The sequence below is a fragment of the Cellulosilyticum ruminicola JCM 14822 genome (assembly GCF_001311925.1).
Classification (GTDB): Bacteria; Bacillota; Clostridia; order Lachnospirales; family Cellulosilyticaceae; genus Cellulosilyticum; species Cellulosilyticum ruminicola.
Genome location: NZ_BBCG01000017.1, coordinates 1 through 57671, shown reverse-complemented (window position 1 = coordinate 57671; position 57671 = coordinate 1). Strand labels below are relative to the sequence as shown.

The window sequence follows — 57671 nt, the reverse complement described above, 5'->3', positions numbered from 1 at the left end:
ATTTAAGGTGGTTAACAGTGTCGAAGATGCTAAAATTGCTTCACAGGTTCTAGAAAGAGGAACAGATGGTGTTGTAATTACAGATTTATCAAGTGATAATCTGCAAAAAATAAATGTATTAACAGATGAAACACAAAAAATCAATTTACAAGAAGTTATCGTAGATAAAATTGAATACATTGGTATGGGTGATCGAACTTGTATTGATACAACATCTCTGATGGGGGTTGATGAAGGAATGATTATTGGTTCTACATCAGCAGGTGGCATTATGGTTTGTTCAGAAACACATTATTTACCATATATGGAATTACGTCCGTTTAGAGTTAATGCGGGGGCAGTTCATTCTTATGTAATGGCACCAGATAATACAAGTAGATATTTAAGTGAATTAGAAGTTGGTAAAACATTAATGTGTGTTAGTACGAATGGAACAGCACGAAAAGTATCTGTAGGACGTAGTAAAACAGAAAAGAGACCGTTATTACTTATAAAGGGGAGAATAGGAGAAACACCTATAAATGTAGTATTACAAGATGACTGGCATGTAAGAGTAATGGGTGTAGATGGTAAGCCTAAAAATATTACAGAACTTAAAAAAGGTGATAAATTGTTTGGTTGTTTAATGGAACCTGGGAGACATGTTGGATTAAATGTTAGTGAAACGATTATGGAAAAATAAGAACTTGCTAAGTAGAAATGGAGTATATGATATGAAATTTAAAATAAATAGTTGTTTTGAGCAAGTAGCATATGAGGAATCTATACAGCAAGGGTATTTATCATTAATAGATAATAAAATATCTATGCAGCCATTAGAAGAGAAACTGGAGTTAAATGGAATATTCCTAGAAAAGGGATGTGGATTAAATGAATCTTATTCCAGTAGGCCAGAAAAAGAGAATGTGTCTGTTATTTATTTTGATAAAAACTATAAAATCATTTCAGAGGCATTTGCTAAGTGGAATGGGTATGCAGTAGTAAAGTTAGATAATGTGGAAGAACTTAGTCAATTATTTGTTAATGAATATTTAATTTTTGTTGGAAGCCCTGATTATTTTAATTTTAGATGGATTAATAAAGTAAATAAAATACAAAGTGCAACTAAGAAATTTTATTATGGGATTATAACGGGAAGAAACTACGAGTCATTAACACATCAAATTTTATATCATACTTTAATGAGTAAGAGTAAAGAGGCTCATATACTGAATTATATGAGAATAGAGAATAGCGAAGGTGTTGAGCAAGATGAAAAAAGTCTCAATGCATATGGTGATCAGTGTAACTATGCCAATCTTAAAGAATATAGTAAAGCGTATAATATCTGTACAATAAATGCACATGGTGGAGATTGTATGGTGTACATATCTGATGGTGTCTTATGTGCAAAGACGAATTGTCTTAAAAAAGATGAGTATAAGAATGATATTATGCCAGCTTGTTACCAGGGATATGAGTGTTTTAAAAATACAAAGGTGTTTTCACCAGAGGGATTAATGTATGATCATTATTTTATAAATTCCTGTTTTTCTTTGAAACCAGCAGAATGTATTTTTAATGATGCATATAATTTAGCTTTTAGATTTTTAGATACAAATATTCTTTCTTATATTGGTAGCATATTTATTATAGAGGAGCGTGTATTACTTAATTATTTATATAGTGCAATGTGGAAGTCAGGTTATACATTAGGTCATATTAATTATACCATTAATCGTACATATAATGATACTTTAGGTGGACCAGATTCACCATTTACATTAATAGGTAACCCAATAATTAAAAATAGTGAAACCATAGCACCAGTAATACATGAAATGATGCAACTTGAGAGTGTAGATTTATCGATTAAAGAGACAGCGATTATCAAGATCAAGGTAGCAGGAACAGATATAAGAGAGCAGTTCTTTTCAGGAAAAGTTAGAATTTCAGTAATGACAGATAAGAAGTTACCTATTTATGCAGCATTCAATGATGTAGGAGACGAAATATGGTTATTTTCAAAATTACTTATAACAGATGATGTTGTACATCTCAAAGTGCTACCAGGCAAGCCTTTTAATTTAGGTATTATACGTAATCTAGAAAGATTTGAGAAGTTTAAGGTTGGCGTTGAAAAGTTTGATGTTTATATGAAAGATATTAAAAAGATTACAATAAATTTTCAAACATTAATAAAAGATTACTTATGGAAGATTTCTGAGAATAGTAAAGTTTACAAAAAGCAAGATAGATGGTTAGAATATTTTAATCTAATTCAAAAGAGCATAATTAATAAGCTTGCAAAGAGGATACACGAGGATGGTTTTAGTTATGAAGAGGCACTTATGGGAAATTCACTCTGCTACAAAGATTATACAGAACTTGATGAGAAATGTAGAGCCTGTAATAGTGATCTTGCTTTAATAAGCTATTCGTGTAGTATAGATGAAACATTAGAAATGTTAATGAAAATATGTCCTAAGTGTGGCGTGGTACATGTTATACCTAGGGACATACAAGAACAAGGTTTATATATTGAGCCATTACAGAATTATCGTATGACATTAGGTGAGACGCAAGAAATAAAAGTATGGATTCATAACAATAGTGAAGAAGAATACTTTGGATATGTAGCTTTATCTGTTAAAAAGGGAAAGAATATTGGTGCACAATATAGTGAACTTCAAGAAATTTCACTTTTACCTAAAGAAAAGAAGGTATTTACATTTACGGTGCAAATTTCAGAGGAGGGAATACCATTTTGTTATTTGGCTAAAGTAATTGCTATTGTAAATGGTGCAATTTGTATTTCAGGAGGAAATCTTATTATATGGGATTTATGATAGATAATAATAAAAAAGTAGGGCATATAAAAATTACGAAAAATATAATTTTAATTATATTAGGTAATGCCATTTCAAAAATAGGTAATGCCATATTTGATGTAGCATTAATATGGTGGCTGGTAGAAAAGTATGGTAGCTCCAAGTATACAGGATATGTAATGGTAGCAACACTTTTTCCAGCAGTATTTATGAGTTTATTAGGTGGGGTTATAGGAGATCGCTATAATAAGAAATATATTATCGTAATATCAGATATTTTATCAGGGTTGGCGTCACTAGCAATGGGAATAATGACTTGTAGTGGGCATCTTAATTTGCAGATGATACTTTTAATTTCTTTTGCTCTAGGGGTAAGTAAATCTTTGTTTGGTCCAACGATTAGATCATTAATTCCAATTTTAGTAGACCATGATGATATTTTAAGAGTAAATTCTATTTTTTCAACTACCTCAGGAATTATTAAAGTTATTGGACCTTTAATGGGTGCAGCTATATTATCAGTTCCATTTATCGGAGTTGGTGGTGCATTTATTATAAATGGAGTTTCCTTTTTTGCTTCAGCTATATCAGAAATGTTTATTTCTTATGAGTTTGTACAAGATAAAAAGTCCACCTTTAATCTAGGTGTCATAAAAGAAGATATGAAACAAGGATTTGTATACATTTTTAAAGATCTAAGGCTTAGAAGATTATTAATAGGTGCATCTATTGCTAATATATTCCTTACAGCATTTACATTTTTAAATCCGTTATTTATAAACAATGTATTACATTGTGTTGTTAATTACTATTCAATTACGTTGGCAATGGAATCAGCAGGTGGAATCTGTGTAGGTATTGTTTTAATGATGATACATAAGAAAGATATGACGCATTTAAAATATATGAGATTATATATTATTTTATTAGGTGGAATTGTATTACTTACACCTGTATCTATTTTCTTTAATCCAATTATCTTCATCTTATCATTCTTTTTTGGGGCATTTACTGTGTGCTTTGATAATACATATTTTTCATATATACAGATTAATTGTGAACGAGGAATTATAGGAAGAGTTATTTCTGTTGTTGGTGCGATTAGTAATTTAGGTGTATTATTTTCATATTTGGTCTTTGGTTTATTAGGAGACTTTATGTTAACAGGTTCATATGTTGTTGCAGGAATATGTATTGTATTATGTGCGTTATTAATTAATATCAGTGAAAAGGAGACTGTATGATCTCAAATAGTATGAGTATCATATGATTTAATAATGTTTTATAAAATAGGTGAATTTAGTAATGTAGGAGAATTATTGTTAGGAGGAAAAGGAAATAGCTTAAATCAACTAAAAAGACAAGGTATTTTTGTGCCAGAAGGTTATATTATCTCAATAGATGAGTTTGAAAAGTATTTAGAATACAATCAAATTGAATGTATGTATGAATACTATATTTCGTCTAATTTAGAGTTACAAGAACGTATTCTTAATGGATGTATACCGCCTCATATGAAAAGAAAATTAGAACAAACCACTCAGCAGATGCAAAGTCAGGGTGTGAAAAAATTTGTAATTCGTTCTTCAGCAATATGTGAAGATGGAGAAATACATAGTATGGCAGGTATGTTTGAATCTTATATCAATCTTGATACATATGAAGCAATTGATGAAGCAATTAAAAAAGTATATGCATCCTTATTCAGCGATCATGTAATAGATTTTATGCTTAAGAATGAGTACAATTTTGAATTACTCAAAATGGCAATTGTATTTCAAGAGTATTTACCAGGACAGGTTTCTGGTGTGGCGTTTACAGCAGATACAGTTGAAATGAATGAGGAAGTTATTTGTATTAGTGCTACAGAAGGTGAATGTGCTAATTTTGTAGGTGGTGAATATGCTTCTGCACTTTATAAAATTAATAAAAGAACTCAATCAGTTTTATGTGGCTTAGAAAATCATGTGCTTTCACCTGAAGCGTTAAGTCAATTGGTAAAGGTAGTAATGCAAATAGAGAAAATTAAACAAGACTATCAAGATATAGAATGGACACTTCTAAATGGTAAAGTATGTATACTTCAGGCTAGAAGTATTACAACATTTAAGACAAAAGACTTTCCAGTAGAATATAAAAGTGAAATAGAGAGTGAATCAGGTTGGAAATTAGGAGAATTTCAAGAACCTTTATTACCTTTTATGCAAGATATTATAAGTATTGAATCAGACCAAGTAGCAAAGGGAGCTGAAAGTACAGTATTTAGACTCCATACATATGTTGAACATAAAATAATTAATGGTTTTTCCTATGTGAGAACTAAAGTATTAGAGCATGCCAAAGAAAAAAGATTAGCCTTTGAAGAGTATATAAAAAGCTTTGGTGAGTGTAATAAAAATGTATTTGATGAAGTAGTTTTACCTGAATTAAGAAAAAGGCTCACTCAGCTTGAAAAGTATAGAGATAAAGCATTATGTAAACATGAAGTTGCACAATATCTAAATTTAGCAGTAGATTATTTAGAATATAGTTGGGAACATCATTGGCTTGCAACGCATGGCAGTTTTTACGTAGATACATTTTATGAAGAATTAGTAAGTAAATTTTCACAATTAGATGTAGAAAATTACTATGATCTCATTTATGGAGAAAGTTTATTACAAAAAGAAAGAAAATATCTTTTTGAAATGGCCAAGCTTGTAAAAGCTAGTCCAGTACTTGCAGATATGTTTAAAAACTGTAGTAGTAATTATCTATTATATGGAAGACTTAATAAAATTAAGGAAGAGTTAAGTGAAGCTAAATTACTTTTAACAGTCATTAAAAACTATTTATTTGAGTATGGCATGTGTGATGCAGGTATGGATGCAGTTATTTATCCTATTTTATATAAAGCACCTGAACGTGTTATTCAAAGTATTAGAGAGATGTTAAAGTTAGATTTTAATGTTTTTGAAAACTCTATCTTGAAGACTAAACAAAATAAGGAATGCTTAAAAAAGGAAATAGAGAGTCAACTTACTGAGCAAGAAGTGACTTGGTTTAGAGAAAAATTAAAAGTAGCTGAAGCTGCATTTTTAACAAATGATAATCATAATCACTTTATGGAAAGAATGTATAGAAGTTATTTATATCTTGCATTAGAGGAAGCAGCAAATATATTAGTACAAGAAAATGTAATTAAAGATAAGAAAGATATTTATTATTTAAGGTTGGAAGAAGTTAAGAACTTACTTATTAAATCAAGAGATATGAAGGAAGTTGTTCATGAAAGAAAAGTGATTTATAGAAAACAAAGAAAAATGTATCCTCTAATTCAATTAGGAAAAGAGGAAGTTACTGAAGAAACAGTATTAAGAAAAAGTAATGAAACAACAGTTATCCAAGCAATATCTGGACTTAATAAAGTAATTACAGGAAAAATTGTAAGCGGTATGCAAGAGGTACTTGAAGAAGAGTATATTTTACTTTTACCACATTGTCACTATGAGGGCATTATTAAAATAATAAGTTCTATTAAAGGAATTATTTTTGAAATGGGTTCGCCTTATGATCATATGGGGATTATTGCTCGGGAAATGGGCGTATTGGCAATGTATGATGCCAAAGATGCAACAACACTTTTAAAAGATGGTGATATTGTGGAGTTAGACGGTATAAATGGGAAAATACGTTTGATTTCAAGGATGGATTAAAACAAATAATGTAGAAAGGAACGTATGCTAACGTTAATAGCATACGATTAAAAGATGAAGAATACACAAGGAAATAAACTAAGTAAAAGTAATGTGGCAGATATAGTTCTTCTTACTCCACTACAACAAGGCTTATTATTTCATTATTTAAATGATGTAACTAGCAGCCTTTATTTTGAACAATTAGTTGTAACGTTTAAAGGTGTAATTGATATTGAGAAACTTAAGGATGCATGGCAATATGTTGCAAATAATAATGAAATTCTTAGAACAGTTTATAGATGGGAAGGATTAAATGATCCAATTCAAATTGTACTTAAGACATATGAGATAGAATTTTATGAGTATGATTTAAGTACAGTAGAAGAAAAAGATAATCAAATTGAAGTAATTAAAGCACAAGATCAAAGCTTAGGGATTGATATTACAAAGCATCCTTGGCGTGTAACATTTTGTAAATTAAATCAAGAACAGTGCATTATGATTTTAAGCAATCATCATATATTATTTGATGGCTGGAGTAGTGGGGTGATTTTGAAAGAGTTACTAGAAGCATATAATGCTTATACAAAAGAAAGAGATATAGCTATCACAAATAAAACCTCATTTAGAAACTTTGTAGACTGGCAATATAAAAAAAATAGTCAAGAAGACATGAACTTTTGGAAAGATTATTTAGGTGATGAAAGCGTTCCTAATAGTATCAGAGATAATCAAACTAAACGTGATACTATTAGTCAAGTGAAGCACTATTATGAGGAAATAGATATAAGTTTAACTCATAAAATATCGAACTTTACGAAACAATATGAAGTTACTTCGGCTACTTTGTTATATAGTGCTTGGGCAATATTACTTATGAAATATAACGCTTCAAGAGACTGTATATTTGGAATGACTTTATCAGGTAGAACACCAGAGATTCGTGGAATGGAAGATATGGTGGGATTATTTATTAATACAGTGCCATTAAAAGTACATATAGAAGAAAATGAAAATATACTTCAGTTATTACAACATGTGGGAGAGACAAGTAGACTTATTACAGAACATGGGTATACTGCTCTAACGGATATCAAGGCTCAAAGCCAGATAGCAAGAGATGAAGAATTATTTAAGAGTATCGTAATTATAGAGAGTTATCCATTACCTAAGACACTTAATGCACCAGACAGTAATGTGGTGATTGATGACTATTATATTTCGGAGGCATCTAACTATGAGCTTTCGCTTGAGATAGGTCTAAGAGATGAGATTTCACTAAGATATGACTATGATAGTAATGTTTATACATCCAATATAATAAGTAGAATTAATGAGCATTTTATTAGGATATTGGAACAAATAGTTGAGTCTCCACAGTTACAAGTAAGTGAGCTAAATTTATTATCAAAAGTAGAATATCATAAACTTACTAACGAATTTAATAATACAAAAATCTCATTTCAAAAGGGGAAAACACTTCAACAACTATTTGAAGAACAAGTGGAGAAAAATCCAGAGCAAACAGCAGTAGTATTTGAAAATCAAGAGTTATCTTATAGGCAGCTTAATCATAGAGCGAATAGTATAGCAAAACAATTAATTGAAAAAGGCGTAGGTCCTGAAAGTGTAGTTGGGGTCATGATAGAAAGATCTATAGACATGATAGTTGGTTTGCTAGCTGTTTTAAAGGCGGGAGGAGCTTACTTACCTATAGATATAGAGTTTCCAGAAGAACGTATAAGTTATATGTTAGAAGATAGTAATGCCATATTGTTATTAACTCAAAAAAAGTATGCACATACATTTGATATACATGCCATGATTATAGAGGAAATGGTCGTAGATGAACAGGCAGAAAATCCATCTGTTCAGGTAACTGATAGTAATATAGCTTATCTTATTTATACATCAGGTTCTACAGGCAAACCTAAAGGAACAATGATAGAACATCATAGTGTTAATAATTTTATAGTAGGGATGATGAATGCAATTGATTTAACAGATGTTAAGACAATTCTTTCTATAACAACTGTTTCATTTGATATTTTTGGCTGTGAGATGTATTTACCATTATTAAATGGACTTAAATTAGTAGTAGCTAGTCATCTTGAACAAATGGATCCATCAGCTTTTGCCAAGTTAGTTATCAATAATGATATAGATCTAATGCAAACAACACCATCACGAATTAATATGATTTTATCTAGTTGTGATGACTTAGTTATAACTGCTTTCAAAAAATTTAAGGTATTACTAATTGGTGGTGAGGCGGTTACTAAAGGGGTATTAAATCGTATAAATGAGATTTGTGAGGTGCCTGTATATAATATGTATGGTCCAACGGAAACAACTATTTGGTCTACAGCAGGTAGAGTATATGCAAATCAAGATATAAGTATTGGAAAGCCTATAGCAAATACGCATATTTATATAATGGATCATAATCAACTTGTTCCTATTGGTGTACCAGGAGAGTTATGTATTTCGGGAGAAGGTGTTTCTAGAGGCTATTATCATAAAGAAGCATTAACACAAGAGAAGTTTATACAATCTCCAGTCTGCTTAGATGAACGTATTTATCGAACAGGGGATTTAGCAATGTGGCTTGAAGATGGTAGTATTCATTTTATCGGCAGAAAAGACTTTCAAGTGAAAATACGTGGACATCGAATAGAACTTGGTGAAATAGAATATAAGATGGTTCAATCTGGACTAGTTGAAGAGGCTGCTGTCATTATAAAAGACACAGCAGATGGGGATAAAGCAATTTGTGCTTATTATGTATCTAAGAAAAATGTAAGTATAGAGGTTTTAAGAGCAGCTTTAACTAAAGATTTACCTAATTATATGATACCTACATACTTTATATTAATTGATAAGATGCCACTTACAGCTAATCAAAAAATAGATAGAAAAGCATTACCTCAACCTAAGATGGAGCAAGAATCAAAGGATATATTTATAGGCCCAGAAAATGAGATTGAAGTAGCCATTAGTGGTATTTGGGAAGAAGTGTTAAATCAAAAAAATATTAGCATTGATAAAGACTTTTTCTATTTAGGTGGAAATTCTATTTTATTAATTAAGTTACACTCAAAAATCAATAAGATTTATACAGATGGTATTAGTGTTCAAGAACTCTTTGATAATAGGACTATAAAAAGTCAAGCACAGTTAATTAATAATAAGTTTAGTGTAAGTAAAAAACAGAGAAAAAAGCTGCAAGAAAAATTACTTTGTAATGCGGTGGTATGAAGGAGGAGTAGAGTTTTATGGTAATTTGTGGATTAAAGCTAACGCATGATGGATGTATTGCATTAATTGAAGATGGAAAATTGATATTTAGTATCGAGATGGAAAAGTTAAACAATAATCCAAGATATACAGAAATAAAAGATACAGCAGTTATTGAAAAAATACTTCTTGAATACGGATATTCAATAAAAGATGTAGACTATTTTGTTATTGATGGATGGGGCGGAAATGACCAAAATGAATTAGCGATTCAGCCGAGACTTGAAATCGGTGAAACATGTAATAGACTTTCTGCATTTAATAATGAAGTACCATACAAACTTGATATCAATTTATATGAAGAAAGTAAACTAGACGCTAATGTAATAGAAGGCAGATTATTTGAGGGGTTACAGATCAATAATTCAATATGTGACTATTATAGTTATTTACATGTAGCGGGACATATTATGAGTGCGTATAGTACAAGTGATTTTGCAAAGAAGGGTGAAAGCTCTTATGTTTTAGTATGGGATGGTGGAATGTATCCTAGATTATATTATTTTGATGCTAAATCTAAAAAGATTGAAAATCTAGGACCAATCTTCTTAATGATTGGAAACATTTATACAATATTTTCACAACATTATGGACCATATAAAGTAAAAGGAAGTTTTGCAAAAGATAGTTTATCTATAGCAGGAAAAGTAATGGCATATATTGCATTAGGAGAAGTTAAGGAAGAACTTTTTGAGTACTTTGATAATATATATCAGGAATGTTATACAACACCAATGGGATTTGCGAATGTATTTGCTAATATATTCAAGGAAATGACAAATGATAAGGGGTACAGAGATGAAGATATACTCGCCTCATTCCATGTATATTTACAAAATATGCTTATTGAAAAGTTAGAGAAGAAAATTAAACGTTTCAATAGAGAGAGCAAAAATTTGTGTATTTCAGGTGGCTGTGCTTTAAATATTAAATGGAATTCAGCTATTAGAGAAAAGGGAATTTTTGAAAAGGTATATGTTTCTCCATTTCCTAATGATTCAGGTAATGCTATTGGTATGGCATGTTGTTTACAATTTGAGAAAACTGGAAACGCCTATGTAGACTGGAATGTATACAGTGGACCAGAAGTAATAAAAAATACAGCTTGTGAAGGATGGACAGAAAAATCATGTTCAATAGAGGAATTAGCGAAGTTACTTTATGAAACAAATGAGCCAGTTGTATTTTTAAATGGGCGTGCTGAATTGGGTCCTAGAGCATTAGGAAATAGAAGTATTATTGCAACGGCAGAACCTACTTATATGAAAGAATTGTTAAATGAAGTGAAAAAAAGGGAATATTATAGACCAGTATCACCTATTTGTTTAGAAGAAGATGCACCGAAATTATTTATTCCAGGTACACCGGATCCTTATATGTTATTTGATCATAGAATAAGAGAAGAATATAAGGAGCGTGTACCAGCAATTTGTCATCTTGATGGAACAGCTCGATTACAAACTGTTACACGTGAACAGAATCCAATTATTGGGGAACTTTTAGTAGCATATAAAAAGTTAAGTGGAATTCCATTACTTTGTAATACAAGTGCTAACTTTAATGGTAAGGGGTTTTTCCCAGATGTTCGTTCAGTTACAGAGTGGGGCAGAGTTAATTATGTATGGTGTGATAACACATTATATGAAAAGAAGGAGAAGATTACAATAGGGAGATAAGATATATGAATAAAGACATAGCAATAATAGGAATAGCAGGAAGATTTCCCGATGCAGCTAACCTAGATGAGTTATTCGTAAATATGAAAGTTGGTAAAGATAGCATCAGAGAAATAGATAAACAAAGAATTAAGGATACAGCACTACCACCTGATGGTAAATATTATATAGGGGGATATCTCACAGATATTGATAAGTTTGATTATAAGTTATTTAATATTTCAAAAGGTGAGGCTGAAGCAATGAGTCCCACACAGCGAATGTTACTTGAAGTAGTGTATGAGACATTTGAGAGTTCGGGATATGGATGTAAGTATTTTGATGGATCAGATACAGCAGTATTTGTTAGTGCTTCTTCATCAGATTACTATGAACTAGCTGATAAATTTTCGCCAACTTTGATAAGTGGAAATGCAGATGCGTATCTCCCTTCTGTCATTGCTAGGCAGTTTAATCTTACGGGAAATGCTCAATATATTAATACAGCATGTTCTTCTAGCCTTGCTATTATTCATAATGCATGTAATGAGTTATTATTAGGAAATGCAGAATATGCATTAGCATGTGGGGCGAATATTTATATTTTCCCGTATTCAAAATTACCATACTCTGATGAGGATAAGATGAATCTAGATTCTCCTGATGGTAAATCAAAAGCATTTTCTAATGATGCGAATGGGATGTCTTATGGGGAATCTGTAAGTTGTGTATTATTAAAAAAATTGGATAAGGCAATCGAAGATCAAGATATGATTTATGCTGTTATTAAAAATACCGCGGTTAATAATAATGCAGCTAAGTCAGATAGTATTAAAGCTGTAGACAGTATTGCACAAGCAGAGTTAATTGAAAAAGTTTGCGATACAGTACATATCAATCCAGCAAGTATAGGATATATAGAAGCACATGGCTCAGGAACAAAATTAGGTGATGCATTAGAAATTGAAGGGTTAAATAAAGTTTTCAAAAAGCATACAGATCAAAAGAAAATTGCACCAGTATCTACTATTAAATCTAATATTGGGCATACAAGAATGGCAGCAGGTATATGTGGTCTTGTAAGAGCTGTGTTAGCTTTAGAAAATAAAGTTATTTTTCCAACAGCTAATTTTAAAACGCCAAGTGAGTTAATTGATTTTGAAAATGCATCTGTATATGTTAGTACAGAATTGAAGGATTGGGTGAAGAAGAATGATGAGCCAAGATATGCAGGGGTTACTTCATTAGGGGAAAGTGGTATTAACTGTCATGTATTGTTAGAAGAAGCACCTGTTAGAAAGCCTATAGCATCAAATAAAACAGAAGAATACTTAGTTACCCTATCTTCAAAGTCACAGGATGGCTTAATTAAAAATGCATCTGTTCTAAGAAAAAAATTAGAAGAATCTACAACATTAAATATTAATGATATAAGTTATACACTAAACAAAGGACGTAATCATTATAAATATAGATTTTCAGCAGTAGTACATGATGTTAATGAGTTAAATCTAAAGTTAGATGAGTTCATAAGTACTAAAAGATATGATGAATCTAAGAAGCATTCTTTAGATAAATTAATTATGGTAATAGCTGATCAAGAAAACCAAATACAAATGGATTTAGTTAATTTACTTAAAGATAAATATCCTATAGTAAAGAAGAGTATGGATGAATGTGCAGCAGTTGGAAATCTAGAGAATAAATACTTTTTAGATTTTGCAGTTCAATATAGTGTGTATAGATTATTTGAATACTTTGGTATTACTTCAGAGCATTTATTATGTATGGGCATAGGAGAAATTATATATGATGTGATACAAGGTGAAAGTTCACTAGAAGAGGCAGCTAAGTTAGTTGAAGAATATGAATATGAACCATTAGATAATTTAGAACAGCGTATAGAAAAACTCCTTAATCAAGAAGTAACAAATACACAAACAGTATTTTTAGGAACAGGGTATGAAAATAATATTTTAAGAGTATTACGTAAATATGAGGGAGAAAAATATCAATTTACTGTTATAGATTTAGTTAAAGAAAATAATATAGATCCTTTTATAAAGATAGTTCAGTTACTTTATTTAAATCAGTATGAAGTAGATTTTGCAAAGTTCCATGATTTCTATAAAGGATTAAAAATTGCGTTACCATCTTATCAATTTGAAAAGGATAGATGTTGGTTAAGAGATAAACCACGTCAACAAAATGAAAAGATAAATCAAGGTGTAGAAGAGTTGCTTGTAGAAAAAGATGCATCTGAATTAGAGTTATTAATTGCACATTATTGGCATGATGCCTTAGAAAATATAGGAAGCTTCTCTGTAAAAGATAATTTCTTTGAAATAGGAGGTACTTCTCTTAAGGCAACTCAAATTATCAATAAAATTGCAAAACATTTATCAATTAAACTTTCTTTTGAAGATATATTTGATTACTCAGAAGTTGGCTTGTTGGCTGAGTATATTGATAGTTTACTTTCAACAAAACAGAAAATGGCTATGTTTTGGAAGGAAATATTAAAAGTTGAAACGCTAGAGGATTCAGATGACTTTTTTGAACTTGGTGGGCACTCATTATTAGCAAGTCAAGTTCTTATAAAAATTAAAAAGGAATTTGGAGTTGAATTAAACTTCGAGGATATGTTTAAACATAGTACATTAAAAGCGTTAGCAGATTTAATTGATCAGCTAAAAGTACAAGAAAAAAATAGTGTAGATATCTATGAAATTCCAAAAGCAAGCAAGAAAGCGTATTATCCTTTATCTTCAGCACAAAGGAGAATATATATCTTACAAGAAATGGATCAAGATGTTACCAACTACAATGTAAGTGGGGCATTAATAATAGAAGGAAAATTAGATGTAGATAAGTTAAATAAAGCCTTTAATACTTTAATAGAGCGCCATGAAGCTTTAAGAACATCTTTTACAATAGTAGGAGATGAAGTAGTACAGCAGATTCATGATAAGGTGGACTTTAAGATAGAAGAGGAAGATACAGCTGATCAGGATGTAAATCAAATGATGAAAGGATTTGTTAAAAACTTTGATTTACAGAGTGCACCTTTATTAAGAGTAAAATTAGTTACCTTACAAGATAAGAAACAACATATTTTACTCTATGATACACATCATATTGTTGTAGATGGTACATCTATGAAACTTATGATTGATGAATTGGCTATTTTATATAGTGGTGGACAATTAAAACCGATTCAAGTGCAATATAAAGATTATGCACAGTGGCAGACAAGCAAAGAATGGTTAAGTAAAATAGAAAAACAAAAAGCTTATTGGTTAGATGTCTTCGAAGGAGATATACCAGTATTAAATTTACCATATGATTATCCAAGGCCAGCAGAACAAAGTTTTGAGGGAGATAGTGTAAGTTTTGTAATCAATAAGCAGCTAACAGAGTATCTCAACAAGATTGCTAAAGAAACAGATACAACCTTATATATGGTATTACTTTCTATATGTCATATTTTATTAGCTAAATATAGTGGTCAAGATGATATAGCTATAGGTACACCTATTGCAGGAAGAAATTCTATAGGTATAGAAAAGACAATAGGTATGTTTGTTAATACATTGGTTATGAGAAATAAAATAGACTCTGAAAAGTCTTATAAAGACTTTTTAAGTGAAGTAAAACAAAACGCATTAAAGGCATATGAATATCAAGATTATCCATTTGAAGATTTAGTGGATCAGGTAGATAAAGAAAGAGATTTAAGTAGAAATGCACTATTTGATGTAATGTTTGCATTACAAAATGAAGGTGGAAATGAGGCTATTGCAGTAGAGGGCATAAAGATAAGTCCATGTCTTCTAGAAAGTAATACTTCTAAATTTGATATATTAGTCAATGCCACATTAAATCAAGATGAAATTTGTATAACTTTAGAATACAGTTGTAAGTTATTTAAAAAAGAAACGATTCAGCGTATGTGTAAACACTTCATTAATATAATTAAGGACATATCTGAAGATAAAGAGATTTGTATTAAAGAAATTGATTTATTAAGAGAAGAGAAAAGAGCAATTCTGGTTGATTTAAATAATACTTATCGCGAATATGAAGCAGAAAAGACAATTGTCTCATTATTTGAAGAGCAGGTAGTTAAAACACCTCAGTGTACTGCAATAGTTTGCCAAGGAGAAGCTATAACTTATAACGAACTTAATCAAAGAAGTAATCAGTATGCAAGAAAATTAAAAGAATTACAAGTTGAATCAGGTGATATAGTAGGCTTATTAATGGAACGTTCTAGTGAAATGATAAGTTGTCTGTTAGGCGTTTTAAAAGCGGGTGCGACTTACTTACCTATAGACCCAAATTATCCACAGGGACGTATAGCATATATGTTAGATAATAGCTGTGCAAAGGTAATTCTCACAGATGAAAATAGCATACATAAATTAAATGATTCATATAGGAATGCTATTAATATTGATGATGTTGACATAGCATCTTATGAATGTACGAATTTAACAACACAAGGCAAAGCTGAGGATTTACTATATGTTATTTATACTTCTGGAACAACAGGAAAACCTAAGGGTGTTATGATTACTAATCGTAATATGGTGAATTTAATCTGTCATGAATATAATTCTTCCGAAATTGACTTTTCAGAAAGGGTTTTACAATTTACAACAAGTAGCTTTGATGTATGTTATCAAGAAGTCTTCTCTACGTTATTAAAGGGAGGAAGTTTATATATTATTGATGAAGAAGGTAAAAGAGATATTAATTACTTATTTGAATTTATAGCAGCCAATACAATTAGTGTAGTCTTTTTACCTACAGCCCTAATCAAGAGTTTAATGACGGATAAAGAATATGTACAGGCGATTCCAAATTCCATAAAACATATCATTACAGCAGGTGAACAACTTATATTAAGTGAGTATTTACAAGAGTATTTATTAGCAAAGGATATATGTTTACATAATCATTATGGACCAGCAGAAACGCATGTTGTAACGACCTATACTATAAATAAAGATAATGTAACAAAGCAGCCACCTATAGGAAAGCCTATACAAAATACAGGAATTTATATTTTAAATGAACATATGCAAGTACAACCTATAGGAGTATATGGTGAGATTTATATAGCTGGTGATAGCGTAGGTAAGGGATATATAGATAATTCAGAACTTACACAAATGAAGTTTATTAAAAATCCAGTAGCACATCTTATAGAAAATGAAAAACAAAAAACTATTCATTCAGAATATGTATATGCTACAGGGGATATTGGTAGATGGAGAGCAGATGGAAATATAGAATATTTAGGCAGAATGGATCATCAAGTAAAAATTAGAGGTTATCGAGTAGAAACGAGTGAGATTGAAGTACAACTTATGAAATGCGAGCACATTAATCAAGTTACTGTAGTAGCTAGAAGTGAAGACGGAATTGCAAGTTACTTATGTGCTTATTATGTTGCTGATGAAACTGTATCTGTGGATGAGTTGAAAAGTTATTTAGCAATGCAGCTTCCTGAGTATATGATTCCATCGTACTTTATTAAACTAGAGAAGTTGCCTACTTTACCTAATGGAAAAATAAATAAGAAAGTATTACCAAATCCAAGTAAAGAAGTAGGTATTGGAACACAATATGTAGCACCTACTAATGAAGTTGAAAAGCAACTTATTGAGATTTGGCAAGAGCTTTTTGAGATTAAGAAAATTGGAATACAAGATAATTTCTTTGAACTAGGTGGACATTCTTTAAAAGTTGCGATATTACGATCTAAAATTAACAGTACATTTAAGATAGATTATCCATTTAAAAAGATTTTTAATACGCCAACTATTAAGGCGATGGCAGAATATATTACAGCTAACAAAGTAGAATACCATGAAGCATCACCTATTGAAGTAGTAGAAGAAAAACCATATTATGAACTATCTGCTGCACAAAAGAGAATGTATTTCTTATGTCAAATGCAAAGTACAGCTTATAATATGTCTTCTGCAACGAAAATAGAAGGACATTTAGAAAAGAAAAAGCTAGAAGATGCATTGTATCAAATTATTAATAGACATGAAGCTTTAAGAACATCATTTGTTAATGTAAATGGTAAGATTATGCAAAAGATTCATTTAGATTTTACATTCAACTTAGATTACCTAATGTGTAAAGAAGATGAAGTGGAACAAGTAATCAATGAATTTATAAGACCATTTAATCTAGACGAAGCTCCATTATTTAGAGCCAAGTTATTAAGTATAACAGATACAGAGCATATTCTTTTAGTAGATATGCCACATATTGTAGCTGATGGGGTTTCATTAAAGATATTAATAAATGAAATACTTCAAATCTATGAAGGAAATAACTTAAAACCATTAAAATTACAGTATAAAGATTACTCAGAATGGCAAAACAGATGTATTGAAGGTAATAAGTTAAAAAAATATGAGGATTACTGGTTAGATTTATATAAAGATGGTGTTCCTCAATTAGAATTGCCAACAGATTATCCGAGACCATCTGTACAAAATTACGAAGGGGATATTTATACATTTAATTTAGATGAAGAATTAACTGCAGCTCTACGTAAACTATCAACTGAGAAAAATTGTACAGTATATATGATTTTATTAGCAACGTTTAATGTATTACTTTCAAAAATTACACATCAGGAAGATATTGTCTTAGGTATGCCAGTAGTAGGAAGAGATTATGAAGATTTATATAATATGGTTGGGGTATGTTTAAATACTATTGCTATTAGAAATAAACCAGAGTTTGATAAGTCATTTAAAGTATTCTTAGATGAGGTAAGAGAAAGTATATTAAAAGGTTATGAAAATCAAGAATATCCTTTTGAAATGTTAATAGATAGACTTCAGATTAGTCATGAAACAAGTAGAAATCCATTGTTTGATATTGCTTTTAATTTACAAGATGTTTCAATACTAGGACCAAATGCTGAGAGTAGCTTAGGCGAATTGAAGTTTAGTATGTATGACTTTAATAGAAGGTTAACGAACTTTGATATGATTTTCTTTGTTTATGATTATGATAAAACTGTAACTATTAAGTGCGATTATAGAACAAGCTTATTTAAACATTCAACTATTGTATATATAATGCAACAGTATTTATTAGTAATCAAAGAAGCCATTAAAAATCCAAATCAGAAAATTAAAGATTTCCAAGCCTTTTTATCAAGTCAATTAAAAGGAAAGAAAAATACAATTGTACCAATGATAGACTTTGAAAGGTTTAAAGAAGTAGAGAAATACACGAATGTTATTGAGAGATTCGAGGAAATAGCACAAAGATATCCGGATAGAGTAGCAATTAGGTGGAAAAATGAAGATATTACTTATGAGATGCTTAATAGAAAAACAGATCAAATAGGCACATATCTAGCTAAAGAAGTTATGGAACAAATAAATGTACCTAATGTAGCTATCCTATTTGAACATGGTGCACAAATGATAGAAGGTATGCTAGGTGTCTTAAAAGCAGGTAAAACATATGTTCCATTAGATCCTTCTTATCCACAAGGTCGACTTATTTATATGTTAGAAGATAGTAGAGCACAAGTAATTATTACTAATAATGTGAGTCTACAGTTAGCAAGAGAGTTAGCAGTGAAAGGAAAACAGCATATTATCAATATAGATGAGTTGGATTTAGAAAATATACCAGTAGTTAATAAAACAAAAGCTCAATTAGAGGATATTGCCTTTATTATTTATACCTCTGGTTCAACAGGAAAACCTAAAGGAGTTATGCATAGTCATAATAATACACTGAATTATATAAGTATGTATAGCAATGAAATTACATTGAATAAAGAGGATAAGGTAGGATTATTTACTTCATATAGCCACGCAGTAGCAGTTATAGATATTTTTGCGGCTTTACTTAATGGGGCTTGTATATGTCCTTATAATTTAAAAGCTGATGATAATGAATTAAATGCAACAAAATGGCTTTTAAAAGAAGAAATAACTGTATATCACTCTATACCACAAGTATTTAGATACTGCGTTAAGTCACTACAGGAAAATCAAATATTCTCAAAGATTAGATTGATTATCCTTGGAGGAGAGGCTGTTTACAATAAAGATGTAGAACTTGCAAAGAAATACTTTGCACCAGAGTGTCAAATGGTAAATTTATTAGGTGCTTCAGAAGTACTTGTAGGAACATTCTACTATGTAAATAAAGCGTTAGATGTTGCAAGAAATACAGTTCCAGTAGGCTATCCATTTAAAGATATGGAGGTACTTTTACTAAATGAAAAAGATGAGGAAGTATCTGTTTATGAGGTGGGTGAAATCGTATATTGTAGCAAGTACCTTTCAGAAGGTTATTGGAAAAATGAGGGTAAGACCAATGAGGTATTCCAAATCAATCCTATTACACATAAAGATAGAGTTTATAGAAGTGGCGATTTAGGACGTATGTTGCCAACTGGTGAAATTGAATATATGGGAAGAAAAGATTTCCAAATTAAAATTAGAGGTTATAGGATTGAACCAGGTGAAATAGAAAGTTGTTTATTAGAATGTAGTGGTATTCTTGAGGCAGCTGTAGTTGCATTTGAAGATGATATCAATCAGAAGTATTTAGTAGCTTATGTAGTGGGAGAAGAGTCATTAGACGGAGAATTAGTAGAGAAGCAGTTAACTAAGAAATTACCTACATATATGATACCAAGTCAACTTGTTTTATTAGATAAAATGCCACTTACACCTAATGGAAAGATAGATAGAAATACTTTACCTAAACCTGAAAAACAAGTTAGTGAAACACAGGAGATGCCATGTAACGAAATAGAGCAGCAGTTGCTTGAAATTTGTAAGGAATATTTACAAGCAGAAGATATATCTGTAGATCAAAGCTTTTTTGATATAGGCGGACAATCATTGATGGCTGTTGAATTAACTGAAAAGATTAGAGAAGTTTTTCATGTGAATATCAAACTACGCCATATAATAGAATCTTCTACAATTAGAGAAATAGCACAGCACATTGCGGAACAAGAAAAAATTAAATAACAAATAGGAGAATAGACAAATGAGATATGAAGTACGTAAGAACCCATCTACTATCTTTGCTTATGTAAATGAGGTAGATGTAAGAATGCTAACAATTGAAAATGGGGTATTAGTATTTGAATGTGATGAAGAATTAGAGGGTACATGTAAGGCAATGATTTCCGTATTAGATATTAATACATTTAACTATGAAGAGACATACTTTGAACACTGCGAAGTCATTAAACAAAATGAAGGCAAATATTACAATACATATGAAGCAAAAATTATTGAACAAACACCTGATAAAATAAAAAGATTAGAAACATTATTAGATCAATTACAAGATGTAGATAAAATCTTTGATGAGACTTGGGTAGCAACCAATAATCTGTTAAAAAGTAAAAAACAAAATATGAGTCATTATGATTATGAAAAAGATAGTGAGTATTGCAAAGACTTTGAAGAACAAAAAAGATATTTCTTTGATTTGCCAGAAAGTAATGTACAAGTACCAGAAGAAGTTCAACTTGCTTTTGTAGTAAGTGAGTTTAAATATTATAAACAAATTATTGAGACAAGTTATAAGGAAGTATTAAGTAAATGCTTAAAGGATACGAACATAAGTGATAATGGTATTTTTAAACAAAAGTTATCAAGAGTTTATATTGGTAATGACTTCTGTGCAAACTTATTCCCTGATGAAAAATTATTAATGGAACTTGTAGAAAAAGCTTATGATGAAAGACTTGATGTGACAATTTGCTATCCACCAATTATTCAAAGAAATTTAGAAACTCTAAAAGGTGCATTAAGTAAATTAGATGATTTTTGTAAACAAAATGAAATCCAAATGGAAATAACGGTTAATGACTGGGGAATGATTGGATTACTTCAAGAAGAAAACTATAGCAATCTTAAACCTATTTTAGGTCGATTATTAAATAAACGAAAGAAAGATACAAGAATGCATCATAGAATGGCATATAGCAATTATGGCATAGAATTTGGATTAAATAATTTAAATGTAGATCATTACAGAGCATTTCTTGAAAAGTATGGAATAACAAGATATGAATTTGAAGCATTTAACTTTAAGAATGTCATTCCAGAAGGAAAACATTCACTTCATTTTCCATTCTTCCAAACAAATACAGCTTCTAACTGTGTTCTTTATGCAAACTGCAAAAACCATACAGTAAGTAAACAAGAATTACCAGTTAGCTGTCCACATTACTGTGAAGAGTTCTATTTTAGTTATCCAAAACACTTAAATATTATTGGCAAAAATAATTGTATTTTTGGATTTGATAATAAGATATTTATAGATCAAGAAATTATAGATTATTATGCAGCACAAGGCATTGATAGATTAGCATTTACACCACTTTAGAGATTTCAGTAACATAATTATTTTAATTATATACAAGAGAGGACAAAGAATATGAAAATTTTAGCTCCATTATCACAAATTGAGAACTTTGAGCCATTAGTTGAAGCAGGTGCAGATGAGTTCTTTGCTGGAATATTTCCTTATGAATGGTTAAAAAAATATAATGCAGTTTTTCCAATAAATAGACGTGAATACATATTTGGTAACTGTAATATTTCTTCTATGAATTCTATGAGAGCTTTAAGTAGAAAGAAAGAAGAATATAATATATCTGTAAAAATAGCATTTAACTCACATTATTTTATGCCAGAACAATATCCGATGGTTGCTGAAGCTATTAAGATGTTGATGGATTTAGGGTACAATACATTTATTTTGTCAGACGTTGCATTAATTGTGTATCTTAGAGAACATAATTTTAAATGTGCAATACATATCAGTGGAGAAATCCAAGTACTTAATGAATATTCTGCTAAGTTTTTAGAGCAATTAAATATAGAAAGATTTATTTTCCCAAGACGTTCTACAATTAAGGATATGGAAAATGTTATTAAAAATAGTGGTTTAACAAACAAGGACTATGAAGCATTTATGATGAATAGTTTCTGTCCTTATGATGGGGCATTTTGTAATTCATTACACTGTGATGAATTACAACATATTTGTTGGATTAAAGCACATTCTGCATCATTTAATCAACAATCAGATAGATTTAAATCTGTTAGAGAGGGATTACCTAAATATGCGCAAGCTATGCAATATAATGATCCAGATGCATCAGGAGTAGGATGTGAAGGATGCGGATTATGTGCAATTAAATCACTTGAAAAAATAGGAATAACAAATCTAAAAGTTGTAGGACGAGGTGTATCTATTGATGATATTACTCGAGATATTAGAACATTAAGAGATGTTATGAATATGTCTAAAGTTATTACAGACCAAGTAGAGTTTTCAAAAGCAGTACAAGATAAATATTTTAATGGAGACTGTTCTAATAGATTATGTTATTATCCTGAGAAATAATAAGTGACTAGTGAGGGAAAAAATGGAATCTAGAAAAACATATTATGATTTAACACATGCACAAAGGCGAATATGGTTCACTGAGAAAATATATAACAATACAGTTATGCATAATATTAGTGGAATGAAGATAATCCATGGTAATATAGATTTTTCAGTACTTGAGCAAGCAATTAATGAGGTAATCGAGAAGAACGAAGCACTTCGCTTAAGATTTGTACTGGTAAAGGATGAAATACAGCAATATGTAGCAAATTATAGTGCACAAAGTATAGAACAGTATGATTTTAGTCAGTTTGATAATCCAAAACAGAAGCTATTTGAATGGGCCAATGAAAAATCACAACAAGGATTTGATACGACGAAAGATAGGTTATATTACTTTGCTATGTTCCGTATTAACGATAATACAACAGGATATTATGTAAAATGTCATCATATTATTTTAGATGGTTGGTCTTTAAATATTTTAAATAAGGAGATTAATAGTGCCTATGCCTCAATTAAAGCAGGCACTATATCTCCTGGGGATTTTCCCTCTTACAGGGAATATATAGAGCAAGAAAATCAGTATCTAACGTCTGTGCAGTATGAAAAAGATAGAGAATATTGGATAGAGAAGTTTAATGAAGCATTTGAAAAAGGTACTATTGGTCAAAGTCATTCAGACTTTCAGTGCAAAGGGAATAGGCTGACTAAAGATTTTAATCAAGAAGAAGGCATTGCTATTAAAAAAATTATAAAAGAAAATAATATATCAATGAATATATATTTTGTTTCAGCAACATTGATTTATATGTATTTAGTAAATGGAACCAAAGATATGACACTGGGCATTCCTATTTATAATCGATTAGGAAGACAGATGAAGTCAACAGTAGGTATGTTTACAAGTACTATGCCATTTAAAATGCAAATTAATGAGAAGTGGGATATTAAAACTTTGTTTGAAAATGTTAAAAAGGAAATGTGGAATCATTTTAAACATCAAAGATATCCCTATGATGTATTATTACGGGAAGTTGGTAAGCATTTAACGAACAAAGATGGATTATTTGAACTTACCGTTAATTGCTATAATATGGATTTTAGAGAAGAAATAGATTGTATGCCTGTTGAACATCAAGAAATTTATAATGGTCATCAAGCGTACCCTTTACAAATGATTGTAAGAGATTTACAAGAATGTGATCAGATTTCTTTAGACTTTGATTATAAAGTGAGTGATTATTCTTCAAATAAAATGGAAGAAATGAGTAAAGGAATTGTAAATGTTGTTAAATATATGATGAAACATATAGAACAGAAGATTGAGGATATTAGTTTCATTAATTCAGAAGATGAAAAATATTTAACTATAGATTTTAATCAAACAAATGCATATTATCCGAAAGAGAAAAGTATTTATCAGTTATTTGAAGAACAAGTGAAGAAAACACCACAGCGACCTGCATTAGTATTTAATGAGAAAATATTAACTTACAAAGAACTTTATCAGCGTGTAGATGCATTAGCAAGTCACATAATGGCAAGACGTACGCAGATAGAAGAAAAAGTATGTATTATGACAAGTCATTCTTTTGAGATGATAGTTGCTATATTAGCTACATTAAAAGCTGGTTGTATGTATGTACCATTAGATTATAAGTATCCTGTACAAAGATTAAATTATATTATAGAAGACACACAATGTAAAATTTTGCTTACCAATGTAGAGATACCAGAACAGTTGATATTTAATGGTGAAATATTTGATTTAAATAGGAAGGAATTATATCAAAAAGAGGAGATACAACCTAAAGAATATTTCCCTAACAGTGGATTAGCATATATTATTTATACATCAGGTTCTACTGGTAAACCTAAAGGCGTAATGGTTGAGCAAAAAGGATTAGTTAACTACATTTGGTGGGCTAAAAATAAATATATAAAAGATGAAAATGATGTAGTAGCATTATATTCTTCTCTATCCTTTGATTTAACTGTTACATCGATTTTTATGCCACTTATTAATGGAAATAAAGTGGCCATTTATGAAGATGATGGTACAGAATTTATATTACATAAAATATTAGCTGACAATAAGGCGACAATTATTAAGTTAACACCTGCACATTTATCACTTTTAATAGATAAGTATTATCATATGTCAAAGGTGAGGTGTTTTATAGTAGGTGGGGAAGATTTAAAAACGAGTTTAGCGAGTGAAGTGGTTACACACTTTGGAAATAATATTGAAATATATAATGAATATGGACCTACGGAAACCGTTGTAGGATGCATGATTCATAAATATAAACCTGAACAAGATAAAAATGCTTCAGTACCTATAGGCGTACCTATTTCAAATACACAAATTTATTTATTAGATCAAAATTTAAATCAAGTACCTATAAATGAAAGTGGAGAAATCTATATATCTGGTGATGGCGTAGCAAGGGGTTATATTAATAATGATGTCATGACGAAAGAACGATTTATTCAGAATCCTTTTATCAAAGGAAATAGGATGTATAAGACAGGCGATTTAGCGAGACATTTAAAAAGTGGTGTTATTGAGTACTTAGGAAGAGCGGATTTTCAGGTGAAAATCAGAGGATATCGTGTAGAACTTAGTGAAATAGAAAATCATTTAATAGAAATTGAATCTGTAGAGCAAGCAGTTGTTTTAGTAAGAGAATGGAAAAATGGTAGTAAATATCTTTGTGCTTATTTACAAAGTAACTCAAATTTATCGCTACAGTTAGTAAAAAATAAATTAGCTAGTCAGTTACCAGGATATATGGTACCAGAGAAATATATTATATTACAGGAATTTCCGATTACTTTAAATGGAAAAATCGATAGAAAGCAACTTCTAAACTATGAAGATAATGAAGTAAGTGAAATAAGTGACACAATCATAGAGCCACGTACAGAAATAGAAAGAGTATTAGTAAATACTTTAAGATCTCTTTTAGATAATCAATGTATTGGTCTAAAAAGTAATTTTTATCTTGTAGGTGGAGATTCTATTAGAGCTATTCAGCTTGCTACAAGGCTAAATGATCAGGGATATAAGATTACAGTAAAGGATATTTTATCTAATCTAGAAATTGAGCAAATGGCCAAATGCATTGAAAGTGTTACACAATCGGATGAAATAGGGGATGCTTATTCAGAAGGTGAATTAATGTGGACACCTATTATTTCATGGTTCTTTAGACAAAAAGAAATTCAAAATAAAAATTATTGGAATCAATCTCTTTTGTTGAAGTTAGAAGACGGTATTACAATAAGTGAACTAGAGGATGTATATAATGAACTAATTCGACATCATGATATATTACGTTTAAATTATGATAAAGAAAAGAATAAATTATATTATAATCTAAAGTATTTAACGAGTAGAAATGAAGTAGATACTTATACAATGCATATAGATAATGATGAATTATTAGATGAATGCTTATATAAAGTTTGCGAGAAGTTTAAAGAAAAAATGGATATTGAAAATGAAATAGGCTTTAGATGGTTAGCAATAGAAGTTAATGAAAAGGAACGTTATTTATTAATGTCGGCGCATCATTTACTAGTAGATGGTGTGTCATGGCGAATAATATTTGAGGATATCTTAACAACACTAAAAGGCCTTAGGGCAGGACAAAAAGTAATACCATACAAAAAAACTACTTCATATCAAACATGGGCTCAATATTTAGCCGAGTATAAAGTAAAAGAATTAGAAAGTAAAATAGATTATTGGAAAGATATTGAGTTAGAGTGTGTTAGATGTATGGAAAAGTTACCACGAGATATACGTGGAAATGGTATGAGTAAGGGATTAAGTAGTCGTATGACTCAATCGGTAACAACACAGATTTTAGGTGAAGCAAATCAAACGTATCAGACAGAAGCCTATGAGTTAATTCTAATAGCTTTAGTTCAGACAATAAACCATGAAATACATCATGAAAAAGTAGCTATAGAGATTGAAGAGCATGGAAGGAATAATGGGCTAAGTAGTATTAATTTAACTAAAACGGTAGGATGGTTTACAGCGATGTATCCAGCTGTATTTGTAGTAAAGAATCAGGAGATTCAAAGACAAATCAAAGAAATTAAAGAACAAATTAGGTTTGTTAAAGAAAAAGGATTTGAATATGGTTTATTAAAGCAAAATAGTGATGTTTTAGATGCTGAATATAAATTAATAAGATTCAATTATTTAGGGAATTTTGATGACAGTTTAAAAGAATTATTGTTTGAAGTTAAAAATATATCATATAGTGTGGATACCTTTAAAGAAAATGGTTTGACATGTCCATTAGAAATCAATGTGGTAGTAGTTAATCAGTGTTTACAGATTAATATGATTTATCGAGATGATTATTTCGAAGAAAAAGAAATAGAAACTTGGATGAATCATTATAAAGATACACTTGAAACATTGGTAAATACATGTATGGCAAATGAAACGGTTGATTTTACACCTTCTGATTTTAAGGGGTTAAATATGACAATCGATCAGTTAGATGAACTTTTTGAATAGTAGAATGTATGGGAGTTAAATAACACGGAGGTGCAGTTATGTTATATGCAGGAATAGATATAGGATCACAATCTACAGATGTAGTAATTATTGATGAAGAAAAGAAGATCAAAGGATATAGTGTAATTAGTACTGGGGCAATTCATAAAAATGCAGCAGAGTCAGCATTGGCGATTGCATGTAGCAATGCAAATTGTAATGTGGATGATATTAAATATGTAGTAGGAACAGGATATGGCAGAAAAAATATTAGCATAGCATCGAGTCAAGTAACAGAAATTACTTGTCACGCCAAAGGTGCTTTTTACCTTAATAATGACACGAGAATGATTTTAGACATTGGTGGTCAGGATAGTAAAGTTATTAAAATTGATAACTTAGGAAATGTAGTAGACTTTATAATGAATGAAAAATGTGCAGCAGGAACAGGAAGATTCCTTGAGACAATGGCAAGAATTTTAGAGGTAGACCTAAGCGAAATGGGAGAAAAAGGGATACAGTCTGAAAAAGATGTTAAACTCAGTAGTATATGTACAGTTTTTGCAGAGTCAGAAGTAATTTCAAAAATAGCAGAAGGGGATAAATGTGAGGACATTATTAATGGTATTCATAATACAATTTGTGATCGTGCTATTGGTATGATTCAAAGGCTATCATTAGAAGCTGTATTAACAATGACAGGTGGGGTTGCAAAAAATAGAGGTGTTGTTAGAAATCTATCTGAGCGTTTAGGAATTTCAGTCTTTGTACCAGAAGAACCTCAGATTGTAGGAGCATTAGGGGCAGCTGTAATCGCATACGAAAAGAGTAATAGGCGTTAGGAGAAGGAATATGGATGATAATACAAAATTAAATAATGTCATAGCTACTTTTTGTAGCTATATACCCGTAGAAATAATCGATGCAGCTGGATTAACTTATTCAAGAGTTATGGGAAATGGAGAAAGCATCAGTACGAAAGCAAAAGCGATGTTTCCAACATATATGTGTTCTTTTGTAGCTAATTGTTTAGATGAATTTGACAATAAAATCGAAAATTATGTAGGTGCTGTTGTTGCAAACTCATGCCATCCAATGCAAGCATTATATGAATGCACTGCTAAATTATATCCTTCAAAACCAATTATGATATTAGATGTTCCTAGAAATACGGATGAGGATGCTGTTGTGTATTTTGTTTCTGAACTTAAACGATTTATAGATTTTTTAGAGACAAACTATAATGTAAATATAACAGAAGAGAAGTTAAATGCATCTATTAAAAAATATAATAAAAGACGTATGGCAAGAGCTAAGTTAGAAGATTTAATCATTAATAATGAGATTAAATTAACGGCAGAAGAAATTGTTAAGTTAAACAATGATTTTAACAATGATAATGAAAATTACATTGATTCATTAGAAGAGTCGATAACTATTGCAAAAGAGCGTAAGGATGACAAAAGGTATATGCCTCGTATTATGTTAGCAGGAAATACATATATACCTACTGATATTGTAAATGTTATTGAAGAATATGATGGTAATGTTGTACTTAGTAATACCTGTAATAGTTATCGAAGTAGTGCTTTATTAATAGATGAAAATAAGGATCCATTAGAAGCTATAGCATATGCTTATCTTAATAAACCTGCATGTGCCAGAGAAAATGACTTAAATAAAAGAATAGAAGAATTTGAGACATTATTAGATGTCTATAAAATAGATGCTGTTATTTTCTCAGTTTTAAAATTCTGTACAGATCAAGCGTATTGGATGGTAAGTATTGGCGAGATTTTAAAAGAAAGAAATATACCTTTTCTTTTTATAGACTCTGATTATACAAATCTTGCATCAGGTCAGATTCATACACGAATTCAAGCGTTTTTAGAGATGCTATAGTGAGGAGGCCTCAAAGATGAAAATGATAGTACTAAAAGATAAAAAAGCGACTTTTAATGCAAACCATTATTATGAAGGCTTTTATTTTGATTTTATTGAGTTCATGAGTAGTTATCATAAGCAAGCCTTTATGAATCCTGAAAAATGTGTGTTTATAGATAGTGGGATACCTTCAGAAATCGTATTTGCAATGAAACTTATGCCTATAATGATTGAAACTGTTCCTACTTTAATATCTTCTATAAAGGCAAAAAAAGATGTTTTTGAATCAGCAGATACATATTTTTATAATTCAGGAACGTGTAGTTTTAGTAGATATACGTTACCTGCATTTGAGAGAAAAGAAATTCCGCTACCAAAAGCTTTTGTATCTACAACCGTATGTAAGGATATGTCAAATAATATAGCGATGTTAGCTAGAAAATATAATATTAAACATTATTGTATAGATGTACCTTATAAGAACAATGAAGAAAGTGTTACTTATTTGACGAAGCAGTATAAAGGTTTAATAGAATTTTTAGCTGAGATATCTGGAGAACCTATTGATTGGAATCATATTAATAAAGTACTTAACAATTCAGCACAGGTATTAAAATATATGAAAGCTGTTAATGAAATGCGTAAAAGTCAACCAGCTCTTTTCTATGGTGGGAATATGCTACGTTTTAGGAGCATCAATACATTAAGAGGAAGCGATGAAGCAGTTGATATTATGAAAGATTTATATGAACTGATGAAAGAAAGAAGTGAGAAGCACATCACTCCAGTTCAGAAAGAAAATATGAGAATATTGTGGGATGGCAGTAGTCCGTTGTATGAAAGAGAACTTTTTAATAAGTTAGAAAAAGAGATGGGAGCTATTATTGTAGCTGATCCATTGTGTTGTTTTTCATATTTAGATGATCTATTAGAGGTTGAAGATCCAATAGAGAGTCTTGCCCGTTTAATGTTAGCAAATCCTCTTGGGTCTAATAATGGAAAGCTCCTTGCACAGAAAGTTAAAGAATATAATGTAGATGGGGTTATTCATTTTGGACAATTAAACTGTAATGTCATTAATTCAAAAATGTATCTAGTCAAAGAGGAATTAAAGGAAGCAGGCGTGCCCTTATTAGAGTTAACAGGTGATCTTGTAGATCAAAGAAATGCTAGTATTGAACAAATTTTGACAAGGGTAGAAGCTTTTGTAGAAATGTTATTATAAATGGGGTCTCCTAGATTAAATGTAATAGGAGTTTGATTAAAAAATGATAAAAAAAGTGGATGAATTTATAAAAAAGCAAATGAGTCAGAGTAAAATACCAGGATGTTTTGTTATTGTGATTCATGAAGGTAAAACTGTATTAAAAAATAGTTACGGTTATGCAGATGTTAATAATAAGATAAAAGTATCTAATCAGACACTTTTTCAATTAGGTTCAACATCGAAAGCATTAACAGCAAGTGCTATATTATGGATGGAAGAGCAGTTATTACTTAATAGAAGTGACAAGATAAATAAATATCTACCATGGTTTCAAGCAGTTTATAAAGGAGAAAAGATGGATATAACGATAGAACAGTTATTATGCCATACAAGTGGAATACCTGGAAATACCATTATGGATATTGTAGAGACAGGTGAAAAATCTCGCTTAGAGGAATGCATATATCCATTTTTACCATTTCACCTTAAAACTATGCCTGGTAAAAGATTTGAATATGCGACCATCAATTATGATTTGTTAGGATGCATTATTGAGAGCATTAATAAGTGCAGTTTTAAATCATTTTTACAAGAGAAAGTTCTAAAGCCATTAGGAATGATAAATACTTATTTATTAGAAGAGGACATAATAGGCTGTGAAGTGTCAAAAGGTTATAAAATAGAAGGACTTAGGGCTAGAGAATATAAAGCACCATTTTATAGAAGTAATGTACCAGCAGGATATTATATGATGAATGGTATAGATTTAGAAAAATGGCTAAAATATCAGCTCAATATAACGTCAGAACATTTATTATCAAAAGTGATTAAAGTATCTCATGATACGGAGCAAGCGGCATTAGTAAAGGATAATACCTATTATGGAAATGGGTGGTACATAGATAAACAAAATGAAGCAATTTATCATTATGGAAGAAATCCAAATTTTGTCTCTAATATATATATATGGCCTAATAAAAAAACAGGTGTGGCAATCTTGGCGAATTCTAATTCAGGTTACTTGGATTATATGTGTAGAAAGATAATTGACATTTTAGAAGAAAAAAATGATGTGAAAAAAGATCCTGATATTTTCGTTATAGCAGATTACATAGCTACTTTTATTGATATAGGTGCAGTAGGGTGTATACTTTGGAAAGTATTAATGAATAGGCAATTTATAATGATTAATTTAGTTAGCTGCTTGATAGGTTTATTAGGAATAGTAAGTTTATTTGGTGTGATATATTGGATGAATAATCATTTAATTAAACTTAAACACAAAGTGAGTTTTATGAATGTTTGGGTACCAAAATCTCTTATTTATGCAGTATTTTTTCTGATAGGTGGTTTAATTTATGCAATGGTGCTGCTATTGTGATAGGTATTGACATTAAAAAGTTATATAGTATATAATTCTATTGTATTTTAAATAAAAAACTATAATTTTAAGATAAATTGGATTATAAGATAATTCAACTATATTGCATGAGGGGCTTTAGGAAAATAGTATATTTATACCAAATGAGAGGAGAAGCATAAAGTATTTTATGCAAGTGACAAAATGAGTAAATTTACAATGGATGATATGGTAGGTTACTGTAATCAATATGGTTTTATATTTCAAGGAAGTGAAATATATGGTGGATTAGCCAATACTTGGGATTACGGCCCACTTGGAACAAGATTAAAGAACAATATTAAAGATGCTTGGAGATATTTCTTTATTCAAAATAGAGATAATAGTTTTGAGTTAGATTCAGATATATTAATGAATCCAACAGTATGGAAAGCAAGTGGACATCTTGCAAGTTTCTCTGATCCATTACTTGATTGTAAGGAATGTAAGTCTAGATATCGTGCAGATAACCTTATTGGTGAATTTAATAGTGAAGTTGATGCAGATGCTATGACAACTGATGAAATGATGTCTTATATTAGAAATAATAATGTATGTTGTCCAAAATGTGGTGCGTCTAACTTTACTGATATTAGACAATTTAACTTAATGTTTGCCACACAAAGAGGCGTAACAAGTGATAGTGCAAATACAATATATTTACGTCCTGAAAATGCTCAAGGTGAATATGTAAACTATATGAATGTTCTACGTACAATGAGAACTAAATTACCATTTAGTATTGGACAAATTGGAAAAGCATTTAGAAATGAAATCACACCTGGAAACTTTACATTTAGAACAGTAGAATTTGAACAAATGGAATTCCAAACATTCTGTAAAGCTGGGGATGATGATAACTTATATGAATACTTTAAAGAGTACGGGATTAAATTCTTCCAATTAGTTGGTCTCGATAAATCTCGTCTTAGATTCCATGATCATGAAAAATTAGCTCATTATGCAAAACAAGCGTGTGACATTGAATATCTATTTCCATTTGGTTGGGGAGAAATTAATGGGACACACAATAGAACTGACTTTGACTTAAAAAATCACTGTGAATATTCAGGGAAAAAATTAGATTATTTTGATGCAGCAACTAATGAAAGATATATACCATATATTATCGAATCTACGTATGGATTAGATAGATTATTCTTAGCAATTCTTTTTGAATCTCTTGAAAAAGAAGAATTAAAAGATGGTGAAACAAGAGATGTTTTAAAAATTTTACCTGCACTTGCACCTATTAAATTAAATGTTTTACCTATTTCTAAGAAGTATCATGCTGAAAAAGCTATGGAAATATATAACATGACAAGGAAATACTTTATGACATCTTATGATGATACAGGTAGTATAGGTAAACGTTATAGAAGAGGAGATGCTATTGGTACACCTTTTGCAATTAGTGTAGATGATCAAACAGTTGAAAATAATATTGTTACACTTAGAGATCGTGATACAATGCAACAAATTACATTAAAAGTAGATGAGTTAGTAGAATATATCAGTGAGAGAATTAAATTAGAAATTAAATAATAAAATTAAAAAAGCTATATCTGTTCATAATGAATAGATATAGCTTTTTGGTTAAGTGCAAAAGGGTATGGTGAATATTTAAAGTATATTTAGGTATTGTAGAGATAGTTATAGAAAAATAAGAGATTTAACATAAAAATTGTAAAGAGCACAAGGGATAGGGTATAATCAAACAATAGCTAAAAATAAAGGAGCTGATAAGAAAATACATATGTGCCAAGCGGAATTGCTGAAAGTATAGAAGATGAAGCACATAATTATGATGAAAAAATCGCTCAGTTAGGTGGTATTGATCTTCAGATTTTAGGAATAGGAAATAATGGGCATATTGCTTTTAATGAAGCAGACCATGCTTTAAGAATGAAGACTCATGTGGTAGATTTAACAGAGGATACAATTAAGGAAAATGCCAGATTCTTTGAACATAGAGATGAAGTACCACGTAGTGCTATTACTATGGGTGTGGGTCAAATTATGAAAGCTAAAAAAATTGTTTTATTAGCAAGTGGAAAAGGCAAAGCGGAAGCTGTAAAAGGCATATTATCAGGTTATTTAACAACACAAAATCCAGTCAGCTTTTTGCAACTACATGAGAATGTAACCTTAATTATAGATGAAGAAATTAACGCAGCCATTAAAGAAATATAGAATGCGTCAATTTATAGATTTAAATACGACAGAAAGGAGAATGTAGATGTTAATTACAAATTGTCAAATTATCTTTAAAGACAAGATAGAAAAGGGCGCTGTAAGAATTGAAGACGGCAAGATTACAGCAATTAATCCTGAAATTCAAAAAGATGAAGAAGTGGTAGATGCTAAGGGTATGTATTTATCACCAGGATTTATCGATATTCATATTCATGGCGCAGCTGGCTATGATACAATGGATGGAACCAATGAAGCTATAAATAGTATTGCAAAAGCTATCGCAAAACATGGCACAACTTCATTTTTACCAACAACGATGACGATGAGCGTAGCTGAGATTAATCAGACATTAAAGGTGATTGCACAATTAATGAAAGAGGGGGCAAAGGGCGTAAATGTATTAGGGGCTCATTTAGAAGGGCCGTTTATAAGTCCTAAGGCTATAGGGGCACAAAATCCAAAACATTTAATCAGTCCTTCTATTGAAGCTTATGATGAAATGGTAAAAGGATGTGAAGAGGCAGTTATTTCTATGACATTAGCTCCTGAAGTAGAGGGAGCTGAGGCTTTAATTAGGTATTTAAGAGATAAAGGCGTTATGTGCTCAGCAGGACATACAAAGGCAACTTATGAAGAGATGATGGCAGCTATTTCTTGGGGCGTAACCCATGGAACACATCTTTATAATGGGATGTCAGCATTTACGCACAGAGAACCAGGCGTAGTAGGCGCTATATTTGATAGTGAAATTACAACTGAAACAATTTCAGATGGGATACATAGTGACTATGCAGCCCTTCGCATAGCTTACAAACAAAAAGGTACAGATAAAGTCATGCTCATATCAGATGCCATGATGGCATGTTGCATGCCGGATGGCAAATACGCTTTAGGCGGACAAGATGTATTCGTTACAAATAATGCAGCAAGACTTGAAAATGGCGCCTTAGCAGGATCTGTATTAACCCTTGATAAAGCTATTCATAATGTGCATACAAACTGCAAATTACCACTTTATGAAGTCGTTAAAATGGCTACATATAATCCAGCTAAATTCTGCAGTGTAGAAGATCATAAAGGTCTCATTGCAGAAGGATATGATGCAGACTTAGTTTTATTTGATGAAAATATCAAAGTAAGCAAAGTGTGGATTAAAGGAAAACAATTAAACTAGAAGTAGACTAGAGTTTACGAGAGAAGGAGAACGTCTATTACGATGAAGTACTTACAAAAATTAGGGAAGGCCCTAATACTTCCAGTAGCATGTTTGCCGGTAGCCAGTATTCTTATGAGAATTGGTTATTGGATTAAACCGACAGGATGGGGAGCAAATAGTGTAATGGTAGCTTTCCTCATTAAAGCAGGAAGCGTCCTTATTGATAACATGGGCATTTTATTCGCCATCGGTGTTGGTGTAGGAATGACAGAAGATAATGATGGGACAGGAGGTCTGGCGGGACTTATTTCTTGCCTGCTGATGACAACATTATTATCAGCAGAGCATCTATTACCGCTTCACTTGTATTATTTGTTGTATGGCCATTTGTATATGGTGGACTTGTAGCTTTTGGAAAAATGATTGTTTCAACAGGGACAATTGATTTAGGTATTTATGTATTCTTAAATAGAATCTTAATCCCAACAGGACTTCATCATGCATTAAACTCAGTATTCTGGTTTGATGTAGTTGGTATCAATGATATCGGTAATTTCTGGAGTGGTACAGGTGTTATGGGATAAACAGGTATGTATATGACAGGATTCTTCCCATTCATGAACTAGCAGGGGCACTTGCAATGTATCACTGTGCAAAAGATGACAAGAAAAAAGCAGTTATGGTTTATTACTTGCAGGAAGCGTATCTGCATTCTTTACAGGGGTAACAGAACCTTTAGAATTCGCATTTATGTTCTTAGCACCACCATTATACTTAGTTCATGCAATAATTGCAGGGATTTCAGGATTCGTATGTATAATGCTTCCAGTAAGAACCGGATTCAACTTCAGTGGTGGATTCGTAGACTGGATCTTAAGTTTTAAAGCACCAATGGCACAAAATCCATTATATATTATCCTAATTGGACTTGCATTTGCAGTATTTTATTACATAGTATTTAGATTCATGATTACTAAATTCAACTTCCAAACACCAGGTAGAGAAGAAGATGAAGTAGAAGAAACAAATACCCAAGCAGGGCCAGAAAATAACGACTTCACAAGAATGGCAGAAATGGTAAAGTAAACTTAACATCTATTGATAACTGCGTCACAAGATTACGCTTAGAAATCAAAGATCAATCATTAGTTAATGAAAAACTTCTTAAATCAGCAGGTGCAGTAGGCGTTATGCGACCAGGCAAAACAAGCTTACAAGTAGTATGTGATTCATTTCGCACATGATAATGGAGAACCTTTTGCTTTTAAATTTGATAAACGAAAGTTATTAGATGATTTATATAAGGTTTGTAAATCTGTAGGTGTAGGTTTTAGAATGAGAGCTTTAGCTACAGCTTATACAGTGAAGTATTTTCTTGAAGGAGTAGAGGGAATAGAAGCTTATAGCTGGAATTTATATTATGGTCAGTGTTACAGAGCTAATGCACCAGCTATTATAGGACCTAGTATGGAAGGAAATCACCTTGTTGAAATGACCTTAACAGGGGATGTAAAATTAAAACCAAATCAAATTTTTGAGAGACTTAGAGAAGATAGTCCATTTGGTGAACAGTTAAAAATGTTAGAATAGTTGGATAGGTTAGCTGTCGATAGCCTTGAATTCATTAAGCTTGATGGTGTATTAAACATTAAAAATAGATTTAATGATGATGAAATTGATTATGTATTTGCAGCTTTAGAGGGTAAAACCCTGTGTGGTAACTTTAGTTAGTTTAAAACACCTAAAACATTATGGCGTGAAATTCTGAAGATGAAAACTTAGATACAAGAGGAAAAAACTGAAATCTATGAAAAGATAAAGCCTATTGAAGCTTTAGCAGAAAAAGGTTTAATTTAAAACTAAGCACCTGTTTTATGACGATAGATAAAGTGGTATACTGAATAAAGCAGAGGTGCTATAAACTGTGAATTAAAGTATGATATAATATAAAAAATAGAATATACAATATGTATCAGTGATATAAGGAGGAAGAAGTAATGGAATCAAGAGTAGCAGCAGCAGTAGAGAAAAAGAAAAATGGTTATAACTGTGCCCAAGCAATTGCTTGTACATACTGTGATCTTGCAGGAATGGATGAGGAAACAATGTATCAAATGACACAAGCATTTGGTGCAGGCTTTGGAAATATGCAAGGAACTTGCGGAGCAATTAGTGGAGCTTGTGCAATCATTGGCCTTATTAATAGTAAACAAGGACATAATAAAGGTAAAACAATGCAAGATGCAAGACAAATTATGAATGAGTTTTACAATCATAATCATTCAGTTATTTGTAAAGAATTAAAAGGCATAGAAACAGGCACAATGCTACGTGGCTGTGATGATTGCGTAAAAGACGCAGCTGAATTCTTAGAGCAGATACTAAATGCTTAAAGCATTATGCTTAAGGTATCAATATAGTAAGATGATATTAAAGGAGCATTATAAAATGATTTACATTTTGAGATGCTTCTTTTTTGTGTTGGGCGAAATTAGCTGGCATTAGCATCTGAAAAAGAAGAGTTTTGGGATACTATTTAATGAAGAGGGAAAAGCTATCACGGAAATATAGTAAGCGTACAACAATAAGGCGGATATCATATATTTGATATTTATGAGATAATAACTCCAAGATTTTTTTCTTGGAGTATTTTACTTCAATTCACTCAAAAAGGAGGTTCGTTTATATTGTGTACGAGTAATCAGCAAGCTAAGCGGGACTTATGGATGTCACGCATTATGGCGTGCAGACAAAGTGGTTTACCAGATGTCAGGTGGTGTAAAGAAAATGGTGTGACACCAAGTTCTCTTTACTATTGGATTAATAAATTTAGAGATGAAGCGATTGTTATACCAGATTCAAATTCTGAATCAGCAATTCCTTATGAACAAGATATCGTGCCACTCCATATTATTGCAGACTGTTTAAAACAGGAACTTCTAAAAAAGGATTTATTACATGCAGATGAAACTACTATTCAAGTGCTTCATGAGCCTGGCAAAAAAGCTACAACCGAATCTTATATGTGGTTGTTCAGAAGTGGTGCAGATGATGAAAAGCCAATCGTACTTTTTAACTACTATGCTTCAAGAGGTGGCTATCATGCTGCCGAGTATCTGGATGGTTTTGAAGGATATCTTCATACGGATGGCTATCAGGGCTATGAAAAAGTAAAAGGTGTCACACGCTGTGGATGTTGGAGTCACCTTAGAAGATATTTTGTAGAAGCTATACCACCGACACCAAGTAAAAATGGTGAATTAAGCTTGGTGAGATTGGATGAGATTATTGCAATAAACTCTTTGCTATAGAAAAAGACCTTGCTGATCTTAGTCCAGAAGAAAGAAAAATCAAGCGTCTAGAACTGGAAAAACCAGTATTAGAGGCTTTTTGGTGTTGGATTGATACGCTTAACCCTCTTAAAGATTCAAGGCTAGGGAAAGCAGTAACTTATGCTAAAAACCAAAGAAAATACATGGAAAACTACTTATTAGATGGACGTTGTGCACTCTCAAATAACCTTGCTGAAAACAGTATTAGACCTTTTACGATAGGCCGTAAAAACTGGGAGTTCGCTAATAGTGTGAAAGGTGCAAACGCCAGTGCAACAGTTTATAGCATTATTGAAACTGCAAAAGTCAATAAACTGAATGTTTTTAAATACTTGAGATATTTACTCCAAGAAATTCCGAACATGGACTTCAAAAACAAGTCTGAAATTTTAGATCAGCTCTTGCCTTGGAATGAGAATATCAAAAAAATATGTAAATAATAACCGAACTAAAGTTAGAGTAAATATATCTAATTTTAGTTCGGTTATTTTATTTTAACAATACGCCTGATTATTGTACGCTTACGTTTTATCACAATGCAGTTGATTTAGATTATGCAATCCCTGAATTTTATGGAATTATTGGTTATAATAAATATACTGCAGCAGCAGACAGGGAGGGGGCAAGAAAGGCTGTGAAGGAGCTGATTAGGAAGTTTGATTCCTTTTAAATAAATTTTTTGAGAATGGAATAAGGAGGTCAAGCTATGAAAAATTTGGGGCTTTAAATAGAGAATAAATAAGGGTTATGCTAGAATAGAAGTTAATGATGTATGATTAAGGGGTATGATGAGATGATAAAGATACTTTTTGTTTGTCATGGCAACATTTGTCGTTCGCCAATGGCAGAGTTTGTGATGAAGGATTTAGTGAAGAAAAAAGGTTTAGAAGATGAGTTTTATATTGCATCAGCGGCTACAAGTAGAGAGGAAATCGGTAATGGGGTTCACCCTGGTACTAGAAAGAAATTAGGTGAGTTTGGCATTAGTACCGCAGGGAAGACGGCTATTCAGATTACAAAGACTGATTATGCAAAATATGATTTTATCTTAGGGATGGAAAGTTATAATCTTAGAAATATTGGTAGGATTATTGGCAGGGATGAAGCCCATAAAGTGTATCGATTATTAGACTTTACTAATAATCCAAGAGATATAGATGATCCTTGGTATACTGGAGATTTTGATAAGACTTATGAGGATATATGTGAAGGCTGTCAGGCACTTATTGCCTATTTACTTAAAAATAAATGATATAGTAATTAGTTTAGAAACACTATGTTGAAGTAGTTAAGTGCTTCTAATAATATGAAAATATAATATGGATAATTTCTACGAATTGAAGGGCCATATGTATAACTATTTAAATGATGCTATGAATATAGAGTTTTCTAATGCTGATGAGTATAAAATATGCGATTGTAATAAGAAGTGTAAAGATAGAGTAACAATTTGTGGGGAATGTTATCAAGACCCGGATGCTATAAGTTACAAATTATATGAGGATATGTGCATAATATTTAAAGACTTCTTCAAAAGTCCATTGCATGTAAAGGGAAGTAAGCGACAATGATATTTATGTTTCGATGATTTATATGAACACCAATTAACCACAGATTATATTGGGCCTTCTCGCAATTGGGCACTAAAATGTCTGGAGGGTAATGATGATGAAAAGGCGAAAGTAATTGGAGACTTTTTATTGATATCACGAACTATTGGTGGACATATTTTTTCGCCTGCCCATCAAGTAAATAGAGGGAATACAATTAATCAAATAAGGGGAGGCGTAGGCATATTTAATAGAATAGATATTACTTTAGCAGAACTAAAAAAATTTTATGAAACAAAATTTGATGGTGAAGCTATGTATTATAAGCCCTTATATGATACTTTTAAAAGATATCAATGTTTTTTTGAGATATTTGAGACATTCGAAAATTATATTGATATCATGCAACTAGAAATGTTCTTACTAAAGGTGAGGTAATTTTTCTAACAGATTCTGATTTAAATCAAAATGACATAAAGGTTGTTGAAAAGAGTTCAAGTTATAAACTTATAGATTACATACGATATATTAATAACTGTAAGAATAGACTTAGTATTCATTTAGAAAAAATGATGTCATATGAAATAAGTAGGAAATAGGGAGATGGATTGGAAAAATAGGTTTCATAAGTATGCTAGTGATAGCCAGTAATACGGCAATATATGCGAGCACAGCTACGCCAATGGCTGCTAGATTTGTAGTCAATAATGAAGAGGTATGTGTGGATGCCTATACCATAGAAGAAAACAATTATTTTAAGTTAAGAGACTTTGCTATGGCTATGAAAGGTACACAAAAAGAATTTGAGGTTACATGGCAGTCACAGCTTGGGGCTATTAATCTAGTAAGTCATAAAGCGTATACTGTAGAAGACAGTAAACTTAAAAAAGGAACTAATAGGCCTAAAGAAGCGGTAGTAAGTGAGGCAAAAGTTTATAAAGATGAAAAGGATACAGGATTAACAGTTTATAAAATAGGGGGTAGTAACTACTTTAAGTTAAGGGATTTAGGAAATTTAATAGATGTAAATATTATATGGGATAGTAATGCAAAGGAAGTCAAAGTTAATGTACCACTGGGTAATATGAATCAGTCAGTGCTTACAGGCGCACCTATAACGATTCAAAAAGATGCCTTAAAGCTGCCTGTTAGTGACATAGAAAATTATCCTATTGTACAAAGTGCTTATGAAAACATTTTGTTATATATGATGGAGCATAATTTAAAGTCTTATGATATTCCTTATAATAATGTGATGTGTGAAGAAATAGAAAGTGGTAGTTTACAAGAGACTATCAAGGTAGCATATACACAGGTTTTTACCCAATACATTGAGCAATTTGGTAGTTTAGAAGGATTAGAAATTCGTGCAGATGGTAGTGCAAGTTATGGTACACAGACCTTAATCTTAGAGCCTATTAGTGGATATAATTTGAAAAGCAGCAAAGAAACGTTTTTTGAAGCAAGTACGCAAGTTGTAGAACACCTCATTAAAGAAGGTAAACTCACTACAGCTATGACACAAAAGGAAAAAGCGAAAGTATTATATGAATGGGTGATTTCTAATATTGAAAAGGACGAAAAAGCTTTAGATATTAGTCGTACAGGCTATGGAGCTCTTGAAACTCGTAAGGCCATTTGTCAAGGTTATACAGCTATTTATCATACCTTATGCAAATTAGTGGGTATAGAAGTAACAGGCGTTATAGGAAAAGCAGGAGGAGAAGAGCATAGTTGGACGTTAGCCATATTAGATGGGGAAAAGACTTATATTGATATAACTTATGGTGCAGCAGTATCTGGGAAGATGAAAACATATGACTATCGTTACTTTATGATTTCAGAAGATATTTTAAGTTATAATCATGAATGGGATAAAAGTGTGATATATAAATTGAAATAGCTATTAATTGAATGAAGATTAAAAGAAGGCACAAGTAGTCTATAGGATTACATAGTGCCTTCTTTTAATTTTAATGAGATTGAAGTTTATATTTATAATATTTAAAAAATATTGACATACACAAAAAGAGGACATATAATACTAAACATATAAAAACAGTAGGAATTGATTGAAGTCGTTATTTAAATTCATCAAAGGGGGCATATATGATGGGTAAAAGAGTATATGATCAAAATTATGGTTTTCAAACAAGAGCAATTCATTCAGGAAATGATATAGATGGGGAAACAGGAGCAATAAAAAGACCAATTACAATGGCAAATAGTTATGAGTTACCTTATGATCCAACGAATATTAATTGGAGTAGTGCAGGTGAAGCATTATATACAAGAAATGGGGGGGCTAATCAACAGTATTTACAAGATAAGTTAAAGGCTTTAGAAGGAGGAGAGGACGCTGTTGTATTAGCTTCAGGCGTAGCAGCCTTATCAGGCACTTTCTTTGCATTATTAAATGAAGGAGATCATGTGATTTTTTCTAATATTACTTATATTGCAGTATATCGTTTATTAAATGAACTTTTAACGGATAAATATGGTGTAGAATCAACAATTGTAGATACAAGTGATATAGAAGCTGTGAAAGCTGCGATTAAGCCAAATACAAAATTAATTCATGTTGAAACGCCAGGTAATCCAACTTTAAAAATTAGTGATATTGAAGAGGTTGCCAAACTTGCCCATGAACATGGTGCATTACTATCTGTAGATAATACTTTTGCTTCACCTTATAATCAAAGGCCAATTGAATTGGGGGCAGATATAGTTATTGAAAGCTTGACTAAATATATTAATGGACATGGTGATGCTATGGGAGGTGCCGTTATAGGGCCTAAAGAAGTCATTGAAAAAATCAAAGCGCAGGCTATGATTAATTTAGGAGGAGCTATTAGTCCATTTAATGCATGGCTTATTATGAGAGGTGCAGCCACATTACCTTTACGTATGAGACAGCATAATGCCAATGCATTGGCAGTAGCTGAGTATTTAGAAAAACTGCCATTTGTAAGCTTTGTAGCTTATCCGGGTCTTGAAAATCATCCAGGACATGAAATTGCTAAGAAGCAAATGCCACAAGGATTTGGTGGGGTAGTATCTTTTGGGATTAAGGCAGATCATGATACTTATAATAAGGTGGTAAGTTATTTACAAGTCATTACATCAGCTGTTTCATTAGGACATGATGAAAGTCTCATTGTATTTTTGGGAGAAGATGATGAGAGACAATATCTCTATCCAGAAGCATTTCACAATGGATTTTATAGAATGAGTGTGGGGCTTGAAGATGTAGAAGATATTATAGGAGATTTGAAGCAAGCTTTTGAAAAAGCAGGATTATATGAAAAATAGGGGGTACTAAAGTGTCAGGATATAAAATTATTGATAGTCATGCACATATATTTCCAGAAAAAATTGCAGATAAAGCAGTAGAGTCTATTGGAGGGTTTTATGATTTACCTATGGCCCATAAAGGTAACATACAGGCACTTATTACATCAGGTAATAAAATAGGTGTAGAAAAATATCTGGTATTTTCAACGGCAACGACCAAAGAGCAAGTTCCAGCTATCAATAACTTTATTTATAACGCATGTGAGGAGTATAAATCATTTATAGGACTTGGGACATTACATCCGGATATGACGGATTATAAAGAAGAAATAAGTCGGATGATTGATTTAGGATTTAAGGGTGTAAAGCTTCATCCAGATTTTCAAAGATTTTATATTGATACATCACAAATGATGCCAATTTATAAAGCCTTAGAAGAAAGTGGTTTAAAATTACTATGTCATGTGGGTGATAGGCGAAGTGATTACTCAGCCCCATATCGTTTGGCAAAGGTTGCGCAAAGATTTCCAAAGCTTCAAGTGATAGCACCTCATTTTGGAGGATGGCAGCAATGGGATGAAGCTATGAAATATCTTGCTTTGCCAAATGTCTACTTTGATACAAGCAGTGCATTATATACGTTAAACCGGGAACAAGTAATGTGTTTACTTAAAACTTTAAGTAGCAATAAATTTTTCTTTGGTACAGATTTTCCAATGTGGGATCACAAAGAGGAATTAGAACGCTTTTTAGCTTTAGAACTACCTTATAAAATTAATGAAGATATACTTTATAATAATTTTGCACAATTATTTTTATAGGATTTTATAAGGTGAATAATTGGAGGTGTCGTAAAAACTTGTTATTTTGCGACACCTTTCTTTATGAAATAATAAGTTTTATATTGTTGTTTGTAAAGAATAGGGACAAGTGCTAGAATAATGTTTATAGCGAAAATTTATAAGATACAGGTTATAGGAGGATTTATGAATCAGAAATATTGTGGGACATGTGGGACAGAATTAATAAGCAAAGCATTAGAAAATGAAGGAATGATTCCATATTGTACAAAATGTGAGCAATTTAGATTTCCAATGTACAATGTGGCAGTAAGTATGATTGTAATCAATAAATCAAATGGGAAGATTTTACTCATTAAACAATATGGCAGACCTTTTTATATTTTAGTTGCAGGTTATGTAAATCGCGGTGAACAAATAGAGGCAGCAGTCCTTAGAGAATTAAAAGAAGAAACAGGCATGGAAGCTTTAAGAGTGAAATTTAATAGAACCAGCTTTTATGAGCCATCGAATACACTCATGTGTAACTTCACTGTGTTTGTTAAAGATGATTCTAAGCTTAATCCAAATGATGAAATAGATGCTTATGAGTGGTTTACACCAGAGGAAGCTCAAACTAATATTTTACAAAATAGCCTTGCCTCAAGATTTTTAAATGCATATTTGAGTGAGTAGATTTACGAATAGAAATAGTTGATAGCAGTAGGACTAAAAGTTATAATGCTTGCATATAAAATAATATCTATCATCTATAAAGAGGGTGTTAAAGGTGCAGGTTATTGTAACATTTCTAGTATTTACGATATGCGCAGCTGTTTTACTTTTGACCCTGAATTATTTAATTGATTTTATCGGATGGCTTTTTACAAGAGATTGGAAGAAGAAAAAAACAAATGATTAATTAAAAATGCAAAGAAGGCACCAGCAGTCTAGAAGATTACATAGTGCCTTCTTTTAGTTTTTACTATTTTGAGGAATATTTTTAAAACATGGTATTTAAAAGAAAACCTCAAAATAAATATTTAAATAATAGATTGTTCAAATGTATCTTACCGAAGGAGGGGTTTTATATGATGGAGTATGAAACAAAGGACATTAGGAATGTTGCCTTAATTGGGCATGGTGGTAGTGGCAAGACGACTTTGGTAGAAGCAATGCTTTATAATGCAGGCATAACAAATAGGCTTGGACGTGTAGAGCAAGGAAATACGGTATCTGATTTTGAACAGGAAGAAATAAAGCGTAAGTTTTCAATTCGAACATCTATTATTCCTATTGAGTGGCAAGACCATAAAATCAACATATTAGACACACCAGGTTATTTCGATTTTGTAGGTGGCGTCAAGGAAGCAATGAGCGTAGCCGATAGTGCAATTTTGGTAATCAAGTCTTCACAAGGCGTGGAAGTAGGCACAGAAAAAGCATGGGAATATGCGCAGAAGGCAGGTATACCAAAGATGATTTTTGTAACAGAGATGGATACGCCAGATCAAGATTTTAACGGCCTACTACAAAATTGTCAGCAGAAATTTGGAAGTAAGGTAGCACCTATTCAAGTGCCTTGGTATGAAAATGGACAATTCGTAGGTTATGTTCACGTACTTAAAATGATAGGACGTAAATTTGACAAAGATAAAGTCGTAGATTGTCCTATTCCATCTAATCTTCAAGCAGAAGCCCAGCTAGTTCGTACTATGATTTTAGAAGCAGTAGCAGAAACAGATGAAGGGATTATGGGAAAATACTTTGATGAAGAAGAAATTACTGAAGAAGAATTAGAAACAGCCTTTAAAAAAGGTGTTGTAAGCGGAGAGATTGTGCCAGTTATTTGTGGTAGCAGCATCAATGGCACAGGAATTATTACACTTATGAATTTAATCATTTCATTATTTCCGGCGCCAGATGAAGGGCAGAAAGTCTTTGCGCAAAATATGGATAATGAAGAATTAGAAGAAGTGCCTTGTTCTAGCGAAGGGACAAATTCAATCTTTGTTTTTAAGACGTTAGTAGACCCATTTATCGGTAAGTTTTCAATGTTTAAAGTGAAATCAGGCAAGCTTAATGTAGATGATACTTTATATAATGTGGCAACAGGTGAGAATGAAAGAGTTACCCATATTTATAGTTTATGTGGCAAAGAACAAAAAGAAGTACAGACATTATATGCAGGAGACATAGGGGCAGTTGCTAAACTTAAGACACCTAAGACTGGGGATACTTATGGAGCAAAAGGTTTTAATAAAGCGTATACACCAATTGACTTCCCAAAGGCTTTTGTAAAAATGGCAGTCTTCCCAGTAGGTAAAGGTGATGAGGAAAAAATGTCCACAAGCCTTTATAAACTCATGGCAGAAGATCACACCTTTAGTATTGAATATAACAGGGAAACTCATGAAACAATTATTGATGCCATAGGTCAACAACAAATTGATGTCATTATGAGCATGCTTAAAAATAAATTTAAAGTAGATGTTTATACCAAAAATCCTACAACGCCTTATCGTGAAACCATTAAAGGCAAAGCTAATGTTCGTGGCAAACACAAGAAACAATCTGGCGGGCATGGACAATATGGCGATGTTGTAATGGAATTTGAGCCTTCTGGAGATTTAGAGACACCTTATGTTTTTGAAGAAAAGATATTTGGTGGGGCTGTACCAAAACAATACTTCCCAGCAGTTGAAAAAGGCCTTGAAGAATGTATTGCAAAAGGGGTTTTAGCAGGCTATCCAGTAGTAGGTGTCAAAGCCGTATTATTAGATGGTTCTTATCATCCAGTAGATTCTTCAGAAATGGCCTTTAAGATGGCAACAACCATTGCCTTTAAAGATGGTGTAAGTAAAGCGAAACCAGCTATATTAGAACCAATTGCCCATGTAGAAGTGGTGGTTCCTGAAGAGTATACAGGAGATATTTTAGGAGACCTTAAAAAACGCCGCGGACGTATGATGGGATTAGATATTGTAGGCAAGAAACAAAAAATCATTGCAGAAATTCCACTTGCAGAACTCTATAGCTATCCTACAGATGTCAGATCTATGACACAAGGTAGAGGCGATGTAAGTTATAACTTTGAAAGATATGAAGAGGCGCCACAGGATGTGCAAGAGAAAGTGATTGCAGCAAGAGCTGGTAAGTAGGTTACAGGGGTAGGGGTAGCGCCATGTCTACAACTTCCGTAATTCGTGATATGCTAAGTTCGATAAGTAATGCAACAGTCGAAAACTCGCTCGCTCCGCTCACTCAAACACTCGACTTAAAACCGCATTGCTTATCTTCGCCAAGACTATCAATAAATTACTCCACAGGTAGATTAGTAGAACCACTTACTTCTGCTTTCCGTTTGGTGATCTTGTTGCATGGCGTGAAAAAAGAAGGAAAGGAAATTTAGCTGCCGACTACTGTGCCGCCGTTGATGCGGATACCTTTATTAACTAGGGCAAGTGAAAGGGAACGGCTGAAGGCGACGACGGCACCTTTAGTCGCAGAGTAGTCAATAAGCTTTGGTTCACCTTCATAAGCAGTAATAGAAGCTGTGTTAATAATGGTACTGCTACGTTTCATATGGTTAAGGGCAGCTTGACTTAAAAAAATGATGGGATAGACATTAACTGCAAAGGCAAGTTCAATTTGTTCTTGGGAGATGTTTTAAAAATCGTCTTGGGGAATCTGTACACTAGCATTATTAATTAAAGTATCTAAAGCACCATAATGGTCATAAGTAGCGTTGAAGATTTTTTTGCAGTGCTCTTTAGAACGTATATCTCATGGGAGGAGTAAACATTCGCCACCATCGCCGCCTGTAATTAAAGCTACTTTTCCAAGAAGTTTATTACAGCCTTAACAAGGAACAAATAGGAAGGGGCAGCATTTGAGATTCTATGCCAGGCTGATAAGGCTGATGTTGGGCGGGAAAACTAGATGGAAAGTTATTATAAATTAGACAATCTGGGCGTTATTTAGATTTAAAAGAAGAGAAGCTTAAACAGACCCTATCTATGATTGATATATTGGGGGTGTATAATGAGATTGAACAAATTAAAGTACCTGAGCAAAAATCACTATTTTTAATGCATAAATTAGAAAATATGAACTTTGCAGAAGATAAGAAAATGTAAAAAAAGCCTTAAGAAGCTGATGAAATGTGACTTGGGAAAACACTTCAAATGAGTAGCTTTTTAGCAGCACAAGAAGGTAGCAAAAGCTTAGTTATTACACCGATAGCCCTTGTGTATAACTGAAAAGTAGGCATTGCGCATGGGAATAGAGAAAAACGTTTAAAAGTTATTAGGTCTTCTTAATCTCATTAAAAGCTGGAGGAACAGGGCTTAACTTAACAAGTGTCAGCACAGTTATTCATTTTGCTCCATGGCGGAATCCGGCAGCAGAAGATCAAGCTAGTGATAGAGCCCGCCGTATAGGACAAAAAGAAGTGGTAACAGTTATTAAACTTATGGCAGAAGGGACTATTGAAGAACGCGTGATAGCCCTTCAACAAGAGAAGAAAGAACTTATAGATCAAGTTCTGAGCAGACAGGCTGAAAATACATTAACAGGTTTATCAGAAGAGTAGCTTAAAGAATTACTTATAAATGATAAATAGTTAGTAGTAATAAAAGACTTATCCAGTGATTAAGCAATGTCATTAAGTTAAGATATTGTTTCTGAGATTTCCTTAAATAACCAAGTACATATTATAGGTATTTGGTTATTTTTTGCGTGAAAAAGCTTGACAAAGTATTAAAAATTTGCGGCAAAGCCTCCTCATTGAAGAGATGTTGTGATGAATACACATGCAAATGAACTAAAAAAATGTATATTAGAAATTATAAGAAAAATGAGTAATAATCCACAGGAATTTTTTAATTCTGAGAAAGCATGCTTTGTATGTCAGAGTAAGTTTGGGCTTGAAAAACTTATGCAATTTAGTTTATCTTTTGGAAGTAACAGTTTAGACCATGAAATTGGGGAGTTTTTTGAGTATAGTGATGGTTTCCCTACTACCTCAGCCTTTGTCCAACAACGTAAAAAAATGAGTTATGAGGTTTTTAAATTATAATGCTTACAGGTTATATGCCAGACTATAGTGGAACAATGTGGATAGGGTATTCAGATCCTAAGCCGCTTACCAAGGAGGGCAAAGATTATGAGGTAAATATTTGGGCGAATATTATGAGTCAAGTATGTGATAAGTAGATTATAAAAATAGGATACATACGGCAGAAGATTAATACTGCTATATGTATCCTATTTTTAGTATATCAAATTAACTGATAGATTAAATGTTATTTATCTTGTGCTTTAATCCAAGCAGCTATATCTTTAATATAATTTTCATCGGCAACGCTATCAAATAAATATTCATCTGGGATACTTGCTTTAGTACCACTTACATAAAGATGATTAAGAGAAGGGTAAGATTTGAGTGTGAAATTATCTTTGCCTTTTAAAGTAGATTCCCAGAGTTTGAAGTCTTTCATAGTAACTTGATAATCACGTTCACCTTGAGTAATTAAAGTTGGTGCAGTGATTTTGAGAGCTTCAGCTTTTTGATCATAAGCATTGAGTGCTGCCCAGAATAAATCATTAAAGCCAGCAAGGCCTAGTGGATTTCCAGAGTTATGCATGGTAGCATTTTTAGCTTCTTGGACGAAATATTCAACTTGCTCCATATAGCCTACTCTATCAGCAGCAGATAGGGTCGTATCTAGAGAAATAGTATATTTGTATTGGTCAAGAATTACATCAGATAAATCTCTGGCAGGAGCACTTGACATAATGTAACCTGCTACAGAAGTTTTGTTATCTTGAGTAAGTTTATGATTAAGCATAGGTGTTAACAAGCCGCCTAAGCTATGGCCAAAGACATAAACTTTACTTTGATCAACGTCTTTTGTATCTCCCATAAGGGAAATAGCTGCAAGGGCATCATTGATGACTTCTTCATCTAAAGTAAGGGTTGTACTGCCAGCAAGATCTTCTGCATAAGCGTATGTACGTTTATCATAGCGGAAAGTGGCAATGCCCTGTTTGGCTAAGCCATAAGCAAGATCTCTAAATAACTTAATATTATAAACCGTTTCATCTCTATCGAGAGGGCCAGAGCCGTGAACTAAAACGACTACTGGATAATTACCTGTTGCACTAGGTAAAGTTAAGGTCCCTGATAGAGGATAAGCTTTATCACTATAAAAAGTAAGTTCTTTTTCCACCACGCCAGTAGGTAAGCTTATTTCAGGGGAATATTGATTGGTATGAAAGCCACTGATTTCTCCTTTATCATTCATAACAATGGCAAGGCCAATAGAGGTTTGAGCATATTGGAGCACAATATCTGCTTCTGTATATTCATCAAAGCTGCCTTCTTTTAAGAAGCTATATGACTGAATAGGCCCTAAAACGTCTTCAAGCTGTGTAAAGGATTGTGCGATATCTTGAGCAGTGAGACTAGATTTAAGGGTTTCATCAAATAAAGTTGTAATAGGGGCATAGTCTTTGTTTTGGAGATATGCAGCCACTTCTAAAGCTAGTTGTTTTACGTTTCCTTTAAAAAGCTGACTAGACTTAGTAAGGAAAATAGTTTGGCTTGAACCATCCCAGCGCACAGCATAACCTAAGAAGCCAGAAACGAGGCGCAGAGGAAAATAGGTATGATTATCTTGAAGAAGTACTCCAGTTAAATTGGGATCATTTACAATAGGAAGGGCTACAAGCAATGTTGAATTGCGGCTAATCGTTATTTGCTGATGGGCTTTGTCGTAATTGGTACTATAGCCTAGGGCATCTGTGAAACTACGAAGGGGTAAATAAACAGTTTGATTAATTAAAACAGGTGACTCATTAAGGCTGATTGGATGACCTTGTAAATTAACGGAAATAGGTGAGGCAAATAAAGCAGGTGTCATAAGAGTGGCAGCAAGTAAGCTGCATAATAACTTTTTGAAACGCATGATAGAACCTCCTTAAATAAAAAAGCTGGTCATTTGATTACTACCAGTATATTGTCAGTAATCAAAAAGACCAGCAGATCTTTTGATTTAGTTTTAATTCAATTATATATCAAACTTAAAGATTATGAAGTATAAATGCGTATCATGTTATAACTTAAGTACGTTTAGAAAATTCTTGGTGACATTTTGGACAAGTAATACGGATTTTGCCACGTCCTTTAGGTACGCGAAGAGTCTTTTTGCAATTTGGACAAGTGAAATATCTATGGTCTTTGTCTTTAAGTCTTGTGATTTGTTTGGCACTCTTGTTTTTTAAAACTAATAGCTTTTGCCAAATAGGATGCCAGAAATTCATAAATTTACGATTTTCTTCGTAACGCTTAGAAATATTTTTAGAAAGCATACGGTAAATACAAAAGATAAGTGGGATATAAGAAATTAATCCTACAAATGGTATACGTATAAATGGTACGAAGAAAGATAATATAATTGAAACGATAAGCAGTGCAAGATTTAATTGGTCACTACCATAGCGTCCCTGCATAAAAATGCGAAACTTATTATTGAGGTTATTAAGCCAGTTCATACTGAAGACTCCTTTCAAATATTTCCTAGGCATAACAAATCAAAAAGCTTATAATAGTTTATAATTTGAGCTTTTCAAAAAGTAGGAGGAAGATGATGAGTGTATTAATAACAGGTGCATCTAGTGGTATTGGTTTAGAGCTTGCTAAAGTTTTTGCCTGTCATAATTATGATTTGATTATAGCAGCTAGAAGTAAAGAAAAAATGGATATTTTAAAACAAGAATTAGAAGAAAAATATAATGTAAAGGTTCATGTATGTGAGGTGGACTTATCAAATGAAGAAGGCGTAAAGTTATTATATGACAAAGTGAAGGCGTTAGGGGAAGAGGTAGAGATTTTAATAAATAATGCAGGAGCAGGGTATGTAGGGGAATTTACCAATGAGCCAAGAGAGAGAGACTTGCAAATCATACAACTTAATATGACAAGTTTAACATTACTTACAAAGTACTTTGCACAAGAAATGATACAAAAGCAAAAAGGTAAAATCTTAAATGTGGCATCTACAGGTTCTTATCATCCAGGACCTTATACTGCGGTTTATTATGCCACAAAGGCTTATGTGTTATCTTTATCAGAAGCATTAAATATAGAACTTAAAGAATATGGCATCACTGTTTCAGCTCTTTGCCCAGGGGCGACTAAAACTAATTTCGCTAAGGCTGCTGGTAAAGAAGATGCAGGCATAGCTATGCCGCCAGAATTTATGGCCAAGGCAGCTTATAAGGGACTTATGAAGGGAAAAAGAGTGATTATTCCAGGCATACGTAATAGAGCTTTTATAAAAATTCCACGTAGCATTGCAATTTATATGATTAGTAAATATCAAAAGGGATTAAAAAGAAAAGCGTAGTTAATAAAAATTAGGTTATAACATTTGGGTTTATGTATAGGAAAAGCTACGTTTATCATATATATCCTAATGATGAGTCGTATAAGGATGTGATAGAAAATGCAGACTAACGATGTTAAAAACACAAATATGATGCATAGTATTAAAAGCATGCAAGACTGGAATTTTAATTATGAAATGATGAATAAAAAGCAAGATAAGAAGCAGGAAAAATGGGATAAAGATGATAAAATGGATCAAGATGATAAGATAATGTATATGCATAAAATGAAAGATAAGTGGGATGAAAAACCTATTATGATTGGTGATAAAATGCCGGATATGGCAGTGCATACTACAAAGGGGAAGAAGAAACTGCCTGATGATTATTTAGGTAAGTGGCTTGTATTATTTAGTCATCCAGGAGATTTTACACCAGTTTGTACGACAGAGTTTGTATCCTTTGCAAATAACTATGATAACTTTAAACAATTAGGTGCAGAGCTTCTAGGAATCTCTGTAGATCAGGTGCAAGCGCATATGAAGTGGATCCAGTGGATGAAGGAAAATCTATGTGACGAGATTCCATTTCCAATTATTGCAGATGCGATGGGTAAAACGGCCAAAAAACTTGGTATGGTACATAGTACCAACAATAGCCAAATAATACGCACAGTATTTATTGTAGATCCAGAAGGTACAATACGTATGATTTTATATTATCCAGGAGAAGTTGGACGTAATATTCAAGAAATCATAAGAGCCTTAGCAGCACTTCAAGTAGCTACTAATAATAATGTTGTTATGCCAGCCAACTGGCCAAATAATGAGCTAATCGGTGAACAAGTTATTGTGCCACCAGCTAAAACAGAAGAAGAGGCTAAGGAAAATCAAGAAAGTTATTGTAACTATGATTGGTGGTTCTGTTATAAGAACTTAGAAGAATAAAATAAAAGGTGTAGTAAATCTCATAAGTGGTGAGCATTTGCTACATCTTTTTTGATGAAAAATAAATTTAAAAGTTGAACTATTTGAATTTATTTCCGTCATATATAATAAAAACAGGATGACGATAATATGAGGAAAAGGTGGGAGAAGATAGGATGTATAGGTATAAGTGTTTTAGTTTTAAGTTTAATGGTGGGGTGTGGCAGTAGTTCAAAGTTTGCTGAAGATATAGTAAATGAGGAAATAGCAGTAACAGCTGATAGCAGTGTTAGTGAAGTAGCTCATGAAGACATAGCAAGTGATACAGTTAGTGAAGAGCCTTCAAGTGGTAATCAATCGAGTTTACCCCAAGTCAATACAAACATAAATTATAACCGCAAGATTATTAAAAATGGAGATATACATATTCAAACAGAGCATTTTAATGAAAGTGTGAATCAAATTACAGTGTATATTCAATCATTAGGAGGCTATATTGAAAGCTCTAGTATAGATGGCATAGACTTTTATGCTAAATATAATGAAGGCAGATTGGCACATTTTAGTGTAAGAATTCCTCAAAAGCATTTTGATACCTTTATGAATAAAGTGGGTGACTTTGGCAATGTTTCAAGTTTAAGCTCAAGTAGCGAAGATATCACCAGTGAATATATAGATACAGAAACGAGGCTGAAGGCATTAAATATTCGTAAGAATCATTTATTAGAGTTACTAGAGAAGTTAGATCAGCTGAAAGATCTTTTTGAAATAGAAAAGGAATTAGGCGATGTGACTTATGAAATTGAAAGTCTTAAAGGAACACTTCAAAAATATGACAGCCTAGTAGACTTGGCAACTATTGCAGTAGAAATAGAGGAAGTCAGCGAAATCCACAAGCAGAAGAAAGTAAGAACCTTTAGGGATGAAATCAGACGTATGTTAGTGAGTTTAGTACCACTGGGATTAGTGATTTACTGTATTATATCTTTAGTAGTTATGATAATTTTAAATGTACTACGTGATTTTAAGCTATTTAAGAAAAGAGGAAAGCTATCTTACAATTTCAAAACTGACAATTCATGGTTTTTCTGAAAATGTTATTTATTTAAAGATGGGATGCTATAAGCCTGGGGAAGTATATGAATACTATTGGGGGAAGGATGAAAATGAAGAAATACATCTTATTCTAAAAGTATCAGGATATCCAAAACTTGAAAGTGGTAAAATATTTGCAATAACTATGGATAGCTCAAAAATAGATATAGGAAAAGTGGAGTTGATTTTAGAAGGTTATGGTATTGTAAAAAATACTGATGTAGAAATAAAATTACTATAAGTAGGAGGTGCACAAAAAATCAGAAGAATATTACATTAATAGAAAACATTGATTGACTTTGTAGGGTATAGTAGTATGGATGTTGGAGATAGATATATTAAACTAGAAGGAGACATCAAGTGAACAGAAAACTAATCTTAACAAGTGCAGTAATAGGAATTTTAACTATAGGAGCTACAACATATGGTGGGGTAAGAAATTTAACAGTTGGTGGTAATACGCTTCAAATAGAGCATCAAGCCAGTGACTTATATCCTTTAAGAAAAATATGTGACCAGTTAAGTGTAAAAATAAGTAGCGTAACCAGTGAGCATATCGTACTTCAAAAAGATGGAAATATTGTAACCCTTAATAGACAAAATCAATATTTGAAAAATGCAAAGGGATATTTTATGGCAGGTACTGCTCCTATCCAAAAAGATGGACAAACCTATGTGGATTTAAATGTGTTAGAAAAAATGTTTGGATTTACAAGGGTACAGACAGATATAGGAACAGTTATTAATGAAGTAGCAACATTTCAACTACCAGTTCCTACAGAGAAGAGTCAAAAACTTAATAATGATGTAAACTATATAGCAAAATTAGAAGATGAGATAGATATAAACTATTATAGAGCATCTATTGAAACTGGCATCAGAGAATATAATATAACAACAATTCAAGCTGCTAGAGATAAAATAGCAGGTGAAGTAAATATTATAAATGAGATTACAACTTATATACAGACAAGCGAAGGAAAAGCAGTTGTAGAAAGTTATAGAAACCTACTAAATGCATATAATCAAATTTTAAAAAATGCATTTAATCTCAATGTAAGAGAAATGACCAACTACTTTATACGCGTTATGGAAGCAGAAGATGATTTATCACAAATCCAAGTGAGATTTACAAATGCATTAGAGAAAAATGCAACTAGGTTATACTAATATAAGAAATTAAATGAGGTAAAATAAATGAAATGTAAACGTTGTGGCAATGAAATCGTAGGTGAGATCCAACGTTATTGTAATGATTGTAAAAGAGAACTTAATGGGCAGCCAAGAGAAAAGAAGGCACCTAGAAAATTATTTAAAAAAGAAAAATCGGAAGAGCAAGTAAAAAAAGTAAAAACAGCCAAAGGAATTAAAATGCTAGAAGAAATTAGGGGAGATATAAAAGAAGATAAAAAGATAATATCAAAAAATATAGAGGTGCCTGAAGAAGAGGGAGAAGTGCGTAAAAGATCTATAGTAGGGACTATTGCTTATATCCTATTCGTATTTATTATTATGACAGCAATATTTGTAGGAAGCGTTGCAATTGGTTTCTCAATAGGGCCAACATTATCTATATAAAATGAAAGAGAGTGTGGCAAAATTATAATTTTGCCACACTCTCTTTTTGCTATGAAACAATTATTTGGATTTGTTCATAGAAGTTGTAAAAGTTTTTATCATTGCTTCAAATTGATGACGTTTGTTAACAGGTAAACGGCTCTTGAGATATTCTAGTAAAGCTACTTGCATATCTGGTGTGAAATGCACATTTTTTTTGCTAGCTTCATTAGAAATGGCCATAAGTGTAGCAATGACCTCAATGTCACTCTTGTAAGTAAGTGTACTTAGTGTTTTTTGAAGATAGATTAAGAAGCTTTTGTCTGTATTTGCAAAAGCAGGATGATTAACTAAGTCCATAAGAACCCTCCTTTTAAATTAAGAGATTATTTTATAAAAGAAGAAAGCACTTTAAGTAACTGTACTTGGTTTGGTTCAAGCATTGAAGAGAGCTTATCAATGACATCATTAGGTGTAATAGTTGGACCATTATTAGTTGGCGTACTTTGAGTTGGATCATTTGGGTAAGGTTCTACTACCGAAGGAGTAGGCTCTGTGTAATTGTTTTCCGCATGATTATCAATAAGGTCTCTGACCTCAGTAAGCTTCAAGAGAGCATCTATAAAATAACCACGGTCTCCAGAAAGATTTTGACGTACATCTTTTAAAAATTCTTTTTCCCAACCAGCCTCATGAGAACGAGACATAGAATGTACAGCAGCATCTTTTGAAAATAGGTTAATAGTCTGCATCAGTTCGAAAGTTTTTACAAAGATTGCAAGTGATTTTTGATTTTCAAGTGGTAAATATGGAATAAGAGATTTGGAAATTGTTAGGAAGTCGTTATTAATTGCTCGGTCAAGAGAAACCATAGGAGAACCTCCTTGAATGCCTTTCTTTTATAATGTATGAGTGGACATAAATACAATAGAACTATTTATGACATTTTTATAAAAACTAAAGAATAAAATAATAGTGAACTCAAGTAATAAGGGGAATAGCTTATGGAAAAAAATGAGTTAACCATTAATTTAGAGCAGGACCTCAATGAAATTTCAGCCATGATATGGGCCTATATGGACAAAAAATATATAGGACAATTACGGACCAAATTAAATGGATATCGTAGTGAATGTGAGTCTAATTTATGTAAAGAAGCAGAGCTCATTCGTGCAGTCATACCATTTATGCCAGAACAAAAAAAGATATTACAATTTATAGTAGATGCAATTATTTATAATGATATGATAGAAAAAAGTTTTGAAAAACACAAAGAAATACAGGAATTATATCGTGATGATAATAAAGAAAAAGAACAGATAAAAAAACTTCTCTATAAACTCATTGCCTTTAAACTCGTCACAGCTGTAGAAAAGGGAAGTATCAAGTAAAGTTAGATTTATACTGAATTCAGTACTCATGTATTTAAATAAAAGGCACAATAAACAGCTTAGTTTATTGTGCCTTTTATTTTTATGTAGTATTATTTATTTTCAAATTCAGATTTTAAAATAGGA

Annotated in this window: 44 protein-coding genes and 3 pseudogenes (1 of these 47 running past the window's edge); 42 read left to right on the top strand and 5 right to left on the bottom strand. The window is 31.8% G+C overall.

Annotated elements, in window-relative coordinates; translation table 11 throughout:
* The 31 genes and pseudogenes from JCM14822_RS08005 to fusA all read left to right on the top strand — a co-directional run.
* Positions 1–682: the 3' portion of a 3-dehydroquinate synthase II gene (locus tag JCM14822_RS08005; RefSeq protein WP_054741297.1), read on the top strand. It extends 377 nt beyond the left edge of the window; the window shows 682 of its 1059 coding nt (coding positions 378–1059); its start codon lies off the left edge, out of view; it ends in the stop codon at positions 680–682.
* Positions 683–713: 31 nt separating this feature from the next.
* Complete coding sequence (locus JCM14822_RS08000; protein WP_157047681.1) at positions 714–2828, top strand: hypothetical protein; 2115 nt, start codon at positions 714–716, stop codon at positions 2826–2828.
* Entirely contained in the window at positions 2816–4054 is a 1239-nt protein-coding gene (locus JCM14822_RS07995) for an MFS transporter (protein WP_054741293.1), read from the top strand. Before JCM14822_RS08000 ends, JCM14822_RS07995 begins: the two co-directional genes overlap by 13 nt.
* A 75-nt stretch (positions 4055–4129) precedes the next feature.
* Complete coding sequence (locus JCM14822_RS07990; protein ID WP_172674791.1) at positions 4130–6505, top strand: PEP/pyruvate-binding domain-containing protein; 2376 nt, start codon at positions 4130–4132, stop codon at positions 6503–6505.
* Positions 6506–6559: 54 nt separating this feature from the next.
* Positions 6560–9745, top strand: coding sequence for a non-ribosomal peptide synthetase (locus tag JCM14822_RS07985; protein WP_054741289.1), 3186 nt, complete (start codon positions 6560–6562; stop codon positions 9743–9745).
* A gap of 17 nt (positions 9746–9762) precedes the next feature.
* Entirely contained in the window at positions 9763–11460 is a 1698-nt protein-coding gene (locus JCM14822_RS07980; protein ID WP_054741287.1) for a carbamoyltransferase N-terminal domain-containing protein, read from the top strand.
* A gap of 5 nt (positions 11461–11465) precedes the next feature.
* Positions 11466–20480: a non-ribosomal peptide synthetase gene (locus JCM14822_RS07975; RefSeq protein WP_054741285.1), complete on the top strand. Its 9015-nt coding sequence runs from the start codon at positions 11466–11468 to the stop codon at positions 20478–20480.
* A gap of 19 nt (positions 20481–20499) precedes the next feature.
* Positions 20500–21852: a hypothetical protein gene (locus JCM14822_RS07970; protein WP_054741282.1), complete on the top strand. Its 1353-nt coding sequence runs from the start codon at positions 20500–20502 to the stop codon at positions 21850–21852.
* 51 nt (positions 21853–21903) lie between these two features.
* A complete protein-coding gene (locus JCM14822_RS07965) occupies positions 21904–22878 on the top strand; it encodes a U32 family peptidase (protein WP_054741280.1) in 975 nt (324 codons plus the stop codon).
* 22 nt (positions 22879–22900) lie between these two features.
* Positions 22901–27409, top strand: coding sequence for a non-ribosomal peptide synthetase (locus JCM14822_RS07960; RefSeq protein WP_054741278.1), 4509 nt, complete (start codon positions 22901–22903; stop codon positions 27407–27409).
* Between the two features lie 38 nt (positions 27410–27447).
* Entirely contained in the window at positions 27448–28230 is a 783-nt protein-coding gene (locus tag JCM14822_RS07955) for an acyl-CoA dehydratase activase (protein ID WP_054741276.1), read from the top strand.
* A 10-nt stretch (positions 28231–28240) separates the two neighbouring features.
* Positions 28241–29290 carry a 2-hydroxyacyl-CoA dehydratase subunit D gene (locus tag JCM14822_RS07950; protein ID WP_054741275.1) on the top strand — a complete coding sequence of 350 codons (1050 nt, stop codon included), beginning with the start codon at positions 28241–28243 and terminating at the stop codon, positions 29288–29290.
* 16 nt (positions 29291–29306) lie between these two features.
* Positions 29307–30497 (top strand): 2-hydroxyacyl-CoA dehydratase subunit D, encoded by a 1191-nt coding sequence (locus JCM14822_RS07945; RefSeq protein WP_054741273.1) that lies wholly within the window; start codon positions 29307–29309, stop codon positions 30495–30497.
* Between the two features lie 43 nt (positions 30498–30540).
* Positions 30541–31860 carry a serine hydrolase domain-containing protein gene (locus tag JCM14822_RS07940; RefSeq protein WP_054741271.1) on the top strand — a complete coding sequence of 440 codons (1320 nt, stop codon included), beginning with the start codon at positions 30541–30543 and terminating at the stop codon, positions 31858–31860.
* Positions 31861–32043: 183 nt separating this feature from the next.
* A complete protein-coding gene (locus tag JCM14822_RS07935) occupies positions 32044–33423 on the top strand; it encodes a glycine--tRNA ligase (protein ID WP_054741268.1) in 1380 nt (459 codons plus the stop codon).
* A gap of 213 nt (positions 33424–33636) precedes the next feature.
* Complete coding sequence (locus JCM14822_RS07930) at positions 33637–34071, top strand: glucosamine-6-phosphate deaminase (RefSeq protein ID WP_054741266.1); 435 nt, start codon at positions 33637–33639, stop codon at positions 34069–34071.
* Between the two features lie 46 nt (positions 34072–34117).
* Positions 34118–35248: an N-acetylglucosamine-6-phosphate deacetylase gene (nagA, locus tag JCM14822_RS07925; protein ID WP_054741265.1), complete on the top strand. Its 1131-nt coding sequence runs from the start codon at positions 34118–34120 to the stop codon at positions 35246–35248.
* A 42-nt stretch (positions 35249–35290) separates the two neighbouring features.
* Positions 35291–36474, top strand: a pseudogene (locus JCM14822_RS24495) (PTS transporter subunit EIIC).
* Positions 36455–36820, top strand: coding sequence for a hypothetical protein (locus tag JCM14822_RS07915; RefSeq protein WP_054741264.1), 366 nt, complete (start codon positions 36455–36457; stop codon positions 36818–36820). The pseudogene JCM14822_RS24495 and the gene JCM14822_RS07915 overlap by 20 nt, the downstream one beginning before the upstream one ends.
* Positions 36821–36961: a hypothetical protein gene (locus JCM14822_RS20140; protein ID WP_157047680.1), complete on the top strand. Its 141-nt coding sequence runs from the start codon at positions 36821–36823 to the stop codon at positions 36959–36961. It begins immediately after the preceding gene.
* Positions 36962–37227: 266 nt separating this feature from the next.
* Positions 37228–37623 (top strand): C-GCAxxG-C-C family protein, encoded by a 396-nt coding sequence (locus tag JCM14822_RS07910; RefSeq protein WP_054741263.1) that lies wholly within the window; start codon positions 37228–37230, stop codon positions 37621–37623.
* 294 nt (positions 37624–37917) lie between these two features.
* The gene (gene tnpA, locus JCM14822_RS07905) at positions 37918–38541 is read left to right on the top strand and encodes an IS66 family insertion sequence element accessory protein TnpA (protein WP_408606188.1); all 624 of its coding nucleotides are present in this window, start codon (positions 37918–37920) and stop codon (positions 38539–38541) included.
* Positions 38538–39002 (top strand): IS66 family transposase, encoded by a 465-nt coding sequence (locus JCM14822_RS07900; RefSeq protein ID WP_306307313.1) that lies wholly within the window; start codon positions 38538–38540, stop codon positions 39000–39002. The genes tnpA and JCM14822_RS07900 overlap by 4 nt, the downstream gene beginning before the upstream one ends.
* Before the next feature lie 353 nt (positions 39003–39355).
* Positions 39356–39814 (top strand): low molecular weight protein-tyrosine-phosphatase, encoded by a 459-nt coding sequence (locus tag JCM14822_RS07895; protein WP_054741320.1) that lies wholly within the window; start codon positions 39356–39358, stop codon positions 39812–39814.
* Positions 39815–39911: 97 nt separating this feature from the next.
* The gene (locus JCM14822_RS07890) at positions 39912–40133 is read left to right on the top strand and encodes a hypothetical protein (protein ID WP_054741243.1); all 222 of its coding nucleotides are present in this window, start codon (positions 39912–39914) and stop codon (positions 40131–40133) included.
* A 30-nt stretch (positions 40134–40163) separates the two neighbouring features.
* A pseudogene (locus JCM14822_RS07885) lies at positions 40164–40550 on the top strand (DUF6994 family protein); the annotation flags it as partial.
* Positions 40551–40743: 193 nt separating this feature from the next.
* A complete protein-coding gene (locus tag JCM14822_RS07880) occupies positions 40744–42015 on the top strand; it encodes a transglutaminase domain-containing protein (protein ID WP_054741239.1) in 1272 nt (423 codons plus the stop codon).
* A 206-nt stretch (positions 42016–42221) separates the two neighbouring features.
* A complete protein-coding gene (locus JCM14822_RS07875; protein ID WP_330377406.1) occupies positions 42222–43424 on the top strand; it encodes a trans-sulfuration enzyme family protein in 1203 nt (400 codons plus the stop codon).
* 11 nt (positions 43425–43435) lie between these two features.
* Positions 43436–44227, top strand: coding sequence for an amidohydrolase family protein (locus tag JCM14822_RS07870; protein WP_242861446.1), 792 nt, complete (start codon positions 43436–43438; stop codon positions 44225–44227).
* Between the two features lie 165 nt (positions 44228–44392).
* Positions 44393–44881 carry an NAD(+) diphosphatase gene (locus tag JCM14822_RS07865; RefSeq protein WP_054741234.1) on the top strand — a complete coding sequence of 163 codons (489 nt, stop codon included), beginning with the start codon at positions 44393–44395 and terminating at the stop codon, positions 44879–44881.
* Positions 44882–45276: 395 nt separating this feature from the next.
* Positions 45277–47346 (top strand): elongation factor G, encoded by a 2070-nt coding sequence (fusA, locus tag JCM14822_RS07860; protein ID WP_054741232.1) that lies wholly within the window; start codon positions 45277–45279, stop codon positions 47344–47346.
* Positions 47347–47593: 247 nt separating this feature from the next.
* Here the strand turns inward: fusA and JCM14822_RS19245 are convergent, their stop codons facing one another.
* Complete coding sequence (locus tag JCM14822_RS19245) at positions 47594–47851, bottom strand: SDR family NAD(P)-dependent oxidoreductase (protein WP_083461328.1); 258 nt, start codon at positions 47849–47851, stop codon at positions 47594–47596.
* Between the two features lie 655 nt (positions 47852–48506).
* Between JCM14822_RS19245 and JCM14822_RS24490 the strand changes: the two are divergent.
* The 4 genes and pseudogenes from JCM14822_RS24490 to JCM14822_RS20135 all read left to right on the top strand — a co-directional run.
* Positions 48507–48617, top strand: a pseudogene (locus tag JCM14822_RS24490) (helicase-related protein); the annotation flags it as partial.
* Positions 48618–48638: 21 nt separating this feature from the next.
* A complete protein-coding gene (locus JCM14822_RS23755; RefSeq protein WP_330377405.1) occupies positions 48639–48779 on the top strand; it encodes a hypothetical protein in 141 nt (46 codons plus the stop codon).
* A gap of 210 nt (positions 48780–48989) precedes the next feature.
* Entirely contained in the window at positions 48990–49265 is a 276-nt protein-coding gene (locus tag JCM14822_RS07850; protein ID WP_054741229.1) for a hypothetical protein, read from the top strand.
* A complete protein-coding gene (locus JCM14822_RS20135; RefSeq protein WP_157047679.1) occupies positions 49265–49402 on the top strand; it encodes a hypothetical protein in 138 nt (45 codons plus the stop codon). The genes JCM14822_RS07850 and JCM14822_RS20135 overlap by 1 nt, the downstream gene beginning before the upstream one ends.
* Positions 49403–49491: 89 nt before the next feature.
* Here the strand turns inward: JCM14822_RS20135 and JCM14822_RS07845 are convergent, their stop codons facing one another.
* The gene (locus JCM14822_RS07845) at positions 49492–51156 is read right to left on the bottom strand and encodes a stalk domain-containing protein (RefSeq protein WP_054741227.1); all 1665 of its coding nucleotides are present in this window, start codon (positions 51154–51156) and stop codon (positions 49492–49494) included.
* Between the two features lie 154 nt (positions 51157–51310).
* Positions 51311–51742, bottom strand: coding sequence for a hypothetical protein (locus JCM14822_RS07840; RefSeq protein ID WP_054741225.1), 432 nt, complete (start codon positions 51740–51742; stop codon positions 51311–51313).
* A gap of 95 nt (positions 51743–51837) precedes the next feature.
* On the opposite strand from JCM14822_RS07840, the gene JCM14822_RS07835 reads away from it, so the two are divergent.
* The 6 genes from JCM14822_RS07835 to JCM14822_RS07810 all read left to right on the top strand — a co-directional run bounded on the left by JCM14822_RS07835 (position 51838) and on the right by JCM14822_RS07810 (position 56175).
* Entirely contained in the window at positions 51838–52596 is a 759-nt protein-coding gene (locus tag JCM14822_RS07835) for an SDR family NAD(P)-dependent oxidoreductase (protein ID WP_330377404.1), read from the top strand.
* 99 nt (positions 52597–52695) lie between these two features.
* Positions 52696–53523, top strand: coding sequence for a peroxiredoxin (locus JCM14822_RS07830; RefSeq protein ID WP_242861445.1), 828 nt, complete (start codon positions 52696–52698; stop codon positions 53521–53523).
* Positions 53524–53652: 129 nt separating this feature from the next.
* On the top strand, positions 53653–54594 hold the full coding sequence (locus JCM14822_RS07825; protein WP_054741221.1) for a DUF4349 domain-containing protein: 942 nt from the start codon (positions 53653–53655) through the stop codon (positions 54592–54594).
* Positions 54521–54838, top strand: a complete 318-nt coding sequence (locus tag JCM14822_RS07820; protein ID WP_172674790.1) for a hypothetical protein — start codon at positions 54521–54523, stop codon at positions 54836–54838. The genes JCM14822_RS07825 and JCM14822_RS07820 overlap by 74 nt, the downstream gene beginning before the upstream one ends.
* A gap of 119 nt (positions 54839–54957) precedes the next feature.
* Positions 54958–55767: a stalk domain-containing protein gene (locus tag JCM14822_RS07815; RefSeq protein ID WP_054741217.1), complete on the top strand. Its 810-nt coding sequence runs from the start codon at positions 54958–54960 to the stop codon at positions 55765–55767.
* Positions 55768–55794: 27 nt separating this feature from the next.
* Complete coding sequence (locus tag JCM14822_RS07810) at positions 55795–56175, top strand: hypothetical protein (RefSeq protein WP_054741215.1); 381 nt, start codon at positions 55795–55797, stop codon at positions 56173–56175.
* A 60-nt stretch (positions 56176–56235) separates the two neighbouring features.
* Here the strand turns inward: JCM14822_RS07810 and JCM14822_RS07805 are convergent, their stop codons facing one another.
* Both JCM14822_RS07805 and JCM14822_RS07800 read right to left on the bottom strand, forming a co-directional pair.
* Complete coding sequence (locus tag JCM14822_RS07805) at positions 56236–56514, bottom strand: hypothetical protein (RefSeq protein WP_054741213.1); 279 nt, start codon at positions 56512–56514, stop codon at positions 56236–56238.
* A 26-nt stretch (positions 56515–56540) separates the two neighbouring features.
* Positions 56541–57026, bottom strand: coding sequence for a hypothetical protein (locus JCM14822_RS07800; RefSeq protein WP_054741211.1), 486 nt, complete (start codon positions 57024–57026; stop codon positions 56541–56543).
* A gap of 132 nt (positions 57027–57158) precedes the next feature.
* On the opposite strand from JCM14822_RS07800, the gene JCM14822_RS07795 reads away from it, so the two are divergent.
* Entirely contained in the window at positions 57159–57545 is a 387-nt protein-coding gene (locus JCM14822_RS07795) for a hypothetical protein (RefSeq protein WP_054741208.1), read from the top strand.
* Positions 57546–57671: the final 126 nt, after the last annotated feature.

Excerpts from the sequence above, each read along its gene's own strand:
- JCM14822_RS08000 (WP_157047681.1), top strand. The coding sequence starts at position 714 with ATGAAATTTAAAATAAATAGTTGTTTTGAGCAAGTAGCATATGAGGAA.
- JCM14822_RS07995 (WP_054741293.1), top strand. The coding sequence starts at position 2,816 with ATGGGATTTATGATAGATAATAATAAAAAAGTAGGGCATATAAAAATT.
- JCM14822_RS07985 (WP_054741289.1), top strand. The coding sequence starts at position 6,560 with ATGAAGAATACACAAGGAAATAAACTAAGTAAAAGTAATGTGGCAGAT.
- JCM14822_RS07980 (WP_054741287.1), top strand. The coding sequence starts at position 9,763 with ATGGTAATTTGTGGATTAAAGCTAACGCATGATGGATGTATTGCATTA.
- JCM14822_RS07975 (WP_054741285.1), top strand. The coding sequence starts at position 11,466 with ATGAATAAAGACATAGCAATAATAGGAATAGCAGGAAGATTTCCCGAT.
- JCM14822_RS07970 (WP_054741282.1), top strand. The coding sequence starts at position 20,500 with ATGAGATATGAAGTACGTAAGAACCCATCTACTATCTTTGCTTATGTA.
- JCM14822_RS07965 (WP_054741280.1), top strand. The coding sequence starts at position 21,904 with ATGAAAATTTTAGCTCCATTATCACAAATTGAGAACTTTGAGCCATTA.
- JCM14822_RS07960 (WP_054741278.1), top strand. The coding sequence starts at position 22,901 with ATGGAATCTAGAAAAACATATTATGATTTAACACATGCACAAAGGCGA.
- JCM14822_RS07955 (WP_054741276.1), top strand. The coding sequence starts at position 27,448 with ATGTTATATGCAGGAATAGATATAGGATCACAATCTACAGATGTAGTA.
- JCM14822_RS07950 (WP_054741275.1), top strand. The coding sequence starts at position 28,241 with ATGGATGATAATACAAAATTAAATAATGTCATAGCTACTTTTTGTAGC.
- JCM14822_RS07945 (WP_054741273.1), top strand. The coding sequence starts at position 29,307 with ATGAAAATGATAGTACTAAAAGATAAAAAAGCGACTTTTAATGCAAAC.
- JCM14822_RS07940 (WP_054741271.1), top strand. The coding sequence starts at position 30,541 with ATGATAAAAAAAGTGGATGAATTTATAAAAAAGCAAATGAGTCAGAGT.
- JCM14822_RS07935 (WP_054741268.1), top strand. The coding sequence starts at position 32,044 with ATGAGTAAATTTACAATGGATGATATGGTAGGTTACTGTAATCAATAT.
- nagA (WP_054741265.1), top strand. The coding sequence starts at position 34,118 with ATGTTAATTACAAATTGTCAAATTATCTTTAAAGACAAGATAGAAAAG.
- JCM14822_RS07910 (WP_054741263.1), top strand. The coding sequence starts at position 37,228 with ATGGAATCAAGAGTAGCAGCAGCAGTAGAGAAAAAGAAAAATGGTTAT.
- JCM14822_RS07895 (WP_054741320.1), top strand. The coding sequence starts at position 39,356 with ATGATAAAGATACTTTTTGTTTGTCATGGCAACATTTGTCGTTCGCCA.
- JCM14822_RS07890 (WP_054741243.1), top strand. The coding sequence starts at position 39,912 with ATGTATAACTATTTAAATGATGCTATGAATATAGAGTTTTCTAATGCT.
- JCM14822_RS07880 (WP_054741239.1), top strand. The coding sequence starts at position 40,744 with ATGCTAGTGATAGCCAGTAATACGGCAATATATGCGAGCACAGCTACG.
- JCM14822_RS07875 (WP_330377406.1), top strand. The coding sequence starts at position 42,222 with ATGATGGGTAAAAGAGTATATGATCAAAATTATGGTTTTCAAACAAGA.
- JCM14822_RS07865 (WP_054741234.1), top strand. The coding sequence starts at position 44,393 with ATGAATCAGAAATATTGTGGGACATGTGGGACAGAATTAATAAGCAAA.
- fusA (WP_054741232.1), top strand. The coding sequence starts at position 45,277 with ATGATGGAGTATGAAACAAAGGACATTAGGAATGTTGCCTTAATTGGG.
- JCM14822_RS07850 (WP_054741229.1), top strand. The coding sequence starts at position 48,990 with ATGAATACACATGCAAATGAACTAAAAAAATGTATATTAGAAATTATA.
- JCM14822_RS20135 (WP_157047679.1), top strand. The coding sequence starts at position 49,265 with ATGCTTACAGGTTATATGCCAGACTATAGTGGAACAATGTGGATAGGG.
- JCM14822_RS07845 (WP_054741227.1), bottom strand. The coding sequence starts at position 51,156 with ATGCGTTTCAAAAAGTTATTATGCAGCTTACTTGCTGCCACTCTTATG.
- JCM14822_RS07840 (WP_054741225.1), bottom strand. The coding sequence starts at position 51,742 with ATGAACTGGCTTAATAACCTCAATAATAAGTTTCGCATTTTTATGCAG.
- JCM14822_RS07835 (WP_330377404.1), top strand. The coding sequence starts at position 51,838 with ATGAGTGTATTAATAACAGGTGCATCTAGTGGTATTGGTTTAGAGCTT.
- JCM14822_RS07830 (WP_242861445.1), top strand. The coding sequence starts at position 52,696 with ATGCAGACTAACGATGTTAAAAACACAAATATGATGCATAGTATTAAA.
- JCM14822_RS07825 (WP_054741221.1), top strand. The coding sequence starts at position 53,653 with ATGAGGAAAAGGTGGGAGAAGATAGGATGTATAGGTATAAGTGTTTTA.
- JCM14822_RS07810 (WP_054741215.1), top strand. The coding sequence starts at position 55,795 with ATGAAATGTAAACGTTGTGGCAATGAAATCGTAGGTGAGATCCAACGT.
- JCM14822_RS07805 (WP_054741213.1), bottom strand. The coding sequence starts at position 56,514 with ATGGACTTAGTTAATCATCCTGCTTTTGCAAATACAGACAAAAGCTTC.
- JCM14822_RS07800 (WP_054741211.1), bottom strand. The coding sequence starts at position 57,026 with ATGGTTTCTCTTGACCGAGCAATTAATAACGACTTCCTAACAATTTCC.
- JCM14822_RS07795 (WP_054741208.1), top strand. The coding sequence starts at position 57,159 with ATGGAAAAAAATGAGTTAACCATTAATTTAGAGCAGGACCTCAATGAA.